Genomic DNA, 57284 nt, shown 5'->3' with positions numbered 1-57284 from the left:
GCGTCACCTTCATCATTAAGGTGACGAAAATCGGCGTCAGGCCGCCGAAAATGGCGTATGACAGGTTATAAGAGAACGAAATGCCGCTGAAGCGCACCGCCGGTGGAAATGCGCGCACCATCACAAACGGCACCGCCCCCACGACGCCGACGCTGAATCCCACCAGCGCATAACAGGCGAACAGCATTTCCGCATGCTGCGCCACGGTCTGATAAAACAGCCAGCTGCAGCCGGCCAGCAGCAGGCTGCCGACGATAAAGGTTTTGCTGGCGCCAAAGCGATCGGCCGCCAGCCCGGCGGCCAGACAGCCGAAAATCAGCATAATGGTGGCGATGCTGTTGGCCTGCAGCGTCAACGCCGGCGCAATGCCGAACTGCTTTTGCAGGTAGGTCGGCGTCATCAGGATCACCACCACCACGCCGGCGGACAGCAGCCAGGTCAGCAGCATCGAAACCACCACCTCTTTCTTATACTGCTTCACCACCGTTTTCAGCGGCAGCTCCTCCGCCAGCGCCTTACGCGCCTGCATTTCTACAAACACCGGCGTTTCCTGCAGCCAGCGGCGCAGATACATGGCGATCAACCCGAAAATGCCGCCCATCAGGAAGGGCACGCGCCAGCCGCCGTCTGTAATACTTTGCGCGCTCAGCGTGGTGTTGATGACGGTAGCGACCAGAGAACCCAGCAAGATGCCGACGGTAAGGCCGGCGGTCAGCGTGCCGCAGGCCAGGCCGACGCGTTTACGCGGCACATGCTCCGCCACAAATACCCAGGCGCCCGGCACTTCGCCGCCGATAGCGGCGCCCTGTAGCAGACGCATCAGCAACAGCAACAGCGGTGCGGCGATACCGATGCTGGCGTAAGTCGGCAGCAGGCCCATGCCCAGCGTGGGCAGCGCCATCAGCAGAATACTCAGGCTGAACATTTTCTTGCGCCCGACCCGGTCGCCGAAGTGCGCCATCACGATCCCACCCAGCGGACGGGCCAGATAGCCAGCAGCGAAAATGCCGAAGGTCTGCACCAAACGCAGCCATTCCGGCATCTCAGCCGGGAAGAACAGCTCGCCGACCACGGCGGCGAAGAAGACGAAAATGATGAAGTCATAAAACTCCAATGCCCCGCCCAGCGCTGCCAGCGTCAGAGTCTTATAGTCTTGCCGGTTCAGCCGGCGTTGCGTGTCATGATGCATAGGTTACCGTCAGAGGAAGCAGATAAAATCACGCGCGCTCGGTGGCGCGCTGTAAATGAATCCTTACTATACCCGCCATACTTCAAGCTGCAGGTGTGTTGGCTACGCTCAGTCACCCGAATCACTGACCAGAGTCAGCTCATCGGGATTCCTTCCCTTGCCGCCTTCCTGCAACTCGAATTATTTAGGGTATATAACGGCAATTTTATTTCACACCAGCCTGACAAGAGGCCGCCTGGCGTTAATCGTTCGTGTCACGACGCGCGCTTTTCGGCCGGAAGGCGGTGACCACCGCGTCGTCCGTTTCCACATACGGCCCTTCAAGCAACTGGATACAGTACGGTACGCTGGCGAAAATGCCGTGCACCACCACCTTACCCTGCTCGTCCTTCACCCCTTCCAGCGTCTCCTTGATCGACTTCGGCTGGCCCGGCAGGTTGATAATCAGCGCCTGCTTGCGAATCGCCCCGATCTGACGTGAAAGAATCGCCGTTGGCACATAGTGTAGGCTGATTTGGCGCATTTGCTCGCCGAAGCCCGGCATCACGCGGTCGGCAATCGCCAGCGTTGCGTCCGGCGTCACATCGCGGCGTGACGGGCCGGTGCCGCCGGTGGTCAGCACCAGGTGGCAGCCCGTTTCATCCACCAGTTCGCACAGGGTATGTTCGATCAGAGTTTGTTCATCCGGGATCAGGCGCGTCTCCAGCTTGTACGGCGTCGTCAGGGCGCTGCTCAGCCACGCTTCCAGCGCCGGAATGCCCTTGTCCTGGTAAACGCCGCCGGAAGCGCGATCGGAAATCGAAACCAAACCAATACGTAATGTGTCCATGCTTAACCTCTACAACCTGACGAAATGCGGGCGGCGTCATCTCCCGCCCCGTTATCAATGCCGAGAGTATACGGCCTCCGCCCGTCGCAGGAAGCAACAGGCATAAAAAAAGGTGGCCTGAGCCACCTTTTTGTCATCCTGCACCTGTGTAACTTACAGCAGGTCGGCGATCATTTTTTCCAGCTTGCCCTGGTCAACGGCAAACTTGCGGATACCGTCGGTCAGTTTTTCCACCGCCATCGGATCCTGGTTGTGCTGCCAGTAGAATTCAGGTTCGGTCAGCGCCGCAGGGCGTGCTTTCACTTCGCCGCTGTAGGCGAGCTTACGCTCAACCGCGCCTTCGCTTTCCGCCAGCTCTTTCAGCAGCGCCGGCGCGATGGTCAGACGGTCACAGCCCGCCAGTTCGATGATCTCGCCGACGTTGCGGAAGCTGGCGCCCATCACCACGGTTTCATAGCCGTGCTGTTTGTAGTACTGGTAGATTTCGCTTACGGAAACCACGCCCGGATCTTCGTGCGGCGCGAACTCTTTCTTGTCGCCATTGGCTTTGTACCAGTCAAGGATACGGCCGACGAAAGGAGAAATCAGGTACACGCCGGCTTCGGCGCAGGCGCGTGCCTGAGCGAAGGAGAACAGCAGGGTCAGGTTACAGTTGATGCCCTCTTTCTCCAGGCGTTCCGCCGCGCGGATGCCTTGCCAGGTAGAGGCCAGTTTGATCAGGATACGATCGTTGCTGATGCCGGCCTCGTTGTACAGCTTGATCAGACGCTTGGCCTTGGCGACGCTGGCTTCGGTGTCGTAAGAGAGGCGCGCATCGACTTCGGTGGAGATGCGGCCCGGCACCAGCTTCAGAATTTCCAGACCAATGTTCACCGCCAGTTTGTCCGCCGCATCGGCGATCTGCTGCTCGCGATCGCCGCTCTGCTCGCGCGCCCATGCGATAGCTTCGTCAATCAGCTTGCGATATTCAGGGATCTGGGCTGCATTGAGGATCAGCGAAGGGTTGGTTGTCGCATCTTGCGGCTGATACAGCTTCATGGCAGCAATATCACCGGTATCCGCAACCACCGTGGTCAGCTGGCGCAGGGAAGTTAATTTGTCGGTCATGTTGGCATTGTCTCATCGTTTGTGCATGAACTTTTGGCATCGTTCGATCTTGCCTTGCCTTGATAATAACACGCGCAAGGCGCGGCGCAAGGCACGAAAATGGCCCTAAGTCGCCGCCGATTTTTCGGCGTAATTTTCCCTCACTTCCGCCATATCAATCGATATTTCCGAAATGAAAATGAGACATTAACGAAAGTTAACAACAAGTAATTGTGCTAACTTCCCAGCACGCCAAGCGCTGGCAACGCCATAAAATGCGAAAAATCTTAATTTATTCACCCCGTATGACTTTCGTTAAGCGCTGGTAATAATTAGAGCAAAATCATTTTCCGGGCGGAGGATCGCTCCGGGTATTTACGCCTGTTTGACAAGGAGGGATCCGTGACGGATCTGATTAATTTCATTAACAATATCCTGTGGGGATCGGTACTCATTTATTTACTGATCGGTGCCGGCATCTACTTCACCATCCGCACCCGCTTTATCCAGTTACGCCACTTCACCCATATGTTTTCGGTGCTGAAAAACAGCAATAAAAGCGACAGTTCCGGCATCTCCTCATTTCAGGCTTTATGCACAACGCTGGCGGCGCGGGTCGGCACCGGCAACCTGACCGGCGTCGCCATCGCGCTGACCGCCGGCGGCCCCGGCGCCATCTTCTGGATGTGGGTGGTGGCATTTATCGGCATGGCCACGTCATTTATCGAAAGCACCCTGGCCCAGCTGTATAAAACCAAAGACGATCAGGGTAACTACCGCGGCGGCCCGGCCTACTACATGGAAAAGGGCCTCGGCATGCGCTGGATGGGCGTACTGTTCTCCATGTTCCTGATCCTCGCCTTCGGCCTGGTGTTCAACGCGGTGCAGGCCAACTCCATCGCCCAGGCCAGCGCTGCGGCGTTCAACTTCAACCCGCTGTACGTCGGCATCGGCCTGGTGCTGCTGAGCGGCACCGTAATCTTCGGCGGCATCCGCTCCATCGCCCGCGTGGCGGAATGGGTGGTGCCGGTCATGGCGGCGGCCTACCTGCTGCTGGCCTTCTGGGTGCTGGCGATGAATATTGAGCAGTTGCCGGCCATTTTGCTGCTGATTGTCAAAAGCGCGTTCGGTTTACAAGAAGCGGCCGCCGGCGCAGTCGGCTACGGCATCTCGCAGGCGATGACCCAGGGCGTCCAGCGCGGGCTGTTCTCCAATGAGGCCGGCATGGGTTCGGCGCCGAACGCCGCAGCCTCCGCCTCGCCGTATCCGCCGCACCCGGCGTCGCAGGGCTACGTACAGATGCTCGGCGTATTTGTCGATACGCTGGTGATCTGCAGCGCCACCGCCGCGATTATTCTGGCTTCCGGCGTGATGGATAACCCCACCGGCGAGATCAGCGGCATTGAGCTGACCCAGCGCGCGCTGTCCAGCGCCGTCGGCAGCTGGGGTTCGCCGTTTGTGGCGCTGGCGATTTTCTTCTTCGCCTTTACCTCCATCATCGCCAACTACGCCTACGCCGAAAACAACCTGATCTTCCTGGAGCACAATCATCCGGCGCGGCTGGCAATCTTCCGCTGTGTTGCGCTGGGCATGGTGATGTTCGGCGCGCTGGCGGAGCTGCCGCTGGTATGGAAAATGGCCGACACCGCCATGGCGCTGATGGCGATCACCAACCTGACGGCCATCCTGCTGCTGTCACGCGTCGCCTTTAAACTGGCCCGCGACTACAACCGGCAACGGGCGCTCGGCAAACTGCCGACCTTCGACGCCAGTCAATACCCTGAGCTGAAATCCCAGCTGGAGCCCGGCGTGTGGGATAACCCGCAAAAGCCAGACTGACCCGCACTCCCCGCCAAGGCGCATCCCTACGCGCCTTGGCCTTTTACCCCGCACCTATCAGACCCATCGCCGCTTTTTCTCACGTTTTTTGCTAAAGTATCTCCACTTTGATCAACAGGATGTCGCGCCATGCTCGTTATTATCTCACCTGCCAAAACGCTTGATTACGAAAGTCCTCTGGCGACGGCTCGCTTTACGCAGCCTGAGCTGCTGGAGCAATCTGCAGAACTTATCAACATCAGCCGCCAGCTGACGCCGGCGCAAATCGCCAGTCTGATGAAGATCAGCGACAAGCTGGCCGGACTGAACGCCGCCCGCTTTGCCGAATGGACCCCGCAATTTACCCCGGATAATGCGCGCCAGGCCCTGCTGGCCTTTAAGGGCGACGTGTATACCGGCCTGCAGGCGCAGGACTTCAGCGAAGCGGATTTTGACTTTGCCCAGCAGCATTTGCGTATGCTGTCCGGCTTATACGGCGTGTTGCGTCCGCTCGACCTGATGATGCCTTACCGTCTGGAAATGGGCATCAAGCTGGCCAACCCGCGCGGCAAAGATTTGTACAGCTTCTGGGGCGATCGCATCACCGACAAACTCAATGAAGTGCTGAAGCAACAGACGGACGATGTGGTGGTCAATCTGGCATCGGATGAATACTTCAAAGCGGTGAAGCCGGCCGGGCTGCACGGGCAGCTGATCAAGCCGGTGTTCCTGGATGAGAAAAACGGTAAATATAAGGTCATCAGCTTCTACGCGAAAAAAGCGCGTGGCCTGATGAGCCGCTTTATTATCAAAAATCGCCTGACCAAAGCAGAACAGTTGGCTGATTTCAATCTGGAAGGATATGCCTTTGATGAGGCGGCGTCCAAGGCGGGCGAACTGGTATTCAAGCGTCCCGAACAGTAAGAAAAAAGGGCCGGTGATAACCGGCCCCTAACCAGCACATCACGTTAATCAGGCGGGCAGCGCCATCATAAACTGACGCAGCTGCGCGAAGTCAGCCGGCAGCGAGTGCGACAGCAACGGCAGCTCGGCACGCACCGCCAGCGCTTTCGGCAACGGCAGCTCCTGCTGTAAAATCTCCTCCACGCTCTCTTTAAACTTCGCCGGATGCGCGGTGCCGAGGAACAGACCAAACTCGCCGTCCTGCAGCTGATCGCGCAGCAAGCGGTAGGCGATAGCCGCATGCGGCTCGGAGAGGTAGCCTAACGCCGCCAGCTCCTTCATCGTCTCTTTGGTGGTTTCATCGCTGACCGCCCCGTGCCCCAACTCTTTCAACTGCCAAATTTTGCGGCGGAACAGCTCTTCCACCCGCGGCCAGTTATTCGGCTGACTGACGTCCATCGCGTTGGAGAGCGTCGCCACCGTTGCGTGCGGCTGCCATTTACCGTCGTCGAGGAAACGCGGCACCGTATCGTTGGCGTTGGTGGCGGCAATAAAGCGTTTCACCGGCAGTCCCAGCGACTTGGCCAGCAGGCCGGCGGTCAGATCGCCGAAGTTGCCGCTCGGCACCGAAATCACCAGCTGATTGCGTGCTTCCTGCGGCAGCTGCGCCACCGCCTCGAAGTAGTAGCAGATCTGCGCCAGCAGGCGGCTGATATTGATCGAGTTGGCCGAGTTCAGATGCAGCGCCTCTTTCAGCTCGCGATCGTCAAACGCCTGCTTCACCAGCGCCTGGCAGGCGTCAAAATCGCCGTCTACCGCCACGGTATGGATATTGCCGCCCAGCGTGCAGAACAGTTTTTCCTGCAGCGGGCTGATTTTCCCCTGCGGATAGAGGATCACCACGCGCACGTTTTTCAGGCCGTAGAACGCGTGCGCCACCGCCGCGCCGGTATCGCCGGAGGTCGCCGTCAGAATGGTGACCGGCTGATCGCCGGCCACTTCCGCCAGCATCTGCGCCATAAAGCGGCCGCCGAAGTCTTTGAACGCCAGCGTCGGGCCGTGGAACAGCTCCAGGCAGGCGATGTCGTCCTCAACCTTCGCTACCGGCGCCGGGAACTCAAACGCCGCCTTCACGCGCTTGTACAGCGCCTCTTCGCTGATTTCCTCACCGATAAACGCCGACAGAATACGCGCGCTGCGGGTCACGAAATCCAGCTTCAGCAGTTGGTCAATCTCGGTCAGTTCAAATTCCGGCAGATCCAGCGGGAAAAACAGCCCCTGCTGTTTACCCAGCCCCTGCTTGATCGCCTGTGCAAAGCTAACCTGCTCATTGTGATCTTTAAGGTTGTACAGTTTCATGCGTTATCCCAGTTGTCGAGCGCCTGCGGTATCCAGACGGCAAATATGAACAAAACCTTCATCGTTTTGCAGATAGTGATTCTTCAGCCAGTCGGCCATCCGCCGGGCGGTGTCGCCGTCGTCGCACACGGCGAACAGCGTCGGGCCGGAGCCGGAAATGCCGCAGGCCAGGGCGCCGATATCCTGCGCCGCCTTACGCGCTTCGGCAAAGCCCGGCAGCAGGCGGGTGCGGTACGGCTCGGCAATCACGTCCTGCATCAGCTTGGCGGCCAGCTTCGGCTGCTGGGTGTGGCAGGCATGAATAAAGCCGGCCAGATAGCGTCCGTGGCTGATGCAGTCCTGACGGCGGTACTGCGCCGGCAGAATGGCGCGCGCTTCAGCGGTAGAAACCTTGATTCCCGGATACGCCATCACCCACAGCCACTCGTCAAAGCAGGGGACTTGCTGGCTGATGCTCCCCTCTTCCTCCAGCATCAGCTGCAGGCCGCCGAGGTAGCACGGCGCGACGTTGTCATAATGCACGCTGCCGGAAATGCGTCCTTCCAGCTCGCCCATCAGCGCCAGCAGCTGCATGTCATCCAGCGGACGCTCGCAAAATTCATTCATCGCCATCAGGCCGGCAACCACCGAACAGGCGCTGGAACCGAGACCCGATCCGATGGGCATATTTTTTTCCAGCCGCATCGCCACCGGCACCTCGCGGCCGATCGCCTGACAAAAGCGCTGCCAGCACTGATAGACGATATTGTCCTTAGGATCGGCCGGCAGTTTGCCGACAAAACGGCCGGCGTTTTCCAGGCTGAATTGCTTCGCGGCCTCGACGCTGACGCAATCACCCAGCAGCGTGCCATCAACCGGCGAAACGGCGGCGCCCAGCACGTCGAAACCGACGCTGACGTTGCCGATCGAAGCCGGCGCATACACCTTAACCATATTAAACTCCCAACTTCCATGACAGCGTGCGCAGCAGATCGGCGAATACCCCTGCTGCCGTCACATCATTACCGGCGCCATAGCCGCGCAGCACCAGCGGCAGCGGCTGATAATAGCGGCTGTAGAACGCCAGCGCGTTCTCGCCGTTTTTCACTTTATACAATGGATCGTTGCCATCAACAGCGTCAATACGCACCTGGCAACGCCCCTCTTCAATCACCCCGACATAGCGCAATACTTTACCCTGCTCCGCCGCATCGGCCACCCGACGGCTAAACGCCGCGTCCAGCTCCGGCAGACGCGCCAGGAAGCTGTCGGTATCGCCGCTGGCATCAAACTCCGGCGGCAGCACCGATTGCACCTCGATATCGCTCAGCTCCAGGTTGTAACCCGCTTCACGCGCCAGAATCAACAATTTACGGGCGACATCCATCCCGGACAGATCGTCGCGCGGGTCCGGTTCGGTATAGCCGTTGCTCTTCGCCTGCAGCGTCGCCGCCGACAGCGACATGCCCTCATCCAGCTTGCCGAAGATAAACGACAGTGAACCAGACAAAATACCGGAGAAACGCGTCAGTTCATCGCCGGCGTTCAGCAGGTTCTGCAGGTTTTCAATCACCGGCAGCCCGGCGCCAACGTTGGTGTCATAGAGGAATTTGCGGCGCGAGCCCGCGGCGGCGGCGCGCAGCTGATGATAGAAATTCATCGACGAGGTGTTGGCCTTCTTGTTCGGCGTCACCACGTGGAAGCCGTCGGCCAGGAAGTCGACATACTGATCGGCCACCGCCTGGCTGGAAGTACAGTCGACAATCACCGGGTTCAGCAGGTGATACTCCTTCACCAGACGAATCAGTCGCCCAAGGTTGAAGGTCTCCTGTGCTTCCGCCAGCCCTTCACGCCAGCTGTCCAGCGCAATGCCGTGCACATTGGTCAGCATGGCACGCGAGTTGGCAATGCCGCACACCCGCAGATCGATATGCTTTTGCTTCAGCCACTGCTGCTGGCGGTGAATCTGCTCGATCAGCGCGCCGCCGACGCCGCCGGTGCCGATAACAAAGACTTCCAGCACCTGGTCGGTGTTGAACAGCATCTGATGACTGACGCGTACGCCGGTGGTGGCATCATCGTTGCTGACCACCACCGAGATGGAGCGTTCGGACGATCCCTGGGCGATAGCGACGATATTGATATTGGCGCGGGCCAGCGCGGAGAAGAAACGCGCCGAAATACCGCGCAGGGTGCGCATGCCGTCGCCAACCACCGAGATAATCGCCAGATTTTCCGTCACATCCAGCGGCTCCAGCAGGCCGTCTTTCAGCTCCAGATAAAACTCGTCGCCCAGCGCGCGGCGCGCGCGCAGCAGCTCGCCCTGCGGCACGCAGAAGCTGATGCTGTATTCAGAGGAGGACTGGGTGATCAGCACCACCGAGATACCGGCGCGTGACATCACGGCAAACACCCGCGCCGCCATGCCGACCATGCCTTTCATGCCCGGGCCGGAGACGTTGATCATCGCCATATTATTCAGGTTGGTGATACCTTTCACCGGTGAATCTTCATCCGCGCACTCGGCGCCGATCAGCGTACCGGGCGCCTGCGGGTTGGAGGTATTTTTAATCAGGCAGGGGATCTGGAACTGGGCGATGGGGGTAATGGTGCGGGGGTGGAGAACTTTGGCGCCGAAATAGGACAGCTCCATCGCCTCCTGATACGACATCGACTTCAGCAGCCTGGCGTCCGGCACGGTGCGCGGATCGCAGGTATATACCCCGTCAACATCGGTCCAGATCTCACAGCAATCGGCGCGCAGGCAGGCCGCCAGCACCGCGGCGGAGTAGTCGGAACCGTTGCGTCCCAGCACTACCAGCTCGCCCTTGTCATTCCCGGCGGTGAAGCCGGCCATCAGCACGATATGGTCAGCCGGAATGCCCATTGCGGCGATGCGCAGTGTGGATTCGGCGATATCGACGGTGGATTCCAGATAGTGCCCCTGCGCCAGCAGCTTCTCCACCGGATTGATCACGGTCACCGGGAAACCTTTCGCCTGGAATACCGCTTCCATAATGGCTATCGACAGTTTTTCACCGCGGCAGATAATGCCGGCGTTCACGCTGTCCGGGCATTTACCCAGCAGCGCCACGCCGTGCAGCACCTGCTTGAGCTGCGCAAACTCATGCTCGACGCGCGCCTTGAGGCGTTCGTGGGCAAAGCCCGGCAGCGCCTGCGCCAGGCCGTGCAGCAGCTCGGCGAAAATACGCTCCGCGTCGCTCATATTTGGCAGAATGTCTTGCCCGGCCAGCGTTTTCTCCACCATCGCCACCAAGTGGTTGGTGATCTTCGCCGGCGCGGACAATACCGCCGCTACCTGTCCCTGACGGGCATTGCTTTCCATAATATCGGCAACGCGCAGAAAACGTTCCGCATTCGCTACCGAGGTTCCGCCAAATTTCAGCACTCGCATCTCTGTTATCTCCCGAATTTAAGCCAAAAAAAAGCCCGCACTGCTAAGGTGCGGGCTTTTTTCTTCTTGTTTCCTGTACGCGTCAGCCCGCCCCGTTACCTGTGGTATCGGTGGTGGTAATAATTGTGGTGTTCAGGCTGATGTGTCGCATAACGTCTGTCTGTCTCATTTAATCCTCTGTCCCCTCTATTGGTTAAAGCAATCCCTACCCCAAGTCAAATTATTTCTTGTTTTTGCTCATTTTCCGTTCAAGCAGCAAATTGGGGGATGAAACGGACAAAAAGGCAAAACTGCAGCATAAAAAAACAGTCATACGGCAATATTGCAGACGATCGCGCTGAATATACCGGCCATAAGCCGGCCTTCACTTCGTTAATTTTTTTTCAATATCGTGTAACAACGTATGCAGCATCATCGTGTCGCGCCGCGGCAGCGACCCCAGCCGCTGCTGCAGCCAGTCGCGCAGCTTTTGATCGTCCTCAACCTCCAGATGGTGCAACAACCGCTCGGCGCGTTGACGCAACGCCTGCAGCTGGCCTGTATCGGCGGCCGCTTCCGGCGCCGGTGCCGCTACGTTCATCAAAGCGGAGAGCTGATAGCAGTACACCATCACCGCCTGCCCCAGGTTTAACGAAGGGTAATCGGCCTGCATCGGCACGCCCGTCAGCAGATCGGCCAGCGCCAGTTCTTCGTTAGTCAGCCCGGAATCTTCCCGGCCAAACACCAGCGCCGCCTGCGAGGCCCACTGCCGGCGCTCCTCTAACTGACCGAGCAGCTCCTGCGGCGTGCTGTAATAGTGAAAACGCGCGCGGCTGCGCGCGGTGGTGGCGACGGTGAAATCGACATCCGCCAGCGCCTGCTCCAGCGTGGCAAAGTGCTGCGCCGCGTCCAGGATCTCGCCGGCGCCGTGCGCCACCCAGCGTGCCGCCGGCTGTAAGTGCGCATCGCTGTCGACGATGCGCAGCGAGCTAAAGCCCATGGTTTTCATTGCACGCGCTGCGGCGCCGACGTTTTCCGGCCGCGCCGGCGCTACTAAAATGATATGTAACTGCATAGTACTCCACGGCGTTAAACTGCATCACGCGTTTTGTTTTGCTCACCACTAAAATGTTTACAATCCAGCAACAAAAACGCCAACATTTAATTGTGAGATAACAAAACGGACGATTGAGTAAATAAATTTAATGTAATCTATATAAATATAATTTATTTCTTGGCGAACTTAATTATCAAGGCGTTATTGCCGTCTCACTGCCAGTCATTCGGAAATTGTAACCTATTGAGGTTAGCAATGCTGAATCGTTCACAGAATTTCCCCTGCTGAGACTTAAGCTGGCAGTTCTGTAAGTGTTTTTCACAAATCTGTTAACGTGCTACAATTGAATTTGATATATGTCAACAAAGCGTAGTTTTGTTGGGTGATGAATTCGGCATGTACTGTTATATTGCTGTTAATAGGGTTAGGATATGCGCCGTTTTGGCACCCTTGGGGTTAAAGGGAATAGCATCCCCACCAAGCTAGCGATCTTGTTGACATTAAGATGGAAAGTGCATCAAGAACGAGTTTCCGTACTTTAGTCATTTGGCATGAGGGAACGTGGCGATATCTCCGCCCTCCTCTGAGAAAACAAAGGCTTCTGTACTTCCTGTTTTCTATTTTGTTGGCAATTTTAGGTAGCAAATATGCAGACCCCGCAAATTCTGATTGTCGAAGACGAGTTAGTCACTCGTAACACCCTGAAGAGCATCTTCGAGGCGGAAGGCTACATCGTGCATGAAGCCAATGATGGTGCAGAGATGCACAACATCCTGTCCGAAAACGACATTAATCTGGTCATTATGGATATCAACCTGCCGGGTAAAAACGGCCTGCTGCTGGCGCGCGAACTGCGCGAACAGGTCAGCGTCGCGTTGATGTTCCTGACCGGGCGCGATAACGAAGTGGACAAGATCCTTGGCCTCGAAATCGGCGCTGACGACTATATCACCAAACCGTTCAACCCACGCGAACTGACCATTCGTGCACGTAATCTGCTGTCACGCACCATGAACCTGGGCAGCGTCGGCGAAGAACGCAAGCAGGTTGAAAGCTACAAATTCAACGGCTGGGAGCTGGATATCAACAGCCGCTCGCTGATCGGCCCGAACGGCGAACAGTACAAGCTGCCGCGCAGCGAATTCCGCGCCATGCTGCACTTCTGCGAAAACCCGGGCAAGATCCAGTCGCGCGGCGAACTGCTGAAGAAAATGACCGGCCGCGAGCTGAAGCCGCATGACCGCACCGTCGATGTGACCATCCGCCGCATCCGCAAGCACTTTGAATCGACGCCGGATACGCCGGAAATCATCGCCACCATCCACGGCGAAGGCTACCGCTTCTGCGGCGAGCTGGAAGAGTAATTCTTACCGGACGCAAATGAAAGGGGACAGCAAGCTGTCCCCTTTTTCACATGATTAGCGCGCGGTATTCCAGGGAATAATCGGCACGGCGCTCAGCGCATTCTTCGGTGAACCATCCACCACTTTGTCTGAATAGGTCAGGTAGACCAGCGCGTTGCGCGTGGCGTCATAAAAGCGCACCACCTGCAGTTTTTTGAACACCAGCGACGTGCGTTTCTGAAACACCACGCTGCCTTTGTTCTTGCCGTTTTTAATCTTCTCGCTCAGCTCAATCGGCCCGACCTGGGAGCAGGAAATCGCCGCGTCTGCGGTATCTTCCGCCAGCCCCAACCCGCCTTTGATACCGCCGGTTTTGGCGCGGCTGATATAACAAGTTACATTTTTAACGTCCGGATCGTCGAACGCTTCGACCACAATCTTATGGTCCGGACCAAACAGTTTAAACACGGTATCCACCGAACCAATCTGCTCAGCCTGTACGCTATTGGCCGTTGCGCCGGCCAGACAGAACAATAATATCCATAATTTTTTCATCTAGTTAACTCCAACAAATCCCGAACGATAAACCAACTATTATTATTAGTTTTATTTATGATTTGGAAGAAAAAAATAAGCCCCTTCCGTCACGCTTCGCCTTTGTAGCACAGAGCGTGAAAAAAATCTTTGAGAGTCTCGGAGGAAAAAAATTGTTATTATGCGGCGGCGTTATTCCTTTGCGCCTGCAAAGACGCCCTCAGCCTCAACGTTTCATGTAATACGCTATTCCAGAGGCCAGGCGCGCAACGCATGCCGAAATAATTCGACTTGTATCAGGCAGCGCCCCGCTCGCCGGCACAGCGCCAAACGAGTGAGAATGCGTGACCAAACGCCGTCATGATGCAGCTTGAAGTAGACCGGGATTAAACGGCAGGGAACTCGCCGTTGATCACCAGCACCCGCGTAATGAATTAACATAGTCGGGTTCCGACCCCAAAGCTCTACGAGGACGATCTATGGATCAAGCCGGTATCATTCGTGATCTGCTTAGCTGGCTGGAAAGCCATTTGGACCAACCTTTGGCGCTGGATAACGTGGCGGCCAAGGCGGGATATTCGAAATGGCATCTGCAACGGATGTTCAAAGATATTACCGGTAACGCCATCGGCGCTTATATCCGGGCAAGGAGACTGTCTAAAGCGGCGGTCGCGCTGCGTTTGACCAGCCGCCCAATACTGGATATCGCCCTGCAATACCGCTTTGACTCGCAACAGACCTTCACCCGAGCATTCAAAAAACAGTTTGCCCAGACGCCTGCGCTGTACCGCCGGGCCGAGGACTGGAACGCGTTCGGCATCTGTCCGCCGATCCGCCTGGGCGCCTTCACCCTGCCGCAGCCGGAGTTTGTCACCCTGCCGGAGCAGCAGATGATCGGCCTGACACAGAGCTACTCCTGCACGCTGGAGCAGATTTCCAACTTCCGTACCGAACTGCGCTCACAGTTCTGGCGTCACTATCTGGGCGAAGCAACCACGCTGCCGCCGGTGTTGTACGGCCTGCACCACTCCCGACCGAGCCAGGAAAAGGACGACGAGCAGGAGGTGCTGTACACCACCGCGCTGGAGCCGCACCACGTGCCCGATACCGTCAGCGAAGGGCAGCCGATCACGCTGCAAGGCGGCGAATACGCGCTGTTCCGCTATGAAGGCCCGGGCGCCGGCCTGCAGGATTTTATCCTGACACTGTACGGCACCTGCCTGCCATTGCTGGAGCTGACGCGCCGCAGAGGCTACGACATTGAGCGTTTCCACCCGAAAGGCAGCCGCCTGCCGCCACAGCCGCCGACCGAGATCAGCTGCGAATACCTGATCCCGATTCGCCGTTAACGCTGCAGTTCATCCAACGCGGGCATGTCGAGGTGCGATACATCGCCCGCCGTTTCGACGATCCAGCCGGAGGCCAGCCATGGGCTCTGCTGGTGATCGACGCGCGACAGCGAACAGTTGCGCAGCCGTAGACGACGCTCGGCATGTGCCGGCAGCCCCAGAATGGTGCCCATCAGGCAGCCAAGCGCGATACCGTGGCTGACGATCAGCGGCTTACTGCCTTCCGGCAGCATCAGACAGCTCTCCAGCGCCGCGCGCATCCGCTCCGCCAGTTCGCTCATTGATTCGCCTTGAGGGATACGGGCGTCGGGCGTACCATCAACCATCTGTTTGCGCCACTGCTCTTCCTGCGGCGTCAGACCGTCGATAAGACGCTCTTCCAACACGCCCATATGCAGCTCGCGCAGGCGCGGCTCAGCAATCACTTCGCAGCCGCAGGCGTCAGCGATAATCTGTGCGGTGCGGCGTGTCCGGCCCAAATCACTGGTAATCACATGCGTGATGCCTTCGCGGCTGACGCGCCTGGCGACCAGCTGCGCCTGGTGTTCACCCATGGCGGTTAACGGGCTGTCGGACTGACCCTGAATGCGGCGTTCCGCATTCCATTCCGTTTCGCCGTGGCGAACAAGGTATACCTGTAACATTTTTCTTTTCCGTTATACTGCGTGAAACTTGAGTTTATCTTTCAGGGCGGACGCCCGCCCATACGTTGGATAGGCTCTTAGCATAAGGATGCCAGACCCGTTTATGTACCATGTTGTTGCTGCAACTACCAACCCGGCAAAGATCAAGGCTATTCAGCTGGCCTTTGACGAGACCTACGGCGCCGGCCGGTGCCATGTCGAACCCGTCGACGTCGCCAGCGGCGTTTCTCCGCAACCCATCGGCAATGCTGAAACCCGCACCGGCGCGCGCCAACGCGTGACGGAAGCGCGTCAGGCACGGCCGGAAGCCGACTTTTGGGTCGGCGTGGAAGCGGGAATCGAAGACAATATGACCTTCGCCTGGATGACTATCGAAAATCCGCACATCCGCGGCGAATCGCGTTCCGCCAGCCTGATGCTGCCGGAAGCCGTACTGCAGGGAGTTCACGCCGGGCGTGAGCTGGGCAGTGAGATGGCGGCCATTACCGGCAACGCCGATATCAAGCGCCAGGGCGGCGCCATCGCTATCTTCACCAACGGGCGGCTGAGCCGCACCAGCGTTTACCATCAGGCGCTGATACTGGCGCTGGCGCCGTTCCTCAACCCGATTTATCAGCATCATCAGCCACGCTGAACCGTCTGCGGACGGCGCTATGGCGCGCCGTTCAGCAGCTGTTGCTCCAGCCACTGCTTCAGCGCCGGCGGCGCCGCCTTAAGGCTGTTGGAGCCGCGGGTAATGGTCGCAATCCCGGCGCCCAATTCATTCTTCAGCTCGCGCTGGCTCATCTCGCCACGCATCAGCTCCTGGATAATCCGAACGCGCGTGCCAAGGGCCGCTCGCTCGTCCGGCGTCAACAGCAGCTGCATCAGCGGCTGATGCAGATCCCGATCGAAGGAACCCTGCAGCAGCGCGACAAAACGCTGCCAGTCTTCATTGCCTTGTTCTGAAAGAGCAGGATCGTGCAGTGATAATTGCGTCATGGCGGCCACCATACTATTTAACTAGTACAGCAGCATACCATAACGCTCCACAAATCAATAACGCCGCTGCCATTCCGCATCGGTCAGCACTTTTTCCGGTTGATGCATGAAATGACGGTAAAACGCGTCATAAGCCAGCACGTTCTTCACATAACCGCGCGTTTCCGAGAACGGAATGCTCTCGATAAACGCCACCGCATCAATCCGGCCGCCGCTGTTGTTCAGCCAGGTGTTCACCCGCGACGGGCCGGCGTTGTAAGCCGCCGACGACAGAATGCGGTTGCGGTCAAACTGCTGATACACCGACTCCAGATAGCTGGTGCCGATGGTGATATTGGTCTGCGGATCGAACAGCTGGCTGGCGCTGCTGTAACCCGGAATGCCGAACTTCTGCACCGTATGCTGCGCGGTGCGCGGCATCACCTGCATCAGCCCCGCCGCCCCGACCGGCGACTGCGCCTTCGGATTCCAGGCGCTCTCCTGACGGGAAATCGCCATCGCATAGCTCTGCGTGATGCCTTTCCCCTCGGTGGCGCGGCGGTATTCATCCGGCCAGGCAATAGGGAAACGCTCCTCCAGGTGGTTCCACATTTTACCGACGATGGTTGCCTGCACGCTCAGATCGGCCCATTTCTGTTCGAACGCGTAACGCGCCAGCGCTTCCTGTTCCGGCTGGCTGCGGCTGGCCACATAGGCGTTCCACTCGCCGCGCGCCAGGTTGTCCATATTCCAGTACATCAGCTCGCGCACCCGCGCGACTTCCGGCCCGCTCACCAGCGAAGTGCGCGGCTTGGCGGCCACCGCCACCATGATAGGGTAAGTTTCATTCAGCTTCTGCGCGGCCACCATCGGATAGAAGCCACGTTCATTCATCAGTCGGCGCAGCATCTCTTCGCCTTCCTGACGGTTGCCTTCATCCATCAGCATACTGGCGCGCCAGTAGCGCCATTCGTCTTTATTGCGCGACTCTTCCGGCAGGCGCGCCAGCCAGGTTTTCAGCCCGGCGCGGTCGCCGGTGCCGAGCGCCATGCGCACCCGCCGCTCCAGCAGCGACGGCGACTGGCTGCGTAGGATCACGCTATCGCGCCACTGCGCCTGCTCGCTGGTTGCGTCATTGCCCATCAGGCGCCACGCCACCGTTTCTTCCAGCTCAAGACGGTCGCTTTCACTCATTTTTTGCAGGCGCGCCAGCGTCGGGATCATCGCGCGCGCGTTCTCCGCATCCTGACGCGCCAGGCGGGTGAAGGCAATCTGGGTGACCGAGCGGGTAAAATCGGTCGGGCCGACGCTGCGCGCAAACCCTTCCACGCTGGTCGGATCGTTTTGCAGGCTTACCAGCGCATCGCCCATGGTCTGATAGTCCGCCGGCAGCTGCCGTGACAGGTGCGTCACCAGCCCGCCGTTGCCCTCTTTCAGCGCCAGCTTCATCCGTTCCAGCGTCGCCAGCGGCGTTTGCTCGCCGGACGACTGCCAGACGCTGAACAGTTTATCGCAGGCGTTCGGCAGCGATTTCCCCGACCGCCAAATCTCTTTCACCCCGCGCCAGGCGGCCTGTCGCTCGCCGGTCGCCCACTCGGCGTAATAGTAGTTGCAACGCGCGGCAACAGGTTTCGGCGGCTGCGGACTGAAGGCCAGCAGGCCACGCCAGTCTTCACGACGCGCCAGCTCATTAACGAAACGCGACGACAGCGATTTCGCCGGCGGCAGCGTCGGATGCTGGCGAATAAATTCGCCGACCTGCTGATAGCTGACGCTGCCGAGATCCTGCGTCAGCTGACGGTATTCCAGATAGGGGTAAAGCGGGTAGTCGCGCAGCGTCGGCATCAGCTGAGCCACCACATCCATTTGCTTATTGTCCCATGCCTGTTTGATCTGCTGATAACGCTCGCGCTGGGCATCCAGCGAATCAGCCAACGCCGCGCCCGAGAAAGCCGTCAGACACACGCCAATTGCCAGAAGCCGCCACTTGTCCACCTTGACCATACTGATTCTTTCCTCGCTGGTTGTCTTGTCTTAAGCCGCTTACCGCGGGCGAATGGCGCTGCGCCGAGCGCTGTTGTCTCATCATAGACAGCATAAAACGCTATCCATTCACCAAAAATTGCCGATGCGCCGCAACCAAAACATTCTCCTACCCTGTCCGTTCACGGCACCGGAAACCACCTGATTATTCTGAATCTCCCCGCTTCCTGCCCACCGTCACGCCCGGTGTACAGCTTTCATATCGGGAAAAAGCACCTGCGCGGCAGGCTGCGTTTTTTCTTCTTGCAAAAACAAGTAAGATAATTCTTATAAACTGTCATATAAACCGCACAACGGCGGCTGATTATAATACAATCCGCGCAAATTATAGGTTAGATAATGTCCGCAGGGCTTGACGATTGTTCGCTTTTCGCAATGATTTTTATTAATTTTTTCAGGTAAAGCTGCAGGAACAGGCGAAATGAGCCATGAAGAGATCTGAATACGCCAGCAGCTCAACCAACACCGCCAAGGGTTCCTTCCGGAGCTTATTTTTCTCTCGCCCCTTATTCCTCGGGCTGCTCCTGCTGATGCCGTTTTGCTCGCAGGCCGCAACCGAAAGCAGCGAACTGACGCAGTCGCGTACTCAGGCCGTCACCACCGTGGTGCTGGGTATTATCAGCTATACCCGCTGGTCTACGCCGCCTAACCCTGTTCGCCTGTGCGTTACCGCGCAAACGCGCTATGCCGACGGCCTGTTTAGCCCGCTGCTGCTGGAAGCCCCGCATCCGATTAAAACGCAGCGACTGCCGCTTGATAGCGGCAAACTGTCGCAGCAGTGCGACGTGATCTATCTCGGAGACGTCAGCAATACACAGCGCCGGGCGCTGATCCCGCGCATCGCCGGCCATTCAATCCTCGTCATCAGCGAAAATGATACGGAATGCAGTGCGGGCAGCGCCTTCTGCCTGCAGCCCCGGGGCGAGCAGATCGGTTTTAAAGTCAATCTGGATGCGCTGGCGCGCAGCGGCGTGCGCGTACACCCCAACGTCCTGCAACTGGCGCGTAAGCTGGGGTCGTCATGATCGGGCTGTTTCGCAGAAAGCGCGCCGCTCATTCGCGGCCGACGCTGGGCCAGGTGCTGCAGCGCATGAACCTGAGCCTGGCGCTGATCGCCGTCGGCACCGCCGGTATTTTCCTGACGCTGGTCGCTCTGTTTGCGCTGCGCGCCTATGCCAACCACAACCTGCATCTGATTGCCCGCTCCATCAGCTACACGGTGGAGGCTGCGGTGGTGTTCGACGATCGCAGCGCCGCGCGCGAAGTGCTGATGCTGATCGCCTCCAATGAAGAGGTCTCGGAAGCCAAAATACTGAACAAGGACGGCAAACTGCTGGCCTACTGGCACCACCCCAAAGACGGCCCGCTGCACGGGCTGGAGCAGTTGGTTGCGCGCTGGGTGATGCCGGAGGCCATCGAGCTGCCGATCAATCACGAAGGAAAACAGGTCGGTAAAGTCTGGCTGAGAGGCCACGGCGGCACCCTGCTGCGCTTTTTATTACGCGGACTGGCCGGCATTATCGCCTGCCTGGCGCTCAGCACCCTGTGCGCCCTGATTCTGTCGCGGCGTATGCTACACGGCATCGTAAGCTCGCTGAATGATATCGCCAACGTCGCCCACGTGGTGCGCAGCGATCGCAGCTTCGGCCAGCGCGTACCGTCGGCGCCGATAGCCGAGCTGCACACGCTGAGCAAAGATTTTAACGGCCTGCTGGAAGAACTTGAGGCCTGGCAGGCGCATCTTAAGCAGGAAAATGATTCGCTGACCCACCGCGCCACGCACGATAGCCTGACCGGTCTGCCGAACCGCGCCTTTTTTGAAGGCCAGCTCAGCCATGCTCTGAGTCATATTTCCCCCGAAGAAAAACTGGCGGTGCTGTTTATCGACGGAGACCGTTTCAAAGAGGTCAACGACAGCCACGGCCACGCCGCGGGCGACGCGGTGCTGACCACCATCGCCGGCCGCATCCGCTCGCAGCTGCGCGACGGCGACGTGGTGGCGCGTATGGGCGGCGATGAGTTCGCCGTGCTGCTGTCGCCGGTGCGCCGGCAGTCAGACGTCACGCACATCGCCGATAAAATTATCGGCTGTATGGCGCAGCCGGTGGAATTGCCGAACCAGCAACAGGTTATCGCCTCACTCAGTATCGGCATTGCCTTCTACCCCGATCATGCGGCAACGCCTCAGGGATTGCTGCACGAAGCCGATGACGCCATGTACCAGGCGAAGCATCGTTATCACGGAGGTTGGCGGCTGGCGATTCAAAAATAGCCCCCCCAACCGATCAAGAGGAAAACAGGGAATCATTATGATCAAGCAACGCTTCACACGACCTTTTTCACTGCTGGCGATGATGTTTATCGCCGTATTGGCGCTGGCCGGCTGCCAGAGCAAGCAGGGACTCACGGCAGAGCAGATAGCGCTGCTGCAGGCGCAAGGGTTCAAGCTGACCAATAAAGGCTGGGAGTTCGGCATGTCCGATAAAGTGCTGTTCGGTAATAACGTCGGCAAACTCAGCCCGGAAAGCGCAGAAACGGTCAAAAAAATGGGGCAGGCGCTGCTGAGCGTCAACATCGTTAAATTCCGTCTTGACGGTCATACCGACAACTATGGCGAAGACAGCTACAACGATCGGCTGTCGCTGCGCCGCGCCAACACCGTCGCCGATCAGTTGGCCAGCGTCGGCATTCCGCGCGCCGATATCGAGACCCGCGGCATGGGCAAACGCGACCCGGTCGCCGATAACCGCACGTCCAAAGGCCGCGCCGAAAACCGCCGCGTGTCGATCATCGTTACGCCATAACCGCCGTAAAATGCGCCTTTCCTGGCGCATTTGCATGATATACCTAAATAATTCGAGTTGCAGGCAGGCGGCAAGGGAGAGAATCCCGATGAGCTTATTCAAGTAAGTGATTCGGGTGACTGAGCGCCGCCAACGCACCTGCTGCTTGAAGTATGACGGGTATACTTGGCGATCGTCATACGATAGCTGGGATCGAACGCAAAAACGGGCTACACTCCCGCCTCAGACATCCTGATTAATTCCCGCGGCTTTCAAACGGCGGCCATCGGCGCGCACATTGAAAGCCCTCAACGGTAAACCGATATAGCGAGGCTCGAGCAACGTGGCTCAATACGTCTATACCATGCACCGCGTCGGCAAAGTAGTACCGCCGAAGCGTCATATACTGAAAAACATCTCCCTCAGCTTCTTCCCTGGGGCAAAAATCGGCGTACTGGGCCTGAACGGCGCCGGTAAGTCTACCCTGCTGCGCATTATGGCCGGCATCGATAAAGACATCGAAGGCGAAGCGCGCCCGCAGCCAGGCATCAAAATCGGCTATCTGCCGCAGGAGCCGCAGCTTAATCTGCAGCACACCGTGCGCGAGTCGGTGGAAGAGGCGCTGGCGGAAGTGGTCGGCGCGCTGAAGCGCCTGGACGAAGTATACGCGCTGTACGCGGAAGAAGACGCCGACTTCGACAAACTGGCCGCCGAACAGGGCCGGCTGGAAGAGATCATCCAGGCGCATGACGGTCACAACCTCAACGCCCAGCTGGAGCGCGCCGCCGATGCGCTGCGCCTGCCGGAGTGGGACGCCAAGATTGAGCACCTGTCCGGTGGTGAACGCCGCCGCGTGGCGCTGTGCCGTCTGCTGTTGGAAAAGCCGGACATGCTGCTGCTGGATGAACCGACCAACCACCTGGACGCCGAATCCGTCGCCTGGCTGGAGCGCTTCCTGCACGACTTCGAAGGCACCGTAGTGGCGATTACCCACGACCGTTACTTCCTCGACAACGTCGCCGGCTGGATCCTCGAGCTGGACCGTGGCGAAGGCATCCCGTGGGAAGGCAACTACTCTTCCTGGCTGGAGCAGAAAGACGCGCGTCTGGCGCAGGAAGCCTCTGCCGAAGCCGCACGCCGCAAATCGATCGAGAAAGAGCTGGAGTGGGTGCGTCAGGGCGCCAAAGGCCGTCAGTCAAAAGGCAAGGCCCGTCTGGCCCGCTTTGAAGAACTGAACAGCACCGAATACCAGAAACGCAACGAGACCAACGAACTGTTCATTCCGCCTGGCGCGCGACTGGGCGACAAAGTGGTCGAAGTCAGCAATCTGCATAAATCCTACGGCGACCGCGTGCTGATCGACGATCTGTCGTTCTCACTGCCGAAGGGCGCCATCGTCGGCATTATCGGCCCGAACGGCGCCGGTAAATCCACCCTGTTCCGCATGCTTTCCGGCGCGGAACAGCCGGACGGCGGCAGCATCACGCTGGGCGACACCGTCAAGCTGGCCTCGGTCGATCAGTTCCGCGACAGCATGGACGACAAGAAAACCGTGTGGGAAGAAGTCTCCGGCGGTCAGGACATCATGCGCATCGGCAACACCGAAATGCCAAGCCGCGCCTACGTCGGCCGCTTTAACTTCAAAGGCGTCGATCAGGGCAAACGCGTCGGCGAACTGTCCGGCGGCGAACGCGGCCGTCTGCACCTGGCCAAGCTGCTGCAGGTTGGCGGCAACGTGCTGCTGCTCGATGAACCGACCAACGACCTGGATATCGAAACCCTGCGCGCGCTGGAAAACGCCCTGCTGGAGTTCCCGGGCTGTGCGCTGGTTATCTCGCACGACCGTTGGTTCCTCGACCGCATCGCCACCCACATCATCGACTATCAGGATGAGGGTAAGGTGGAGTTCTTCGAAGGCAACTTTACCGAATACGAAGAGTACAAGAAGCGTACGCTGGGCGCCGACGCGCTGGAGCCGCATCGCATCAAGTACAAGAAGATCGCCAAATAAGCGCGCTTCTCTTTGCCAAGGCCCGCGCTCGCGGGCCTTTTTATTGGTGCTGCCGTTCAGCCGTTCGGCCGGACAAACGCCACGCACAGCGTCTGGGCCTCCTCCTGCGGATCGGCCCGGAACGACATCTCCTGCCGCCGGTCGATATGCAGCGACGGCCACTGCGCCAGCGCACCGTCAAAATCGTTCTGCGCGCACGTCTCCCCCAGCCGCCCGAACAGCGCCACGCCGTGCCGCGCCAGCTGTGCGGCATCAAGGTGAGCATTATAGATATTCGGCTGGAGATCATTGGACCAGCGGGTAATGACCTGCGGGCGAGAATCGGCATATAGCGTCATCCACTGAGATAAATAGGCGCCGCCGACATAGCGCAGTCCGGTGCCGTAGCGCTGCCGCCAGTGCTGCTCCACCGCGGCGCTGAACGCCTTGATACCCACCATCTTCTGCCCGGCGTTGCGCACATTGCCCAGCATCACCGCCGCGTAGCCCAGGTATACCGCCAGCGCGGCACACAGCAGCCCGATCGTCGCCGCCCGCAGCGAACGCGTCGGCAGCTGACGTACGCAACCGGCCAGCAGCGCCGGCGCCACGATAAAGAACGGCTGCAGCCATTCGGTCAGTCGGCCGCCGACGCGGAAGAAGAACCAGAAGGCGATAATCCCCAGCGGCAAAAGGTACACCCACAGCAGCACCCGCGTCGGCCGAGTGTCCGGACAGCCCAACTCCGCGCCGGCGCGCCGCAGGATCCACCACAGCACCAACAGCGGGTAAAACACCAGCAACAACGAACGCAGAACACCGACGTTAAGCTGCATACGGGTCTGCGAGCCCACCCATCGGAACGCGGCAAAATCATGGTGCCAGAGCCAGAGCACATTCGGCAGCACCAGCGCCAGCCAGATCGCCACCGCCAGATAAAACTGCGGCTGGCGATAGCAGCGGCGAATCTGCGGCATCATCAGCGTCGACAACACAATGAAATAAACAAAGGCGAAGGTGGAGTATTTCGCCATCATCGCCAGACCGGCTGCGACGCCAAAGGCCGGCCACCAGTTGGCGGAGCGGCTAATCGCCAGGTGGAAAAACAGCAGCATCCACGGCCACAGCATCACCAGCAGATAGTTGTCGTTATAGGGGATAATGTCGAAATTGATAATGCCGGACAGGTTGAGCGTCAGCATCGCCAGCCAGGCCAGACGCCTGCTGCCGCTCAGCCGCCGCGCCAGCAGCCACACGCCCAGCATACCGATAGCGATCGCCGCAAAGTGCCCGGCGTACCAGTAAACGTTCAACGGTATGCCCGGCAGCCAGATCGCCGGACGCATGGCCGCGCCCACCAGCCAGGGATTTTTCGGCGAGCCCCATTCGGCATTCAGGCCCCAGTTCAGCGCCTCGACGGCGTCGTAGGGCAGTGTAGGATCGAGCTGAACGCTGAGCAGCGTCCACGCCGCCGCATAGCCCAGTAACCACAGAATAAGTAAACGATACGTCATGGTTTTTACTGTCTTTATCGTGACAAAAACCTAACGTAATCAGCACAGCGTGAACATTACGTAAACAGCGGCGCATATCGCGGCCCGGCGTTGCGGCGAGCGCACAATCAGCTAATCAGCCCGCCTGCGGCACGTCTTTCACCCGGCCGACGTCCGCCGCCATCAGTTGCTGCACCAGCTCCACACAGCGCAGGAAGCGCTCATCGTAGTCGCTGGACTCGACACGTACATACTCAATGTTATTGGCGTGCAGCATCTCTTCAAGCAGGTTCTGGAACGCCTTGCGCTCGCCGGGGCTGCCCAGGCTGCGCAAACCGTCCGCCACCCACGGCGTGTTGTTCTCCAGCAGGATCACCAGATCGAAGCGATACTCATCGATCAGCGCCTGCACAAAGGGGTGTTCCCGCCCTTCGTACTTTTTGCAGAACGCCTGCGTGGTTACAAAATCGGTATCGATAAACGCCACCTTGTTGGCGTACTTCACCGCAAAATCCACGTACTGCGCCTGGCCCAGGGCAATCTTGTCGTAGTCGGAATATTGCAGCGCCATTTCGTCGCCGCCCAGATGGGAGAACACATAGTCGCGGCCGTACTCCCAGGCGCTGGTGGTATTGAAGATATTGGCCAGCTTGTTGACCAGCGTCGACTTACCGCTGGACTCGCCGCCCAGTATCGCCACGGTGCGCACAAAGAACGGCTTCACTTCGGTGGGAATATATTCCCAGTAGCGGAACGGGTCCTGGCGGATCTGCCGGCCGCTGATCTTCATAAACGAACGTTCAGGATCGATCAGGATGGTTTCCGTCGCCAGATATTCGCGGTAGCGCGGCGCATCCTGCGTTTCACTGGAATAAATCACGCTCGGCATAATGCCCTGCTGTTCCATAAACTGCTTCATGCCGTTGCTCCACACGCCCCAGCCGTGCGGATACGGCTCGATGCCCTGTTCGTCGAACGCATGGATATGGATATTCTTCTGGTATTTGAAGGTTTGCAGCAGCCAGCGCAGGCGGTCGCTGACCGTCGGCTGCTGCGACATCGAACTGTTATCGAACAGCTCGCGATCGCGCGGTTCGTCGTAACACAAAATCACATGCAGCTCATCCACCTGGCTGCAGGCGCGCTGGATCAGATAAATATGGCCGGTGTGCAACGGGTAAAATTTACCAAACACCACGCCGACCTTTTTCTCCCGACGCGGAAATTCCAGACCAAGAAAGCGGTGCAGCGCCTCCAGTTTCTGCGCGCTGGGACTCTTGATTTTGTCATTAAGCAGCTGGCTGAGATAGCCTTTGGTCATGCCGCTGGCGTCCGCCACCTGTTGCAGGGTGCACCCCTGCTGCTTAATCGCCGCCTTCAGATAATCAAATTGCCGCATCACGCCTCCTGTTCAATATGCTAAACACGTTAGCACAGATTCCTTCCGCTGACGGCCATTAAAACTCATCCAGCACCGCCAGCGCATCCGCCAGCTTTTTCACGCCGAACACCTGCATATTGGCCGGCATTTTTTTCGGCACGTTGGCGTGCGGCACGATGGCGCGTTTAAAACCGTGTTTGGCCGCTTCCGAAATACGCTCCTGACCGCTCGGCACCGGGCGGATCTCGCCGGCGAGGCCCACCTCGCCGAACACCACCAAATCCTGCGGCAGCGGGCGGTCACGCAGGCTGGAGACCAGCGACAGCAGCAGCGCCAGATCGGCGCTGGTTTCCGCCACCTTCACACCGCCGACTACGTTGACGAACACGTCCTGATCCGCCATCTGCAACCCGCCGTGACGGTGCAGCACCGCCAGCAGAATCGCCAGACGGTTCTGCTCCAGCCCCACCGCCACGCGGCGCGGGTTGGACATCATCGAGTGATCCACCAGCGCCTGGATCTCCACCAGCAGCGGCCGCGTACCTTCCCACACCACCATCACCGAGCTGCCGGAGGTCACCTCGCCGCGGCTGAGGAAAATCGCCGACGGGTTGCTGACCTCGCGCAGGCCCTGCTCGGTCATGGCGAATACGCCCAGTTCATTGACCGCGCCGAAGCGGTTCTTGTGGCTACGCAGGGTGCGGAAGCGGGAATCGGCGTCGCCGTCGAGCAGAATCGAGCAGTCGATGCAGTGCTCCAGCACCTTCGGCCCGGCCAGCGAGCCGTCTTTGGTGACGTGGCCGACCATCACGATCGCCACGCCGCGGGTTTTGGCAAAGCGCGTCAGGTAAGCGGCGGTTTCACGCACCTGCGCTACGCTGCCCGGCGAGGACTGGATATCCGCCATATGCATCACCTGAATCGAGTCGATCACCATCAGTTTCGGCTGTTCCTGCTCGGCGATCAGGCAGATTTGCTCAATGCTGGTTTCCGACAGCATATTCAGGTTGCCGGTCGGCAGCCCTAGGCGGTGCGCGCGCATCGCCACCTGCTGCAGCGACTCTTCGCCGGTGACGTACAGCGTTTTCATCTGCTCTGACAGTTTGCACAGCGTTTGCAGCAGCAGGGTACTCTTGCCGGCGCCGGGGCTGCCGCCGATAAGAATCGCGCTGCCCGGCACCACGCCGCCGCCGAGCACGCGGTCAAACTCCAGAAAACCGGTAGAAAAACGCGGCAGCTCTTCCAGGCTGATCTCCGACAGTCGCTGCACCTTGCTGACGCCGTTCTCGCCGGCATAGCCGCTGAAACGCTCGTTGCGCGCCGCCGCAGGCGAGGCGGCCAGACGGACCTCGGTAATGGTATTCCAGGCCTGGCACGCGCTGCACTGCCCCTGCCAGCGCGGATAATCCGCCCCGCACTCATTACATACAAACGCCCGTTTCGCTGCTTTTGCCACGTGTTACCTCTTGGAGAATACTGATTTGCTGATGATTCGGCCCGCGCCGGCGGGCAACGATTAGCGCACTTCGTGTTTCAGGCTGCCGCTCAGCACGCATAATACGCCGATCAGATCGGCATGACGAATCGCCACCTGAGCCTTGTCATACACCGTCGGCTTGGCGTGATAGGCAATGCCCAGCCCCGCCGCCTGCATCATTTTCACATCGTTGGCGCCGTCGCCGATCGCCACGGTCTGCTGCGGCTCAATGCCCAACTTTTCTGCCAGCTGCGTCAGCGTATCGGCCTTGTACTGAGCATCGACAATCGGTCCCACCACTTCGCCGGTCAGCTTACCGTCGCGGATTTCCAGCTCATTGGCGGCCACCGCCACCAGCTTCAGCGTATCGCGCAGGTGCTCGGCATAATAGGTGAAGCCGCCGGACGCGATGGCAACGTGCCAGTCCAGCGCCTGCAGCTTCCGCACCAGATTGACCAGCCCCGGCATCAGCGGCAGGTTATCGCGCACCTGTTTGAGGATATTGGCATCGGCGCCCTTCAGCGTACCGACCCGCTGCCGCAGGCTGGCGGAAAAATCCAGCTCGCCGCGCATCGCCCGCTCGGTCACTTCGGACACCTGCTCGCCCACGCCCGCCAGCTTGGCGATTTCATCAATGCACTCAATCTCAATCGCGGTGGAGTCCATATCCATCACCAGCAACCCCGGCGTACGCAGATGCGGGATCTTGCCGAGCGGCGCCACGTCCAGCCCGCTCTCCGCCGCCAGCGTTTTGGCGCGCGCCGTCAGCGAACCGGCCAGACGCACCACCTGGTAATCCTCCACGCGCCAGGCGGTGACGATCACCATCGCCGCGCCGAGCCGACGCTGGAACTGCGTGATACGCTCTTTATCCAGTTTTCTGCCGTAGAGTAGCCAACCGGTGTGGCCCGCCCAATAATCCAGCGGCATCACTTCGTCACCGCTCAGTGAAAGGGGAAGACCCGGCCATTGGGAGATCTCGGCCGGGAGGTCACAATAGGTCAGACTATTCGACATCATTAACTCCTGAAGGGGCAGCTATAAGGTATACCCGCCTGATTCTACGTTGCGGCAGCGTGAAACCAAAGCGGCAACGGCGGGCAAAGACAGGCAACACACGTGATATACCCTAAATAGTTCGCGTTGCAGGAAGGCGGCAAGGGAAGGAATCCCGCTGGGCTTACCCAGGTAAGTGATTCGGGTGGCTGCGCGTAGCCAACACGCCTGCAACGTGAAATATGACGGGTACAAAACAACCCTTCAAGCTATCCTATCGGGCCGGCTTCTGGCAACATAAACTCTCTCTGAGATTAAGGAAGCCGTATGGCTACAGCCAAACTGAAATTTCGTCTGCACCGCACCGCCATCATTCTGATTTGCCTGGCGTTATTGGTGCTGTTGATGCAGGGCGCCTCCTATTTTAGCCTGAGCCATCAGCTGGCGCGCTCCGAGCAGGTGGAGGATCTGGCCAAACCCTGACGAAACAGGTCGCCTTCAGCCTGGCGCCGCTGCTTGACGACGACAGCGATATTGATAATCAGCGCATCGACGCCATCCTCACACAGATGACCGACCACAGCCGTATTCTGGACGCCAGCGTCTACCAACTGGACGGTACGCTGATCGCCCACGCCGGGGAAACCATCAGCGTACGCGACCGCCTGTCCCTCGACGGCAAACGCGCCGGCGGCTACTTCAACAATCAGCTGGTTGAAGCCATTAAAGGTAAAGACGGCCCGTGCGGCTTTATCCGCATCACCCTGGACACCCACGTGCTGGCGACCGAGGCCAAACAGGTGGATAACACCACCAACCTGCTGCGGCTGATGATGCTGCTGTCGCTGGCTATCGGCATTATTCTGGCGCGCTGCCTGCTGCAGGGCCGCCGCAGCCGCTGGCAGCAGTCGCCCTATCTGCTGACCGCCAACACGCCGCTGGCGGAAAACGACGACGAAAAACAGGAAAGCGCCGCGCCGGCATCCGGCGACGACGAGACGCGCAAGCCATAGCGTCTGCCGCGCATAAAAAACGCCGGCCAGGTTCGCACCCGCCGGCGTGATTGTCACCACGGCGGCAATAACGCCGCCGACGGGCCGCCTTACTCTTTGTCGCCCAGCAGCACAGATTCCAGCGCGATAACGATCATTTCGTTAAAGGTGGTCTGGCGCTCTGCGGAAGTAGTCTGCTCATGACGCAGAATATGGTCGGATACGGTGCAGATGGTCAGCGCTTTACAGCCGTACTCTTCCTGCAGTTCCGCCACCACGCCGTAAATGCCGGCCGCTTCCATTTCCACACCCAGAATGCCGTACTTTTTCATCACCTGGAACATGTCCGGATCCGGCGTATAGAACAGATCGGCGGAGAAGATGTTGCCGACGCGCGCCGGGATGTTCTGAGCAGCGGCAGCGTCAACCGCGTTGCGCACCATGTCGAAATCCGCGATCGCCGCGTAGTCGTGATCTTTAAAACGCAGACGGTTCACTTTGGAGTCGGTGCAGGCGCCCATACCGATCACCACGTCGCGCAGTTTAATATCGTCGCGCACCGCGCCGCAGGAACCCACGCGGATCAGTTTCTTCACGCCGAACTCCGCAATCAGTTCACGCGCGTAGATGGAGCAGGACGGGATGCCCATGCCATGACCCATAACGGAAATTTTGCGGCCTTTGTAAGTGCCGGTGAAGCCCAACATGCCGCGCACGTTGTTCACTTCCACCGCATCTTCCAGGAAGGTTTCCGCGATATATTTCGCGCGTAACGGGTCGCCCGGCATCAGAACGACGTCTGCGAAATCACCCATTTCGGCGTTAATGTGCGGAGTTGCCATAATTATTTTCCTTATACTATCGTCATGAATAAAAATGCGCCGGGGTATTCCCCCGGCGCCAACTGCGTATTAGAACATAGTCTTGCCATATTCCATTGGCGACAGACCAAAATAATTCGCGACGGTCTGGCCAATATCGGCAAAGGTTTCGCGGTGGCCCAACGAGCCCGGTTTCACATTCGGGCCGTAGACCAGCACCGGAATGTGCTCGCGCGTATGGTCGGTGCCGCCCCAGGTCGGGTCGCAGCCGTGGTCGGCGGTGAAGATGATCATATCGTCGTCTTTCACCAGCTTCAGCAGCTCCGGCAGACGGCGGTCAAACAGCTCCAGCGCGGCGGCGTAGCCCGCCACGTCGCGGCGGTGGCCGTAAGAGGAGTCGAAATCGACAAAGTTGGTGAACACGATGGTATTGTCGCCGGCCTGCGCCATCTCTTTGACGGTGGCGTCAAACAGCGCGTCAATCCCGGTCGCCTTAACCTTTTTGGTAATGCCGACGTTGGCGTAGATATCGGCAATCTTGCCGATGGACACCACGTCGCCGCCCTTCTCATCCACCAGTTTTTTCAGTACCGTCGGCGCCGGCGGCTCGACCGCCAGATCGTGGCGGTTGCCGGTGCGCTGGAAGTTGCCCGGCTTATCGCCGACGAACGGACGGGCGATCACGCGGCCGATGTTGTAGCCGCCTTCGGTCAGTTCTTCGCGGGCGATTTCGCACAGCTCATACAGACGCTCCAGGCCGAAGGTTTCTTCATGACAGGCAATCTGGAACACCGAGTCCGCCGAGGTGTAGAAAATCGGCTTGCCGGTCTTCATGTGTTCTTCGCCGAGCTGATCGAGGATCACCGTACCGGAGGAATGGCAGTTGCCGAGGTAGCCCGGCAGCTTGGCGCGCTCCACCAGCTTGTCCAGCAGTGCCTGCGGGAAGCTGTTGTGTTCGTCTTTAAAGTAGCCCCAGTCGAACAGTACCGGCACCCCGGCGATCTCCCAGTGGCCCGATGGCGTGTCCTTACCGGAAGAAAGTTCGCTGGCATAGCCGTAAGCGCCAATGATGTCGGCATTTTCGTCCAGCCCCGGCGGGAAGGTGCCGGTGGACTCCTGCGCCGCTTTGCCCAGACCAAGGCGGCTGAGGTTCGGCAGGGTCAACGGGCCGCTACGGCCGGTGTCTGCTTCGCCACGCGCGCACATTTCGGCAATGTGGCCCAGGGTATCCGAGCCTTTGTCGCCAAAACGTTCAGCGTCGGCGCTGGCGCCGATGCCGAATGAGTCCAGAACCATGATAAATGTACGTTTCATTGTCTTCTCCCGCGTGATTCCACGCTCTGACGGCGCAATGCGCGCCGCCTCGATTAATAAATGGCCTTACTGGGTGATGCGTTTATACACCACCGGCGTAGCTTCCGGCGCCTGGTCGCTCAGCGTCATCGCACCGCGTACCGCTTCGGCCGCCTGTTGCCAGCTCTCTTCGTCGTTGGCATGGATCACCGCCAGCGGCTGTTTGGCGTCAATGCGGTCGCCCAGACGCGCCATATCGGTCAGGCCAACGCTGTAGTCGATGCTGTCGGTGGCGCGGCGACGGCCGCCGCCGAGGGTCACCACCGCCATGCCCAGTTCACGGGTATCCATGGCGCTGACGATACCTTCACGCTCAGCGTACACCGGCTTGCTCAGCGTCGCCGTCGGCAGATAGCTGTCATAACGCTCGACAAAGTCGCTCGGCCCCTGCTGCGCCGCCACCATACGGCCGAAGATTTCCGCCGCTTTGCCGTTATCCAGCACCGCCTGCAGTTTGGCGCGTGCATCAGCGTCATCCTGCGCCAGGCCGCCGGAAAGCAGCATCTCCACGCACAGCGCCATGGTGACTTCCAGCAGGCGCGGGTTGCGGTATTCGCCGGTCAGGAAGCGCACCGCTTCGCGCACTTCCACCGCATTGCCGGCGCTGGAAGCCAGCACCTGGTTCATGTCGGTCAGCAGCGCCGTGGTTTTGCAGCCGGCGCCGTTGGCGACGCCGACGATAGCCTGCGCCAAATCTTCCGACAGCGCATAGGTCGGCATAAAGGCGCCGGAACCCACCTTGACGTCCATCACCAACGCATCCAGCCCTTCCGCCAGTTTCTTGGCCAGGATCGAACCGGTAATCAGCGGAATAGAGTCCACGGTGGCGGTAATATCGCGTGTGGCATAGAAGCGTTTGTCCGCCGGCGCCAGCGAGCTGGTCTGGCCGATAATCGCAACGCCGACCTCTTTGATGATTTTACGGAAAGCGCTGTCATCCGGGAAGATATTAAAGCCGGGAATGGCCTCCAGTTTATCCAGGGTGCCGCCGGTATGGCCCAGGCCGCGGCCGGAGATCATCGGCACGTAGCCGCCGCAGGCCGCCACCATCGGGCCGAGCATCAGCGACGTCACGTCGCCCACGCCGCCGGTGGAGTGCTTGTCCACCACCGGGCCGTTGAGATCCAGGCTCTTCCAATCCAGCACCGTGCCGGAATCGCGCATCGCCATGGTCAGCGCCACGCGCTCAGGCATGGTCATATCATGAAAATAGATGGTCATCGCCAGCGCGGCAATCTGCCCTTCGGAGACGACGTTATCGCGGATACCGTTAATAAAGAAGCGAATCTCTTCTTCGCTCAGCGGCTGACCGTCGCGTTTCTTACGAATAATTTCTTGTGCCAGGAACAAAATATCCTCCTGCAATCTGCGTGTGTAGAGTTATCAAAGACGCCCCGGACGCGCCGGGACGAAAGCGAGAATCAGTAGCCGCTGCCGGACGTCTGCGCGCTGTAGCCCAGCGTGGTCAGCAGGCTGGCCAACAGGCTGGAAGCCCCGAAGCGGAAATGCCGTGCATCCGCCCAGTCTGCGCCCATGATACGCGCGGCAAGTTGCAGATAATGCTGCGCCTCTTCCGCGGTGCGCACGCCGCCGGCCGGCTTGAAGCCCACCTTCTCGCCGACGCCCATATCGCGGATCACCGACATCATCAGCTCGGCGCTTTCCAACGTGGCGTTCACCGGTACTTTGCCGGTGGAGGTTTTAATAAAGTCCGCCCCGGCGTTGATGGAGATTTCAGACGCCTTGCGGATCAGCGCCGCGTCTTTCAGCTCGCCGGTTTCGATAATCACTTTCAGCAACACATTCGCTTCGGCGCAGGCCTGCTTGCACTGCTTCACCAGCTCAAAACCGACCTGCTCATTGCCAGCCATCAGCGCGCGGTATGGGAACACCACGTCGACTTCGTCGGCGCCGTAGGCGATCGCCGCACGGGTTTCCGCCAGCGCAATGTCGATATCATCGTTACCGTGCGGGAAGTTGGTGACGGTGGCGATGCGGATATCCGGCGTGCCCTGCTCGCGCAGCGTTTTGCGGGCGATGGGGATAAAGCGCGGATAAATGCAGATGGCGGCGGTATGGCCCGCCGGGCTGTTCGCCTGACGGCACAAGGCGATCACCTTCTCATCGGTGTCGTCGTCGTTCAGGGTGGTTAAATCCATCAGGCTCAGCGCGCGTTGCGCTGCGGCGGTTAATTCGGTCATAAAACTCTCCAACTTGAGCTGCTTGCTGTTGGCGAGCGGACTTGGTTCCGTGAAGATAGCGCGGGGTAATCACTTCCCCGAGGGCAACTGAGGTCCTTCTCACCGCACATTAGGCTAGACGTGCAAACAGCCTGTAGTAACGATTAGAACACGCCGGTAATACGCCGACCGCGTTCAGGTGTAAAAATCCAATGGGGTAACGCTCTAACAGTCAGAGATTATATGTGAAAATAATCACAAAATAACGCGATATTGTTCACAGAATAACAAAAGCCTCACGGCGCGGCGTTCCTGGCCTTGTCTAACGGGCTTGCTTCCCCGCCGCCAACGTGGCGACGGAGAAGCAGAACAGCGCCCCGCAAGTATAGTTTACAGCGCCAGGAAGAACCCGGCGATGGTCGCACTCATCAGGTTTGACAGGGTGCCGGCCACCACCGCCTTCAGACCCAGACGCGCAATATCATGACGACGGTTCGGCGCCATACTGCCCAAACCGCCCAGCAGAATCGCCACCGAAGAAAGGTTAGCGAAACCACACAGCGCAAACGAAATAATCGCCTTAGTGTGGGCGGACAGCACCTGCAAGCCGTCGGCCGTCACCGCCTCATCCGGGCGCAGATAGGCGCCGAAGTTCATAAAGGCGACAAACTCATTGACGATAATCTTCTGGCCGATAAAGGAGCCGGCGGTCATTGCCTCGCTCCACGGCACGCCGATCAGGAAGGCAATTGGCGAGAAGATCCAGCCCAGCAGCAGCTCCAGCGACAGCTGCGGATAGTTGAACCAGCCGCCGATGCCGCCCAACATGCCGTTCAGCAGCGCGATCAGGGCGATAAACGCCAGCAGCATCGCGCCGACGTTCAGCGCCAGCTGCATACCGGACGCCGCGCCGGACGCCGCCGCGTCAATCACGTTTGCTGGGCGCTCTTCCTCGGCGATCAGTTTGGTCGCATCGTCCGTATCATGGGTTTTTTCCGTTTCCGGCACCATCAGCTTGGCGAACAGCAAACCGCCCGGCGCGGCCATAAAGGAAGCGGCGATCAGGTATTCCAGCGGCACGCCCATCTGCGCGTAGCCGGCCAGCACCGAACCCGCCACCGACGCCAGGCCGCCGCACATCACGGCAAACAGCTCGGACTGCGTCATGGTGGCGATATACGGCCGCACCACCAGCGGCGCTTCGGTCTGCCCGACGAAAATATTCGCGGTCGCCGACAGCGACTCGGTGCGCGAAGTGCCCAGCACTTTCTGCAGGCCGCCGCCCAGCACGCGGATCACCAGCTGCATAATGCCGAGGTAATACAATACGGCGATCAGCGACGAGAAGAACACAATCACCGGCAGCACGCGCAGCGCAAAGATAAAGCCGCCGCCGCCGAACAGTTCGAACATTTTGTCGGATACCAGCCCGCCGAAAATAAACGAAATACCCTGGTTGCCGTAGGCGATCACATTAGCCACCCCTTCCGACATCCCGCCCAGAATGCGCTGGCCCAGCGGTACGTACAGCACCAGCGCCCCGATCGCGATTTGAATAATAAAGGCGCCGAGCACGGTGCGCAGGTTGATCGCCCGCCGGTTGCTGGAAAGCAGCACCGCGATCGCAATTAACACCGCCATCCCAATCAGGCTCATGATGAGTTGCATGCAAAGTATCCCTGTGGTGAAAAATAAACAGATTCTGCCCGGCATTATTGTGGGCTAACTATTGGTAACGGGGCGGGATTATACTGAGCAATATTGCGCCAGACTCGTCTTACATCACAAATGTATACAAACAGGCGCAAACGAAAATCTTATAACGTGACTCAAATCACACTTTAGCCGTCAGAACGGCGGCTATAGCGCAAACAGGGATTGGGTATTTTGCTGAAGTTGAGCGGCAATTTGCTCGGGCGGTTCTGAACGCAGCTGACACAGCACCTGAAACACCTCGGCAGCGCGTTCCGGCCTGTTAGGCTCGCCCTGATGGCCGGCCAGCGGCATATCCGGCGCATCGGTTTCCAGCAGCAGCGCGCTGAGCGGCAGCTGCGCCATCACCGCACGGGTTTTCTGCGCCCGCTGATAGCTGATGGTGCCACCGACGCCGATAAAATAGCCCAGGCGTACAAACGCCTGCGCCTGCGACAGACTGCCGGCAAAGCCGTGCACCACGCCGCGACGCGGCAGGTCGGCGCGCCGCAGTATGGCGGCCAGCGGATCGTGGCTGCGGCGTGAATGCAGAATCACCGGCAAGTCATGGCGTTTCGCCAGCTGCAGCTGGGCGCGCAGCAGCGTCTGCTGACGCGCAAACTGCGGTTCGTCCATATACAGATCCAGGCCGATTTCCCCCACCGCCGCCAGTTTGGGCGGCCGTGCGGCCAGCCAGTCGGCCAGTTGCGCCAGCTGCGCGTCATGGTGCTGTGCGATATACAGCGGGTGCAGCCCCAGCGCGGCGTACAACGGTGGGTACTTCTCCGCCAGTCCCGCCACGCCCGCAAAGCGATCGGCAGTGACCGACGGCACAATAATCCGCTCCACGCCGGCCGCCGCCGCGCGCCGCAGGCTCTCCGCCTCGTGGCCGCTGAAGGGCGGGAAATCAAAGTGGCAGTGGGTATCGGTAAAACGCAGACTCATAGCGCCTCTCCCTTGCCGCCCGGCAGTTCGTCCGGCGGCAGACGCATCTCGGCGGGCGCCGCCGCGGCCGGCTGTGTCACTTCACTGACGATCGGCGACGGCATACTCAGGCTTTCCGGCTGCAGCAAACGCCGCGACAGCGGCCGTTTCACCATAACGCCGTCGCCCTCTTCCGCCGCCTGCAGCCAGTGGCCGACGGTCGCCAGAAAATAGCGACCGCAGCGCCGGCCCAGATGATAGTCGCGATTAAGCGACGACAGGCGACTGCCAAGCGCATTGCTCGCCAGCGGCTTCGGCGGGAAGATTTCAAAGATACGCAGGTCGCCCGGCGGTTTCTCAATAAACTGCTGAATACGGTGGTAGCTCTGCTCATGCTGACGCATGATGCGCACCATCTGCTGCAGGCTGCTTTCGCTCAGCCACTGCTCCATCCGCTTCATCCACTGCGGCGTATAGTACATCTGTGACGGCACGGTGCGGATCACCACGATGGTATCCGCGCCGCGACGGTAGGCTTCCTCCACCGGAATCGCGTCGCTGATGCCGCCGTCCTGATAGCTGACGCCGTCCAGATCGACGCCCATACGGTAAAAACCCGGAATGGCGCTGGAGGCTTTAATCGTCGACAGCCAGCTGGCGCGCCGGGCGGGGAAATAGGTCGGTTCGAAGTCGTCGCTGCGGCAGGCGCACATCAGAAACTCACGCCCGTCGTGGAACTGTTGTTCCGCCGTGTCCATCGCCAGCGGCAGCTGCTGCGAGGTGATATTCACCAGCCAGTCGAGGTCGATCAGGTGGCCACCGCGCACAAAGCGCAGGGGATTAAAGAAATCGGCGGTGGTGGTATAGCGGGTGATCACCCGACGCGCGTAACCCATCTGTCCGCAGATAAAGGCGGAAAGGTTCTGCGCACCGGCGGAGGTGCCAATCATCAGTTCAAAAGGGTTGAAGCGGGCGCGCTGGAACTCATCCAGTACGCCGGCGGTGAAAATACCGCGCTGCCCGCCCCCTTCGCACACCAGCGCCAGTTTGCCAGGCCGGTATGGTTTATACGCCAGCGGCTCAATATTGCCGAGCGTGATGGGTATTCTGTAGCCCAACCCGGGATCCTCAGTAAGGTGTTTTTTCTGAGGATACCTCTTCTTGCTCTCTTCCGTAATCTTCTTGCAGTATGCCGGAGAGGCAGTCATTACTGCCGGTCAGCCATGCACAGTCGCTGCCGGAAAGTTCAGCCCAGGCCTGCCACAGCTGGCCTCTGAGCTGTTTCCAACGTCCGAGGATAATGTCGCTGTTCATGATCTGCCCCCCTGCTGCCGGAAAAAGACTCAAGATTTGTTACACTTTGCCCACCGGCTAAGGACGACGGCGGCCGGTAAACAGACTGATCAGGAACAGAATAATCCCGACCACAAACACCACTTTTGCCGCCCAGGCGGCGGTGCCCGCCAAACTGCCAAAGCCCAATGCCGCGGCAATCAGCGCAACCACCAAAAAGATAATGCCCCAACGAAACATAAGCCTCTCCTTACCGTAGAGGCGCAGCCTGCGCGCCCGTGATGAAACGCATCAAGGGGGCCGGATACCGGCCCCCTGCTGACAGAGTTCGCCGCGATGGGCTGATTATGGCTTAACGGTCAGATCGTTCTTCACGCTCTTCACGCCGTCAATCGCCTTGGCGATGCTTTCCGCACGCTCAGACTGTTCCTGCGACTTCACTTCACCAGACAGCTGCACCACGCCGTCGGTGGTTTCCACTTTCACATTGCGCGAAGGCACGATGTCATCGGCCAGCAGCTTGGCTTTCAGCTCCGTGGTGGCAGCGGCATCACCGGCATAGGATTTCACCGACTGCTTGGCTTCATCTTTCACGTGCAGCTTATCGCTGACGGATTTCACGCCTTCCACTTTGCCTGCCACGGCGACCGCCTGCTCAGCCAGCGCCTGGCTGGCGACAAAGCCGCTCAGCGTCACAACGCCTTTTTCCGTTTTCACCGAAATGTCGTTGCTGGAAGAAATAGTCTTGTCCTGCACCAGCGCGCTTTTCACTTTTGCGGTGATCGCGCTGTCATCCATATAGCCGTCGACTTTCTTCATTGAGCTGTCGACTTTTTGCATAGAGCTATCGATTTTGCTGCCAGTGCTATCAGCCACGCTGGATGCCTTATCGAGCAACGAACCTTCGGCCAGAGCGCTACCGCTCACCAGAACGGAACCCAATACGACAGCCATCATTGATTGTGCAAACTTGGTCTTTTTCATCGATCTCTTCCTTTTGTTGGTGAATCCCGAATACCTGCGGATTCTGTCGCCGCGATTCGCGCGGCTTTGATTCAGGGATACTTCACGATATCTGTTCGTTCGGCCATCCACGCCAGGAATATTGCAACCGCCATGCCAACTTTAAACAACCATTAAAAATCAATAAGATATGATTTATCGCTGAAAAAACAGGCTAAATACTGTCGCTAATCAACGACATCATCCAGACGCATCAGAGACACTCTTACTAACCCATTGATTTTAAATAATACAGATTGTCTCCGATTGGCAACACTGCCGCATAAGGCGCTGGTTTTTTAACTAATCACAGAGATTTGGACTATTCATTGCGCAATTACGCCCTGCTAAATATAGCGCATCGCATAAAATTCGGCGGACGAAACGGAGCAATCTGAGGGACAGAGAAAACGGGAAAGGATGAAGGACGTTAATAAATAGCAACGGCCCGGCACCGATGGGATGCCGGGCCGCGACGAACATCAGTGCTCGCGGGTTTTGCGGAAGGTGACGTCCGGGTAACGCTCCTGCGTCAGGTTGAGGTTTACCATGGTCGGCGCGATATACGACAGGTTATCGCCACCGTCCAGCGCCAGGTTCTGCTCATTCTTACGCTTGAACTCTTCGAACTTCTTCACGTCGTCGCACTCCACCCAGCGGGCGGTAGAAACGTTGACCGATTCATACACCGCTTCCACGTTGTATTCGGTCTTCAGACGCGCCACCACCACATCGAACTGCAGCACACCGACCGCGCCGACGATCAGATCGTTATTGGCGATCGGTCGGAACACCTGCACCGCGCCCTCTTCCGACAGCTGCACCAACCCCTTCAGCAGTTGCTTTTGCTTCAGCGGATCGCGCAGGCGGATACGGCGGAACAGCTCCGGCGCGAAGTTCGGAATACCGGTGAACTTCATGCTTTCACCCTGAGTAAAGGTGTCGCCGATCTGAATGGTGCCGTGATTATGCAGGCCGATGATATCGCCCGGGTAGGCTTCTTCCACATGGGAGCGGTCGCCGGCCATAAAGGTCAGCGCGTCTGAAATCACCACGTCCTTGCCGGTGCGCACCTGACGCAGCTTCATGCCTTTTTCATAGCGGCCGGACACCACGCGCATAAACGCCACGCGGTCGCGGTGTTTCGGGTCCATATTGGCCTGAATCTTGAACACAAAACCGCTGAACTTCTCTTCCGTTGCCTTCACTTCGCGGCTGTCGGACTGACGCGGCATCGGCGTCGGCGCCCAGGACACCAGCCCGTCGAGCATATGGTCGACGCCGAAGTTGCCCAGTGCGGTACCGAAGAACACCGGGGTCAGTTCGCCGGCCAGGAACGCTTCCTGCTCAAACTCGTGCGACGCGCCCTGCACCAGCTCCAGCTCTTCACGCAGCTGCGCGGCCAGCTCTTCGCCCACCGCTTCGTCCAGCTCCGGGTTATCCAGCCCTTTTACCACCCGCACGTCCTGAATGGTGTGGCCCATGCCGCTCTGATAGAGGTAGGTTTCATCCTTGTACAGATGGTAAACCCCTTTAAACAGCTTGCCGCAGCCGATTGGCCAGGTGATTGGCGAGCAGGCGATTTTCAGTTCGCGCTCGACTTCATCCATCACTTCCATCGGATCGCGGATATCGCGGTCCAGTTTGTTCATAAAGGTCAGGATCGGCGTATCGCGCAGACGGGTGACTTCCATCAGCTTGCGGGTACGATCCTCAACGCCTTTCGCAGCGTCGATCACCATCAGGCAGCAGTCCACCGCGGTCAGGGTGCGGTAGGTATCCTCGGAAAAGTCTTCGTGCCCCGGGGTATCCAGCAGATTGACCAGGCTGTCACGGTACGGGAACTGCATCACCGAGGTGGTGATGGAGATGCCGCGCTGCTTTTCCATTTCCATCCAGTCGGATTTGGCATGCTGGCTGGAGCCGCGGCCTTTTACCGTACCGGCGGTCTGGATCGCCTGTCCGAACAGCAGCACCTTTTCGGTGATGGTGGTTTTACCGGCATCGGGGTGCGAGATGATGGCGAAGGTTCTTCTTTTCGACACTTCGCGGGCAAATTCACTAGGAGACATGTTTTCACGTTTCTACGGTTAGTCCGCCCTGCGTCATCGTCATACGCCGTTGAGGGCGTCAAAGCAAAGCGGTGAAATGAATATAATAGCGGGTTATTTTCGCTGATTTGCCAACCGGTGACAATCAATGGATACGATGCGGCAAGATTAAACCTTCTGCCTATAGCCGGAAATCTGGCGACAACGTGGCCCAATGCTGGCGCAACACCGCTTTGTGACCGTCCGCCATCGGTAAGTCTTTCAATAACGCCGGCCATAAAGTGCGCGCCTTGTCGGTGGCATCCACCAGATGCACCCGTATCGCCGGCCAGGGAATACCGATACGCTCGGCCCACCGCTCAAAAGTTTGCATTGAAATCATTGGCCAACGCTTTTCCCTCGCCATATTAAGCGCAGATGCTGACTCATCCGGGAGATAAACCCGCGTGCTGACAATGTCATAAGCCGGGGAAAGCCGCACGTCGGTTTGGTGAGGATAAAAAATTGACCAGTTTTTGAGGTGGGCATCGCCATTAGCGAGCATAACGTTTGCCAACAGTCGTCGCGCCATCTGCTGCACATCAGGTAAGGGTTCACTACTCCACGCATAGAGATAGGCCGCTATCTGCTCGTAATTTTTTCCACGATATTTATCGTGCGCATAAAGGTCGAAGATTTGGGCAAAATCCTCCGTATGCACCCGTCCGCTTTCACTACGATCGAAACGACGGATAGCATAAGCATAAGATTCATCAGCCAGGCGGATATCAGGTAAATTATCCAGCTGTCCCAACGCAACCAGCTCAATATCAGGAATATCCACGCCTATCGCCTGCGCTAGCCGCATCGCCGTATATTCGTTTTCCGGAACGTTACGGTGAACGGTAGAGGGCGTTTTGATGATCCAGCTGTCTGCGCCCACCTGAGAAGAGATATTGAAGCGACCATCCTGACGCACAGAGGAAAATTTCATCTGCACGCCTGCCAGAGAAAATTTTTGCGCATCCGGTCCCACTTCAATGTGTACCGCTTCCAGCTCGCCGCGCGACGCCAGCGACCAGGCAGGGATCGCATTAGCGGCAAGCGCGCGTGCTTCCAACGCGCCCGGCAAGTTGTCGCCGGCCCATGCCAGCAAAGGAAATTCTTCATCAACATGCACTTTCAACGATTGCGCCAACCAACTGCGCAGTGCCCCTTCGGGCAACAAATTGGATAAAACGGGAGGAAGACGCTGAGATGACTGCAAAACCTGTTCAAGATACCCCGGGTGCGCCCGCTGCCTCAGGGTAAACAACGGACGACTATCCTCCGGCAAAGCAATATATTGCGGATCGAAGGTGAGGATATTTCTTCCTCCGCTATAATGCGCCAGCACGCCAACACGCCAACACGCACGCCATGCAAAATCAAAGCTAATGCCTGCACCGATTCAACCTGCCGTTGCCCCTTCATCCGCTAGTCCTCGAGATCTTTCAGCTTTTTTTCAAACCCCTGCAACACATCCGCTTTCGACGTTATACCCATTTCCTGTTGCAGTAACGTCTCTACGCCACCGGCATGCCTTTTCGGCACGATAACATATTCCAAATCCATCGCCGCCAATATCCGTAGCAGAGTGCTCATCCTAATATCACTGCCGGATTCAACACGCTGATATTGCTGCTGCGTCATACCAATCTTCATCAAAAAGTCTTTTTGACTCCAGCCCAACTCGGTGCGCTTTTCTTTCAGAATCCTTGATATATCTGATAATTGTCGCATCCCTCACCTCAAAACAACGAATTAATTGTATTTCTCATCTATAAACAACAAATTAGTTGTAATGCTGGTTAAAAACAACCTATTTATTGTATATGTCACAAAAAACAATCAATTGGTTGTAAATAGGGAGGGGAACAATAAATAAGTTATTTACGGCTCAGCCCAGCGGCAGCGCCATCACGATCGCATCCTCACGCCCGCCGGCGGCAGGGTAATAGTTGCGGCGCACCGTGACTTCATTGAAGCCCAGATCGTTATACAGCGCCAGCGCGCTGCGGTTCGAGGCGCGCACCTCCAGCCACAGCGTAACCACGCCGCGCGTTTCCAGCTCGGCGATCAGCGCACTCAGCAGCGCGCGGCCGTAACCACGGCGCTGCTGCTGCGGATCGATGGCGATATTGAACAGCGTCGCCTCATCCAGCACGATCTGGGTAATGGCAAAGCCGGCCATCTGACCGTCGGCGTCCAGTTTCAGGTTGAGGTAGCGTTCGCCCTGGTTGCTTGCAAAGGTGGCCTGCGTCCAGGGAAAGGCGTGGCTGGCCTGTTCAATCTTGAAGGCGGTGGCCAGGTCGGCCGCCGTCAGGGTGGAAATGTTGTTCATGATGACAAATCTGCTGCCAGAGTGCGCGTTTCGCACCCGCATCGAGAGAAAGCTCGGCCAGCGCCGGGCTGTATAGCTGCGCGCCGGCCACCGCAAGCGGCTCCGTGACGCCCAGCCGCCAACTGTTGCATTCCGTGTCTTCCGGCAGCATCGCCGCCTGTTCCGGCGTCAGACCATAGGTTTGCGCCGGCGTCAGCCCCAGGCTGCGCAGCACGTCGCAAAACAGCGCATCATCCGGCGCGGGCAACGCCGCAGCCACCACCAACAGGCGCGTTTCCGCCGGCAGACCGATCGCCACTTCGCCCTGCAACACGGCCGGGCGGCGCAATGTCCACTGCGTAATACCCAGTTGTTGTAACAGCCAGTCGCGTTGAGATGCCATGCCGATTCCTGTCAGGAGCTACCGTAAGCGCGTTATGCTAACAAACCCACGCGGCCAACGCACCTGCAGCTTGCAGCATGACGGGTAAATTCAAGTTGCGGGAAGGCGGCAAGGGAAGGAATCCCGATGAGCTGACTCTGGTCAGTGATTCGGGTGACTGAGCGCAGCCAACGCATCTGCAGCTCGAAGTATGACGGGTAACGGGTATAAATTCATCGAACATCGCTGCACAACGCTCTATAATCCCCCGCTTAATCTTGAGGAGCCGAAACCTGATGTCTGCATTAACCCCCGCCAGCGAAGTGATGCTGCGCCACAGTGATGAATTTACCGAACGCCGCGTACTGTTTGCCGGCGATCTGCAAGATAGCCTGCCCGCCCAGTTCGAGGCCGCAGACGTACGGGTGCATACCCAGCAATATCATCATTGGCAGTTATTAAACCGGGCGATGGGCGACAATGTGCAGTTCGGCCTGACGGTCGACGCCGGGTTCGTGGCCGACTGCGATACGCTGGTTTATTACTGGCCGAAGAGCAAACAGGAAGCGCAGTTCCAGCTGTGCAATCTGCTGGCGCTGCTGCCGGTGGGCGCAGAAGTGTTTGTGGTCGGTGAAAACCGCAGCGGCGTGCGCAGCGCGGAGCAAACCGTCGCCGATCACGTGCAGCTGGTTAAAATCGACAGCGCGCGCCGCTGTGGTCTGTACCACGGCCGTATCGACAGCCGGCCGGCCTTTAACCTCGACGACTGGTGGCAGAGCTACGCGCTGCACGATCTGGAAGTGAAAACGCTGCCGGGCGTATTCAGCCGCGACGGTCTGGACGTCGGCAGTTCGCTGCTGCTGTCCACGCTGGAACCGCATATGAAAGGCAAGGTGCTGGATATCGGCTGCGGCGCCGGCGTACTCGCCAGCGTGATGTCGAAGATGTCACCGAAGGTGAAACTGACGCTGAGCGACGTCAACGCGGCGGCGGTCGCCGCCAGCCGGGCGACGCTGGCGGCCAACGGCATCGAGGGCGAGGTGCTGGTCAGCAACGTCTACTCCGATATCAGCGGCCGTTTCGATATGATCATCTCCAACCCGCCGTTCCACGACGGGCTGGCCACCAGCCTCACCGCGGCGGAAACGCTAATCCGCGGCGCGGTGAAGCACCTGCCGATCGGCGGTAAGCTGCGCATTGTCGCCAACGCCTTCCTGCCGTATCCGGACATTCTCGACGCCGTCTTCGGCAGCCACGAAGTGCTGGCGCAAAACGGCCGCTTCAAGGTGTATCAGGCTACCGTCGGTCGTCCGCCGCGCGCGCCGAAGAAGAAATAAGTCTTCAACCGATATCCCTGACGCCACGGCGTCAGGGATAACACGCATCAACGGTTAACGTAGCCCATTGATTCCTGCCCGTAACGCGCCCCGGCCGCTGCCTGCTGCGGGAATACCGCCTCAATCGCCGCCAGCTCCTGCGCGCTCAGCGCCAGCGACGCTGCCGCCACGTTCTCCTCCAGATAGCGCCGGCGTTTGGTGCCCGGAATCGGCACAATATGTTCGCCCTGCGCCATCACCCAGGCTAATGCCAGCTGCGACGGCGTGACGCCTTTAGCCTGCGCCAGTTCACTAACCTTCTCCACCAGCGCCAGGTTACGGGCGAAATTATCCCCCTGAAAACGCGGGTTGCTGCGGCGGAAATCATCTTCGGCCAGATCGTCTGGCCGCTGGATAGCGCCGGTCAGGAAGCCGCGTCCCAGCGGGCTGTAGGCAACAAAGCCGATGCCCAGCCGCTCGCAGGCCGCCAGTTGTCCCTGCAGCTCCACATCGCGCGTCCACAACGAGTATTCGCTCTGCAGCGCGGTAATCGGATGCACCTGATGCGCCCGCTCCAGCGTCGCCGCCGAGGCTTCGCTCAGGCCGATATGGCGGATCTTGCCCTGTTTAATCAGATCCGCCAGCGTGCCGACCACTTCTTCGATCGGCACCTCAGGATCCACCCTGTGTTGGTAGTAAAGATCGATCGTCTCCACCCCCAGCCGCTGCAGGCTGCCTTCCACCGCACGACGGATATACTCCGGCCGGCTGCAGACGCCGCGCGCCTGCGGATCCGCCGGGTCGCGCACAATGCCGAACTTGGTGGCCAGAAATACCTGCTCCCGCTTACCTTTGATCGCCTTGCCCACCAGCTGTTCATTGGTGTGCGGCCCGTACATATCGGCGGTGTCCAGCAGGGTTACCCCCAGTTCCAGCGCCCGGTGCAGCGTGGCGATGGCCTCTTTTTCATCATAAGCGGTGGAGTAGAAATCGCTCATGCCCATGCAGCCTAACCCCAGAGCGGAAACGCTCGGGCCGTTGGAACCTAGTGTGCGCTGTTTCATCGTGTCTGCCTCGCGGTTGAATGTTTCGCCACTGAGTTTGGTTGTTAGCGCTGGGAAGATAAATCATGCATATTGTTCATCACTGTTCAAAAATCGCTAACAATCGCGGACGGGGATCGAAATGGATCAGATTCAGGCCATGCGTGTTTTCACCCGTATCGTCGAGCTGGGCAGCTTCAGCCGCACGGCGGAACGCCTGCAGCTGCCGCGCGCCACGGTCAGCAACGTGTTAAAGCGGCTGGAGCAGCAGCTTGGCGTACGCCTGCTGATCCGCACCACCCGCCAGGTGCAGGTCACCCATGAAGGCACGCTGTATTACCAGCGCTGCATCCAACTGCTCGGCGCGCTGGAAGAAGCCAACACGCTGTTCCGCCAGCAAAAGCTGCAGCCGTCCGGCCGGGTGCGCATCGATATGCCGCATTCGCTGGCACGCGAAGTGGTGATCCCGGCGCTGGAGGATTTCTACCGGCGCTACCCCGATATCACGCTGGCGCTGGGAGCCAACGACACGCAGGTCAATCTGCTGCGCGACGGCGTCGACTGCGTGCTGCGCGCCTGGAGCAGCGAGGACGACACGCTGGTGGCGCGCAGCATTGCGCAACTGCCGCAGATCACCTGCGCCTCACCGGACTATCTGCAGCGCTTCGGCACGCCGCGCTCGCCGGACGATCTGACCGGCCATCAGGCGGTAGGCTACTTCTCGCTCAGCAACAATCAGGACTACCCGCTGGAATTCTGCCGAGGCGGCCAGGTGGAACTGCGTACGCTGCCCGCACGGCTGAGCGTCAGCGGCGCCGACGCCTACGCCAGCGCCTGTCTGACCGGCCTGGGGCTGATCCAGGCGCCGCGCTACTCGCTGGCTCCGCGTCTGAAGCGCGGCGAACTGGTGGAAGTGCTGGCCGATACCCCGCCGCCGCCGATGCCGCTGCACATTATGTATCCGCCCGGCCGCTTTCTGGCGCCGCGCGTGCGGGTGCTGATTGACTGGCTGATCGAACTGTTTGCCGGGCGTCCGCTGCATGAGAAATAAGCGAATGGCGGCCAGATGAAAGAAATATGACGCTTTTTACAGCGATCGCCCCAAAACACCGAAATAACTATTGACGTGTTCGCCAAAATCTCTAGAATTCGGCCCCGTGGTGACATTGCTGAAATCAATGTTTATGGTATGCGAAGGTGGCGGAATTGGTAGACGCGCTAGCTTCAGGTGTTAGTGTCCTTACGGACGTGAGGGTTCAAGTCCCTCTCTTCGCACCAAATAACCACAAGATTTATATTGCACAGCATCTGTGCGAAGGTGGCGGAATTGGTAGACGCGCTAGCTTCAGGTGTTAGTGTTCTTACGGACGTGAGGGTTCAAGTCCCTCTCTTCGCACCACGCTGGTGATATAAATCAAAATCAAGCAGTAACATCGACTGTGCGAAGGTGGCGGAATTGGTAGACGCGCTAGCTTCAGGTGTTAGTGTCCTTACGGACGTGAGGGTTCAAGTCCCTCTCTTCGCACCAATTGATGTCCTTTCTCATTGTTTCCCCGAATAAAAAACACCAAAAAGCAACCAACACGCCCAGGCGTGGTTTTGTCATATCTGCGATTTGCCGTGCGCCGGCTTACGGCGTCAGATCGAAATGCAGACTGATGGCGGCCAGCCCGCCGGCCAGCGCCATGCAGGAAGGCAGCAGCAGATAGTGGCGCCAGCGGCTGTTGAACAGCATCACCAACGTCGCCAGCATGGCGATAACGATCAGGCTGCGCAGCTGCATCATGTCCAGGTTGACCATAGCCAACAGCGGCAACAGGGCGCAGGGCAGCAGCACGCCCCAGGCGCTGGATAAACGCTCCCCCAAACACCAGGTCACACTCCACAACCCACATGCGGTAATCATGGCGGCAATCATGACGGCTCACCCTCAAGTGATAATGATAACCAATATCATATAACACTTCTTTTCACCCTGCACCTCTTTCGCGAGCGCCGGGTGAAACGCGGATGACAACCCGGTGAAAAAGTGATAATTTGACTTAAGAATAATCCTATTATAATAATTTTTTAATAATAACGTCAGGAAATTATACCGCCGATATTCCTTATTATCGATCGGGATATATACCCTAAATAATTCGAGTTGCAGGAAGGCGGGAAGGAATCCCGATGAGCTTAATCAGGTAAGTGATTCGGGTGACTGAACGCAGCCAACACACCTGCAGCTTGAAGTATGACGGATATAATGACCTACTGCTCAATGTCGACTGCACGGACACACTAATAATGAATGCACGTTCTTATCAGGAACTGCTAAATAGCAAGCATCGGTTAGCGATATTACTGTTCTTGCTGATGAATATAGCCTCTTCCCTTTTCACCTTATTAATGCCGTTGAGAAATACCCCAGCCATCACCCCGCCGCTGTTCGGTATCCCCTTGTTTTGTCTGGCGGCGCTATTATTTACCTTACGCTCGCCGGGGAATTATATAAAACGGCTGGAGTATTTTTCCGGCGTATTAGGTCTGCTGTGGGCCGGACATATTTATATGAAAAGCCAATATCTGCTGCCGAATGTACAAAACTATCTGATTATTAGCCTGTTCAGCATCTTTTTTATCAGCGCGATTACCCTGACCGACAACGTCATCGCCTTCTGCCTGCACGCCGTGCCCTCCGCGCTGATTATCCTGCTGCTCGACAACCAGCATAATACCCTGCGCATCCTGTTTATCAGCGTGCTGCCGATTATCGCCTTTTCCATCCACCATCTGATGCTGAAACGCAGCGAATCCTTCACCTATGCGCTGGTCGCCCGCCTGTATGAAGAGCGTGACAAACTCAGCAACCTCAGCATGCTCGACCCGCTGACCGGCCTGTATAACCGGCGCGGGCTGGAAAACAAGCTGACGCTGCTGACCACGCCGCAAAGCGGCCTGCACTTTGTACTGCTGCTGGATATCGACCGTTTCAAAGCCTATAACGACCACTATGGCCATACCATGGGCGATCAGGCGCTGGTGAAGGTCGCCTGCGCCATCCGCGATGCGGTACGCTCGCGCGATATCGTGGTGCGCTACGGCGGCGAAGAATTTCTGGTACTGCTGACCAACGTCAGTAAAGAATACGCCGCCCAGCAGGCAGAACAGATCCGCCTGCGGGTGCAGGCGCTGGCGATCCCGCACGGTTTCAATCAGCTGGCCGCCACCTACGTTACCCTCAGCGCCGGCATTTCACCGCTGGAGCAACTGGACGTGGACTCGGCCATCCGCGCCGCCGACAGCGCGCTGTACCAGGCGAAAAACAACGGTCGCAACAGCGTACGACTGGCGACGGCGCGCCCGTAAGTCAGGCGCGGCGCTGGCGCAGGCCGTACGCCAGCACCACGACAAAGCACAGCAGCGGCAGCCCGTAGGCCAGCGCGGTGCTGTAACGGTCGGCAATGGTGCCCATGAAGTACGGCATCACCGCACCGCCGACGATAGCCATAATCATAAACGAGCTGGCGCGCTTGGTATGTTGCCCCATATTTTTCACCCCGAGGGCGAAAATGGTCGGGAACATAATCGACATAAAGAAGAACACCGCAATCAGCGCCACCACGGACACGCCGTCGATGCTCAGCATCACCACGCCGCACAGCACGATATTAATCAGCGCATAAACCATCAGCAGCGTGGCGGGCTTCACCCGCCCCATCAGCCAGGTGCTGAAGAAGCGGCCGAGCATAAAACAGATCATGGCGACCGACAGCAGATAAGATGCCCGCTGGTTAGAGACATCCGCCCAGTGTTCGGTGGCGTAGTTGATAAAGAACGCGCCGACGCCGACCTGAGCCGCCACATAGAAAAACTGCGCGATCACGCCGCCGGTAAAGTGACGCTGCCGCCACAATCCCTGCGCCGCCGCACCGTGCGCTGCGGGCGCCTCTTCACGAATATCCGGCAGCCGGGTGCGGCGGAACAGCAGGGCGATCGCCAGCACCAGCACGGCAATCACCACGTAGGTCATTTTTACCGTCCCCTGATCGCCGCCGCCGTCGTTGTGCATCGCCGAGAAAAACAGCGTGCCGCCGATCATCGGCCCGATAAACTGACCGAGACCGTTGAAAGACTGCGCCAGATTCAGCCGCCGCTCCGCGCCGCCGGCATCACCCAATACCGTGGCGTAAGGATTGGCCGCCGTTTCCAAACAGCCCAGCCCGCAGGCGATAACAAACAGTGCGAATAAAAATAGCGCGAAACTATTGGCCGAGGCGGCCGGCACAAATAACAACGCGCCGACGGCATATAAACATAATCCGACTAATATTCCCGCCTTGTAACCGTGTTTATCCATAAAATAGCCGGCGGGCAGCGCCACCAGAAAATAAGCGCCGAAATAGGCCGCCTGCAATAATCCCGACTGCGCTTTGGTCACGTGCAGCGTTTCCTGAAAATGCTTATTCAGCACGTCCAATAATCCGTAAGACAATCCCCACATGAAAAACAGGCTGGTCACCAGAATAAAAGCCCAGCGCAAATTGCTACGTGCGCTGGCGCCCGTCTGCGCAGGCGCAGCGGTTTTATCAGCAAGCATAATCGTATCCCCGTTGTGTTAAATGACCCGCCGCAGCAACCACGCGCGGCGCGGCCGATTCATTGTTCGGTTAATGAGAAGATTTGCTCCATCACCACCCATTTTTCGCCCGGCGGCGTCCAGGGCGTTGCAACCTGATATTTCCACATCAACGCTTCCCAGCGCTGAACATCGGGGTTAAGCCGGCTGTCGCGCTCAAAACGTCCGGCGTCGAACGCGGCGCTGACCTCGACGACCATAAACAGCCGGGTGCCGAGGCGATAAATCTCCATCTCCAGAATGCCGTGGTCGCGCAAATGCCCGGCAATCTGCGGCCAGATACGCTGATGATGACGCTGATACTCGGCAATCAGCGCCGGTGAGTCGACCAGGTCGAGCGCCTGACAGAAGCGCCGCCGCTGCGCTGCGCCGCTCATGTAATCGCCCGGTCAAGGTGCAGATAGCCGCCGTCCACCGACAGCCACTGCCCGGTGGTGTGGGACGAACGGCCGGAGAGCAGGAATACCACGGTATCGGCGATTTCCTGCGGCGTGGTCATCCGCTGTCCCAGCGGGATGTGGGCGCTGATCTTCGCCAGCTGCCGCTGCGGCTGGTCGAAGGTGTCTATCCAGCGCTGATACTGCGGCGTCATCACCTCCGCCGGCACCACCGCATTGACGCGCACCTTGCTCTCCCGCAGCGACACCGCCCACTCGCGCGTCAGCGCCAGCACCGCGCCTTTGGCGGCGGTATAACCGCTGGTGCCGCCCTGCCCGCTCAGTGCGGTCTTCGAAGCGATATTGACGATCGCCCCCTGGCTGTCCTGCAGCGCCGCCTGGCAAAGATGCGCCATCTGGTAATAGTGCAGCAGGTTTTTCTCCAGCGAGCCGAGGAACGCCGCGCGCCCGGCCTCCAGCCCCACGCCGTCATTCACGCCGGCGTTATTCACCAGCCCGTCCAGCCGGCCATAGCGTTCAAGCACCTGCGCCACCGCCTGCTGGCAGTCGCTCTCCCGGCACAGATCGGCCATCACCACGCTGCTGCGCGGCTGCAGCGCCGTCAGCCGGGCGAGAAACGCCTCATCCGGCGCTGCGTTGGTGACGATAGCCGGCACCGCGCCCTCCTGCGCCAGCGTCAGCGAAATCGCCGCGCCGATGCCGGAGCCGCCGCCGGTGACAATCACCACCTTATCTTCAAGATACAGATCCATCGTCAGACTCCGTTAAACCGTAAACCCGGCAGGCGCTGCCGCCCCAGATCGCCGCCTGCTGCGACGGACTCAGGGCGGCCAGCGCCTGCTCACACAGCCGGTAAACCTGCGGGTAGTCGCCCGCCAGCAGGCATACCGGCCAGTCGGAACCGAACATCAGCCGCTGCGGGCCGAATGCCGCCAGCGCCTCTTCGAAAAACGGCAGCAGCTGCGCCGCCTGCCAGCGGCCGCCCGGCGCTTCGGTAATCAGCCCGGACAGCTTGCACGCCACGTGCGGCATCGCCGCCAGCGGCGCGATCTGCCGCGCCCAGTGCCGCGCGCCGGCGGCAATATCCGGCTTGCCCAGATGGTCCAGCACCAGCCAGTGGTCATCATGGCGGGCGGCAAAGCGCACCGCATCGGCCAGGTGGCGGTGCGTCACCAGCAGGTCATAGGCATAGCCCTGCCGCTGCAGCAGACGCATGCCCTGATTCACCGCCGGCCGTTCCAGCCAGCCGGCCGGGTCCGCCTCGTCCTGCACCAGATGACGTACGCCGCGCAGCAGCGGATGCCGCCGTTCCAGCCGCTGCGCCAGGTGCGGCGAGGCAATATCCAGCCAGCCGACCACGCCGCACATCCCACCAAGCTGCGGCGCCTGCGTCAGCAGCCATGCGGTTTCCTGCTCGCTGTGCCGCGCCTGCACCACCAGCGCACCGTCCAGCCGGTGCTGCTGTAGCCACGGCCGCAGCTGCGCCGGGCCGTAGTCGCGTTGCAGCACCGCCATGTCGTCGTCAATCCACGGATAGTCGGCGGGCAGGTAGCGCCAGTAATGCTGATGGGCGTCGATGCGTAACATCTTGGCCGCCCCTAACCGCGAAAGCGGAACCGTTCGATCGAGGCCGACTTCATCTCGATCGAATAGCCCGGCGCGCGCGGCGGCATATAGGCCGCGCCGCGAATCTCGCACGGCGTGACAAAGTGCTGATGCAGATGATCGACATATTCAATGACCCGCCCCTCATGGCTGCCGGCGATGCACAGATAGTCAATCATCGACAGGTGCTGCACGTACTCGCACAGGCCGACGCCGCCGGCGTGCGGGCAGACCGGCAGCCGGTACTTCGCCGCCATCAGCATCACCGCCAGCACCTCGTTCACCCCGCCCAGGCGGCAGGCGTCAATCTGCACCACGTCCAGCGCGCCGCGCATAATGAACTGTTTGAACAGAATACGGTTCTGACACATCTCGCCGCCGGCCACCTTCACCGGCCGCACGCCCTCGCGGATGCGCCGGTGCCCCTCCACATCGTCCGGGCTGGTCGGCTCCTCAATAAACCAGGGGTTGGCGAACGCCAGCTGATTGACCCAGGCGATCGCCTCTTCCACTTCCCACACCTGATTGGCGTCGATCATCAGCTGACGATCCGGGCCGATCGTTTCACGGGCAATGCGCACCCGGCGAATATCATCCTGCAGATCGCGCCCGACCTTCAGCTTGATATGGGAGAAACCGGCGTCCACCGCCTGCTGGCACAGCCGCCGCAGTTTGTCGTCCGGGTAGCCCAGCCAGCCGGCCGAGGTGGTGTAGCAGGGGTAGCCGTTCTGCAGCAGATTTTCCCGCCGCTGCGCCTGGCCTTCCGCCCGTTCGCGCAGCAGCACCAGCGCCTCCTGCGGCGTGATGCAGTCGGTGATGTAACGAAAGTCGATGCAGCGCACCAGCTCTTCCGGCGTCATATCCGCCACCAGCTGCCACAGCGGCTTGCCCTCCGCCTTGGCCCACAGATCCCAGACGGCGTTGACCACCGCCCCGGTCGCCAGGTGGATCGCCCCTTTGTCCGGCCCGATCCAGCGCAGCTGACTGTCGCCGGTAAACTGACGCCAGAACGTCCCCATATCGGCGGTGATATCCGCCAGCCGCCGACCGACGATCTGCGGCTCCAGCGCACGGATCGCCGCGCAGCAGATCTCATTGCCGCGGCCGATGGTAAACGTCAGCCCGTGGCCGCTCAGATCCGGCCGATCGGTGTCCAGAATCACATAGGCCGCCGAATAATCCGGATCGGGATTCATCGCATCGGAACCGTCCAACTGCTGCGAGGTCGGGAAGCGGATATCCTCCACCCGCAGCGCGGTAATCGTCGTCATGGCATACTCCCGTCAGGCCTGTACCGTGGTTTGTCGCTGCTCGCCCAGCCCGTCGATCCCCAGCCGCATCGTCTGGCCGGCGCGCAGGTAAACCGGCTGCGGCCGCTGCCCCATGCCAACGCCCGGCGGCGTGCCGGTGGAGATCACGTCTCCCGGCTGCAGGCTCATAAAACGGCTCAGGTAGCTGATGATATGCGCGACGGAAAAAATCATGGTGCGGGTGCTGCCGTCCTGATAGCGCCGGCCGTCCACCTCCAGCCACAGCCTGAGGTTCTGCGGATCCGGCACCTCGTCGGCGGTCACCAGCCACGGGCCGGTCGGGCCGAAAGTGTCGCAGCCTTTGCCTTTGTCCCAGGTGCCGCCGCGCTCAATCTGGAATTCGCGTTCGGACACGTCGTTAATCACGCAGTAACCGGCGACGTGGCGCAGCGCATCCTGCTCGGCGATATAGCGCCCGCCCTGGCCGATCACCACCCCCAGTTCCACTTCCCAGTCGGTTTTCTGCGAGCCGCGCGGGATCTCCACGTCGTCGTTCGGCCCGACCACCGCGCTGGTCCATTTGCTGAACACCACCGGCTCTTCGGGAATCGTCGCGCCGGTTTCCGCCGCGTGATCGGCGTAATTCAGGCCGATACAGATAAATTTACCGATGCCGCCGACGCAGGCGCCGAGACGCGGCTGCCCCTCTACCCGCGGCAGACTGGCGATATCCAGCTGCCGCAGCCGATCGATGCTGTCCGGCAGCAGCGCCGCGCCGCCAACGTCGGCGATATGCTGAGAAAGATCGCGAATGTCTCCGTGTTCATCCAACACGCCCGGACGTTCCTGCCCCACGGCGCCATAACGTAACAGTTTCATACAGTCCCCAATGTCAGAGAGAAATCACGCGCCACAGCGGCGCGCAACGGATCAGTTGCTCCAGCCGCCGTCAATAATCTGCACGGTGCCGGTGGTATAGGCGCTGGCATCAGAGGCCAGATACAGCGCCAACTGGGCAATTTCGTCGGTTTTACCGATGCGCCCGATCGGCTGGCGCGCCACAAACGCCTGGTACACTTCGTCTTCGCCGCGCCCCTGCTCGCGCGCCTGCTCGGCAATGCGCTGACGCAGCGACGGTGACTCCACCGTGCCGGGACAGATGGCGTTGCAGCGGATGCCGTCGGCGACGTAGTCCGCCGCCACCGACCGCGTAAGGCCAATCACCGCCGCCTTGGTGGCGCCATAGGCAAAGCGGTTCGGCACGCCTTTCACGCTGGAGGCCACCGACGACATATTGATAATCGTCCCCCGGCGCTGCGCCAGCATCGCCGGCAGAAACGCGCGGATGGTGTGGAACATGGCGCTGACGTTCAGGTCGAGGGCGAAGCGCCACTGCTGCTCGCTGCACTGCAAAATCGTGCCGCTGTGCACCACCCCGGCGCAGTTAAACAGCACGTCGACCGTGCCCAGCGTTTCCGCCGCCGCCGCAATCGCCGCGGTGTCGGTCACGTCCAGCCGCAGCGGAGTAATGCCCGCCAGCCCCTGCAGCGCATCGGTATTGATATCGCTGGCAATCACCTCCGCCCCCGCCGCGGCGAACAGTTTGGCGGTACTGAGGCCGATGCCCTGCCCGGCGGCGGTAATCAGCGCACGTTTCCCGGTGAGATCCATAGCAACTCCTTGGCTTAAAGGTCTAATGGTCAGGCCACTAAAGGCGGTTAAAGGTCAGGCCTTTACCATGACAAAAGACGCTTTACGCGTTATCGTTTGGTGAGAAAGTAAATATACCCGTCATACTTCAAGCTGCAGGTGTGTTGGCTGCGTTCAGTCACCCGGATCACTGACCGGTGTAAGCTCATCGGGGATTCCTTCCCTGGCCGCCTTCCTGCGACTCGAATTATTTAGGGTATAACAACGTTTTAAAACAACATTTCAATTAACTAATTTTTTACACCTGATTAACCAACACTCAAGCGAATTGAGCAATATTTGTGCGCTGAATCACTTAATGCCAACGTGCCGAAGGTTGAACATGCCGATTACCCGACTGGAAAATCCAAGAATTTACAGACAGATAGCCGACCAGCTGAAGCGTCTGATCGAAAACAATGAGTTTCCCCCCGGCAGCCGCCTGCCTTCCGAACGCGATTTGGCGCAGCAGCTGCAGGTCAGCCGCGCTTCGGTGCGCGAAGCGCTGATCGCGCTGGAGGTGATCGGTCTGGTGGATGTGAAGGTGGGCAACGGCGTGATCGTCAAAGCGCCGTCGGCGACGCTGACGTCGCAGGAACCGGTAATGCAGCAGGCCGGCCGCGATCAGTGGGCCGATGTCGACGACGAACTGAATATCTCGCTGGATTTCAACGCCGAGCTGCCGCCCTTTTCGCTGCTGCAGACCCGCCTGCTGATTGAGCCGGAAACCGCCGCGCTGGCTGCCCGACACGCCAGCGACGAAGAGCTGGCGGGCATCCGCGCCGCCTACCAGCAGAACTGCCGCGACAACCGCGCCGGTTCCGCCACCCATCCCGGCGACCGGCTGTTCCATATCCGCATCGCCCAGGCCAGCGGCAACCCGGCCTACGCCTTTATCATCGCCCACCTGCTCGGCCACCGTTACGGCAGCATGTTCCGGGTGTTGCAGCGCCACTATACGCCGGAGGATATGCCGCACCGCTCCGAGCAGGAGCACCAGGCGATACTGACCGCCATTGAGGCGCGCGACGTTCGCGGCGCGCGCAGGGCGATGAAGACCCATCTGGACCAGGTGATCGCGATTTTTGCACGGGCACAGTAAGCCGTAGCGGACACAGCGCAAACTTTACGCATCTGCGCGCATTTTCCCCATGCGGCGAGGGCGCGGGCGCATTACACTAAAGCCTGTTCCGTCAGGCCGCCAGGCGCTGATTTCGCTCTTGATGCTGTATTTTGAAATGGATATGGACCGTTGAAGACTATTTTCTCTGCCGTTTTAGTAACCCTCGGCCTGGGCAGCCTGTCGCTGTCGGCGCAGGCCGAGACGCCGCGGCTGACGTCGCAGATCGTCGACCAGTACGCCGAGCATATTTTCTACAACAGCGGCGCCACCGGCATGGCGCTGGTGGCGATCGACGGCAATCAGGTGGTCAACCGCAGCTTCGGTGACACCCGCCCGGGCAACAACCAGCGTCCGCGTCCGGACTCATTGATCCGCATCGCCTCCATCACCAAGCTGATGACCAGCGAGGTGATGGTGAAGCTGGCGGCGGAAGGCAGGCTCAAGCTGACCGACCCGCTGCGCAAATATTCCCCGTCCGGCGCCTACGTGCCCGGCTATAATTCACGCCAGCCGATTACGCTGCTGAATCTGGCGACCCATACCAGCGGCCTGCCGCGCGAGCAGCCGGGCAAAAAACCGCCGAAGACGCCGGTGTTCACCT

The 57284-nt window shown here is 59.3% G+C and carries 53 protein-coding genes, 3 tRNA genes, 2 pseudogenes and 1 other annotated feature (2 of these 59 cut by a window edge); of the genes and pseudogenes, 18 read left to right on the top strand and 40 right to left on the bottom strand.

All coding sequences use genetic code 11. The features are described from left to right. The 3 genes from TAN611_RS03470 to tal all read right to left on the bottom strand — a co-directional run. On the bottom strand, positions 1-1189 hold the 5' portion of the coding sequence (locus TAN611_RS03470; protein ID WP_203067298.1) for an MFS transporter. The gene continues 125 nt to the left of window position 1, outside the view; the window shows 1189 of its 1314 coding nt (coding positions 1-1189); the start codon lies at positions 1187-1189; its stop codon lies beyond the left edge, outside the window. A 241-nt stretch (positions 1190-1430) separates the two neighbouring features. Further along, positions 1431-2018 carry a molybdopterin adenylyltransferase gene (mog, locus tag TAN611_RS03465; RefSeq protein ID WP_197951248.1) on the bottom strand — a complete coding sequence of 196 codons (588 nt, stop codon included), beginning with the start codon at positions 2016-2018 and terminating at the stop codon, positions 1431-1433. A 153-nt stretch (positions 2019-2171) separates the two neighbouring features. Next, the gene (gene tal / locus TAN611_RS03460) at positions 2172-3125 is read right to left on the bottom strand and encodes a transaldolase (protein ID WP_105229708.1); all 954 of its coding nucleotides are present in this window, start codon (positions 3123-3125) and stop codon (positions 2172-2174) included. Between the two features lie 381 nt (positions 3126-3506). On the opposite strand from tal, the gene TAN611_RS03455 reads away from it, so the two are divergent. Continuing rightward, entirely contained in the window at positions 3507-4943 is a 1437-nt protein-coding gene (locus TAN611_RS03455; RefSeq protein ID WP_105229707.1) for a sodium:alanine symporter family protein, read from the top strand. 129 nt (positions 4944-5072) lie between these two features. Then, positions 5073-5846: a peroxide stress protein YaaA gene (gene yaaA, locus TAN611_RS03450; RefSeq protein ID WP_105229706.1), complete on the top strand. Its 774-nt coding sequence runs from the start codon at positions 5073-5075 to the stop codon at positions 5844-5846. A 48-nt stretch (positions 5847-5894) separates the two neighbouring features. Here the strand turns inward: yaaA and thrC are convergent, their stop codons facing one another. The 5 genes from thrC to TAN611_RS03425 all read right to left on the bottom strand — a co-directional run bounded on the left by thrC (position 5895) and on the right by TAN611_RS03425 (position 11632). Continuing rightward, the gene (gene thrC / locus TAN611_RS03445) at positions 5895-7184 is read right to left on the bottom strand and encodes a threonine synthase (RefSeq protein ID WP_111737752.1); all 1290 of its coding nucleotides are present in this window, start codon (positions 7182-7184) and stop codon (positions 5895-5897) included. A gap of 3 nt (positions 7185-7187) precedes the next feature. Continuing rightward, the gene (thrB, locus tag TAN611_RS03440) at positions 7188-8117 is read right to left on the bottom strand and encodes a homoserine kinase (protein ID WP_105229704.1); all 930 of its coding nucleotides are present in this window, start codon (positions 8115-8117) and stop codon (positions 7188-7190) included. A gap of 1 nt (position 8118) precedes the next feature. Further along, the gene (gene thrA, locus TAN611_RS03435; protein WP_105229703.1) at positions 8119-10578 is read right to left on the bottom strand and encodes a bifunctional aspartate kinase/homoserine dehydrogenase I; all 2460 of its coding nucleotides are present in this window, start codon (positions 10576-10578) and stop codon (positions 8119-8121) included. 24 nt (positions 10579-10602) lie between these two features. Continuing rightward, positions 10603-10722, bottom strand: a sequence feature (Thr leader region). Then, on the bottom strand, positions 10661-10729 hold the full coding sequence (thrL, locus tag TAN611_RS03430; RefSeq protein ID WP_101815025.1) for a thr operon leader peptide: 69 nt from the start codon (positions 10727-10729) through the stop codon (positions 10661-10663). (Overlaps the previous feature by 62 nt.) A gap of 213 nt (positions 10730-10942) precedes the next feature. Further along, entirely contained in the window at positions 10943-11632 is a 690-nt protein-coding gene (locus TAN611_RS03425; protein WP_105229702.1) for a tRNA/rRNA methyltransferase, read from the bottom strand. Positions 11633-12261: 629 nt separating this feature from the next. On the opposite strand from TAN611_RS03425, the gene arcA reads away from it, so the two are divergent. Then, on the top strand, positions 12262-12978 hold the full coding sequence (arcA, locus tag TAN611_RS03420) for a two-component system response regulator ArcA (RefSeq protein WP_105229701.1): 717 nt from the start codon (positions 12262-12264) through the stop codon (positions 12976-12978). Between the two features lie 54 nt (positions 12979-13032). Here the strand turns inward: arcA and creA are convergent, their stop codons facing one another. Continuing rightward, on the bottom strand, positions 13033-13512 hold the full coding sequence (creA, locus tag TAN611_RS03415; protein ID WP_105229700.1) for a protein CreA: 480 nt from the start codon (positions 13510-13512) through the stop codon (positions 13033-13035). Between the two features lie 458 nt (positions 13513-13970). On the opposite strand from creA, the gene robA reads away from it, so the two are divergent. Continuing rightward, positions 13971-14840: an MDR efflux pump AcrAB transcriptional activator RobA gene (gene robA / locus TAN611_RS03410; RefSeq protein ID WP_105229699.1), complete on the top strand. Its 870-nt coding sequence runs from the start codon at positions 13971-13973 to the stop codon at positions 14838-14840. Here the strand turns inward: robA and gpmB are convergent. Beyond that, a complete protein-coding gene (gpmB, locus tag TAN611_RS03405; protein ID WP_105229698.1) occupies positions 14837-15484 on the bottom strand; it encodes a 2,3-diphosphoglycerate-dependent phosphoglycerate mutase GpmB in 648 nt (215 codons plus the stop codon). The two genes, robA and gpmB, sit on opposite strands and share 4 nt — an antisense overlap. Before the next feature lie 103 nt (positions 15485-15587). On the opposite strand from gpmB, the gene yjjX reads away from it, so the two are divergent. After that, entirely contained in the window at positions 15588-16118 is a 531-nt protein-coding gene (gene yjjX, locus TAN611_RS03400) for an inosine/xanthosine triphosphatase (protein ID WP_105229697.1), read from the top strand. Between the two features lie 17 nt (positions 16119-16135). Here the strand turns inward: yjjX and trpR are convergent, their stop codons facing one another. Together trpR and sltY are read right to left on the bottom strand one after the other, a co-directional pair. Continuing rightward, positions 16136-16465 (bottom strand): trp operon repressor, encoded by a 330-nt coding sequence (gene trpR, locus TAN611_RS03395; protein ID WP_105233207.1) that lies wholly within the window; start codon positions 16463-16465, stop codon positions 16136-16138. Between the two features lie 54 nt (positions 16466-16519). Continuing rightward, entirely contained in the window at positions 16520-18439 is a 1920-nt protein-coding gene (gene sltY / locus TAN611_RS03390) for a murein transglycosylase (protein WP_197952190.1), read from the bottom strand. A gap of 476 nt (positions 18440-18915) precedes the next feature. Between sltY and TAN611_RS03385 the strand changes: the two genes are divergently transcribed. From TAN611_RS03385 to ettA, 4 genes are all read left to right on the top strand, one after another. Continuing rightward, positions 18916-19512 (top strand): YfiR family protein, encoded by a 597-nt coding sequence (locus TAN611_RS03385; protein ID WP_105229696.1) that lies wholly within the window; start codon positions 18916-18918, stop codon positions 19510-19512. Then, a complete protein-coding gene (locus TAN611_RS03380) occupies positions 19509-20759 on the top strand; it encodes a diguanylate cyclase domain-containing protein (RefSeq protein ID WP_203067297.1) in 1251 nt (416 codons plus the stop codon). Before TAN611_RS03385 ends, TAN611_RS03380 begins: the two co-directional genes overlap by 4 nt. Positions 20760-20796: 37 nt before the next feature. Continuing rightward, positions 20797-21291, top strand: coding sequence for an OmpA family protein (locus TAN611_RS03375; protein ID WP_105229694.1), 495 nt, complete (start codon positions 20797-20799; stop codon positions 21289-21291). Between the two features lie 322 nt (positions 21292-21613). After that, positions 21614-23281 carry an energy-dependent translational throttle protein EttA gene (gene ettA, locus TAN611_RS03370; protein WP_105229693.1) on the top strand — a complete coding sequence of 556 codons (1668 nt, stop codon included), beginning with the start codon at positions 21614-21616 and terminating at the stop codon, positions 23279-23281. A 56-nt stretch (positions 23282-23337) separates the two neighbouring features. On the opposite strand, the gene TAN611_RS03365 is transcribed toward ettA, so the two are convergent. The 4 genes from TAN611_RS03365 to serB form a co-directional block, all read right to left on the bottom strand. Then, positions 23338-24774, bottom strand: a complete 1437-nt coding sequence (locus tag TAN611_RS03365) for a glycosyltransferase family 39 protein (protein ID WP_203067296.1) — start codon at positions 24772-24774, stop codon at positions 23338-23340. A gap of 115 nt (positions 24775-24889) precedes the next feature. Then, entirely contained in the window at positions 24890-26152 is a 1263-nt protein-coding gene (gene nadR, locus TAN611_RS03360; RefSeq protein ID WP_160028503.1) for a multifunctional transcriptional regulator/nicotinamide-nucleotide adenylyltransferase/ribosylnicotinamide kinase NadR, read from the bottom strand. Positions 26153-26210: 58 nt separating this feature from the next. Next, a complete protein-coding gene (gene radA / locus TAN611_RS03355; protein ID WP_105229690.1) occupies positions 26211-27590 on the bottom strand; it encodes a DNA repair protein RadA in 1380 nt (459 codons plus the stop codon). Between the two features lie 60 nt (positions 27591-27650). Then, the gene (gene serB, locus TAN611_RS03350) at positions 27651-28628 is read right to left on the bottom strand and encodes a phosphoserine phosphatase (RefSeq protein WP_105229689.1); all 978 of its coding nucleotides are present in this window, start codon (positions 28626-28628) and stop codon (positions 27651-27653) included. A 306-nt stretch (positions 28629-28934) separates the two neighbouring features. Here serB and TAN611_RS03345 point away from each other — a divergent pair. Further along, a pseudogene (locus tag TAN611_RS03345) lies at positions 28935-29620 on the top strand (YtjB family periplasmic protein). Between the two features lie 89 nt (positions 29621-29709). Here the strand turns inward: TAN611_RS03345 and deoD are convergent. From deoD to TAN611_RS03270, 15 genes and pseudogenes are all read right to left on the bottom strand, one after another. Further along, positions 29710-30441 carry a purine-nucleoside phosphorylase gene (gene deoD / locus TAN611_RS03340; protein WP_105229687.1) on the bottom strand — a complete coding sequence of 244 codons (732 nt, stop codon included), beginning with the start codon at positions 30439-30441 and terminating at the stop codon, positions 29710-29712. A 69-nt stretch (positions 30442-30510) separates the two neighbouring features. After that, entirely contained in the window at positions 30511-31734 is a 1224-nt protein-coding gene (gene deoB / locus TAN611_RS03335) for a phosphopentomutase (RefSeq protein ID WP_105229686.1), read from the bottom strand. Between the two features lie 66 nt (positions 31735-31800). Beyond that, positions 31801-33123: a thymidine phosphorylase gene (gene deoA / locus TAN611_RS03330; protein ID WP_105229685.1), complete on the bottom strand. Its 1323-nt coding sequence runs from the start codon at positions 33121-33123 to the stop codon at positions 31801-31803. A gap of 71 nt (positions 33124-33194) precedes the next feature. After that, positions 33195-33974, bottom strand: a complete 780-nt coding sequence (deoC, locus tag TAN611_RS03325) for a deoxyribose-phosphate aldolase (protein WP_203067295.1) — start codon at positions 33972-33974, stop codon at positions 33195-33197. A 369-nt stretch (positions 33975-34343) separates the two neighbouring features. Beyond that, complete coding sequence (locus TAN611_RS03320) at positions 34344-35609, bottom strand: NupC/NupG family nucleoside CNT transporter (protein WP_172606352.1); 1266 nt, start codon at positions 35607-35609, stop codon at positions 34344-34346. 204 nt (positions 35610-35813) lie between these two features. Then, a complete protein-coding gene (locus TAN611_RS03315) occupies positions 35814-36590 on the bottom strand; it encodes a TatD family hydrolase (protein WP_203067294.1) in 777 nt (258 codons plus the stop codon). After that, positions 36587-37687, bottom strand: coding sequence for a patatin family protein (locus tag TAN611_RS03310; RefSeq protein ID WP_203067293.1), 1101 nt, complete (start codon positions 37685-37687; stop codon positions 36587-36589). The genes TAN611_RS03315 and TAN611_RS03310 overlap by 4 nt, the downstream gene beginning before the upstream one ends. Before the next feature lie 10 nt (positions 37688-37697). Beyond that, entirely contained in the window at positions 37698-37883 is a 186-nt protein-coding gene (locus TAN611_RS03305) for a stress-response protein (RefSeq protein WP_105229680.1), read from the bottom strand. Positions 37884-37940: 57 nt separating this feature from the next. Further along, positions 37941-38102, bottom strand: a complete 162-nt coding sequence (locus TAN611_RS03300) for a DUF1328 domain-containing protein (RefSeq protein WP_015670813.1) — start codon at positions 38100-38102, stop codon at positions 37941-37943. Between the two features lie 105 nt (positions 38103-38207). Then, entirely contained in the window at positions 38208-38846 is a 639-nt protein-coding gene (osmY, locus tag TAN611_RS03295) for a molecular chaperone OsmY (protein ID WP_105229679.1), read from the bottom strand. A 500-nt stretch (positions 38847-39346) separates the two neighbouring features. Beyond that, a complete protein-coding gene (gene prfC, locus TAN611_RS03290) occupies positions 39347-40936 on the bottom strand; it encodes a peptide chain release factor 3 (RefSeq protein ID WP_105229678.1) in 1590 nt (529 codons plus the stop codon). A gap of 160 nt (positions 40937-41096) precedes the next feature. Then, a pseudogene (locus tag TAN611_RS03285) lies at positions 41097-42367 on the bottom strand (type II toxin-antitoxin system HipA family toxin). A gap of 3 nt (positions 42368-42370) precedes the next feature. Next, complete coding sequence (locus TAN611_RS03280) at positions 42371-42676, bottom strand: helix-turn-helix domain-containing protein (RefSeq protein WP_203067292.1); 306 nt, start codon at positions 42674-42676, stop codon at positions 42371-42373. A gap of 157 nt (positions 42677-42833) precedes the next feature. Next, positions 42834-43277, bottom strand: a complete 444-nt coding sequence (rimI, locus tag TAN611_RS03275; protein ID WP_105229675.1) for a ribosomal protein S18-alanine N-acetyltransferase — start codon at positions 43275-43277, stop codon at positions 42834-42836. Continuing rightward, positions 43222-43659, bottom strand: a complete 438-nt coding sequence (locus TAN611_RS03270; protein ID WP_105229674.1) for a DNA polymerase III subunit psi — start codon at positions 43657-43659, stop codon at positions 43222-43224. The genes rimI and TAN611_RS03270 overlap by 56 nt, the downstream gene beginning before the upstream one ends. Before the next feature lie 275 nt (positions 43660-43934). Between TAN611_RS03270 and rsmC the strand changes: the two genes are divergently transcribed. Continuing rightward, positions 43935-44975, top strand: a complete 1041-nt coding sequence (gene rsmC, locus TAN611_RS03265) for a 16S rRNA (guanine(1207)-N(2))-methyltransferase RsmC (RefSeq protein ID WP_105229672.1) — start codon at positions 43935-43937, stop codon at positions 44973-44975. Positions 44976-45022: 47 nt separating this feature from the next. Here the strand turns inward: rsmC and TAN611_RS03260 are convergent, their stop codons facing one another. Continuing rightward, positions 45023-46018, bottom strand: a complete 996-nt coding sequence (locus TAN611_RS03260) for an aldo/keto reductase (protein WP_105229671.1) — start codon at positions 46016-46018, stop codon at positions 45023-45025. Positions 46019-46139: 121 nt separating this feature from the next. On the opposite strand from TAN611_RS03260, the gene TAN611_RS03255 reads away from it, so the two are divergent. From TAN611_RS03255 to TAN611_RS03240, 4 genes are all read left to right on the top strand, one after another. Beyond that, positions 46140-47048 carry a LysR family transcriptional regulator gene (locus TAN611_RS03255; protein WP_203067291.1) on the top strand — a complete coding sequence of 303 codons (909 nt, stop codon included), beginning with the start codon at positions 46140-46142 and terminating at the stop codon, positions 47046-47048. A 140-nt stretch (positions 47049-47188) separates the two neighbouring features. After that, positions 47189-47275 (top strand) — tRNA-Leu (locus TAN611_RS03250). Positions 47276-47309: 34 nt separating this feature from the next. Continuing rightward, positions 47310-47396, top strand: a tRNA-Leu gene (locus TAN611_RS03245). Between the two features lie 42 nt (positions 47397-47438). Continuing rightward, a tRNA-Leu gene (locus tag TAN611_RS03240) sits at positions 47439-47525 on the top strand. 102 nt (positions 47526-47627) lie between these two features. On the opposite strand, the gene TAN611_RS03235 is transcribed toward TAN611_RS03240, so the two are convergent. Then, on the bottom strand, positions 47628-47915 hold the full coding sequence (locus TAN611_RS03235) for a DUF1435 family protein (protein ID WP_187043658.1): 288 nt from the start codon (positions 47913-47915) through the stop codon (positions 47628-47630). Between the two features lie 371 nt (positions 47916-48286). Between TAN611_RS03235 and TAN611_RS03230 the strand changes: the two genes are divergently transcribed. Further along, positions 48287-49348 carry a diguanylate cyclase gene (locus TAN611_RS03230; RefSeq protein WP_105229668.1) on the top strand — a complete coding sequence of 354 codons (1062 nt, stop codon included), beginning with the start codon at positions 48287-48289 and terminating at the stop codon, positions 49346-49348. A 1-nt stretch (position 49349) separates the two neighbouring features. Here TAN611_RS03230 and TAN611_RS03225 read toward each other — a convergent pair whose 3' ends face one another. Genes TAN611_RS03225 through TAN611_RS03195 form a run of 7 tightly spaced genes read right to left on the bottom strand, consistent with a single transcriptional unit; the run spans position 49350 to position 55542 of the window. Beyond that, positions 49350-50579 carry a sugar MFS transporter gene (locus TAN611_RS03225; RefSeq protein WP_105229667.1) on the bottom strand — a complete coding sequence of 410 codons (1230 nt, stop codon included), beginning with the start codon at positions 50577-50579 and terminating at the stop codon, positions 49350-49352. 59 nt (positions 50580-50638) lie between these two features. After that, the gene (locus tag TAN611_RS03220; protein ID WP_105229666.1) at positions 50639-50995 is read right to left on the bottom strand and encodes an L-rhamnose mutarotase; all 357 of its coding nucleotides are present in this window, start codon (positions 50993-50995) and stop codon (positions 50639-50641) included. Beyond that, positions 50992-51768, bottom strand: coding sequence for an SDR family oxidoreductase (locus TAN611_RS03215; RefSeq protein ID WP_111737764.1), 777 nt, complete (start codon positions 51766-51768; stop codon positions 50992-50994). Before TAN611_RS03215 ends, TAN611_RS03220 begins: the two co-directional genes overlap by 4 nt. Further along, on the bottom strand, positions 51752-52603 hold the full coding sequence (locus TAN611_RS03210; RefSeq protein ID WP_203067290.1) for an amidohydrolase: 852 nt from the start codon (positions 52601-52603) through the stop codon (positions 51752-51754). Before TAN611_RS03210 ends, TAN611_RS03215 begins: the two co-directional genes overlap by 17 nt. An 11-nt stretch (positions 52604-52614) precedes the next feature. After that, positions 52615-53892, bottom strand: a complete 1278-nt coding sequence (locus TAN611_RS03205) for an L-fuconate dehydratase (protein WP_197951237.1) — start codon at positions 53890-53892, stop codon at positions 52615-52617. Between the two features lie 12 nt (positions 53893-53904). Beyond that, positions 53905-54750, bottom strand: a complete 846-nt coding sequence (locus TAN611_RS03200) for a fumarylacetoacetate hydrolase family protein (RefSeq protein ID WP_105229662.1) — start codon at positions 54748-54750, stop codon at positions 53905-53907. 51 nt (positions 54751-54801) lie between these two features. Further along, positions 54802-55542, bottom strand: a complete 741-nt coding sequence (locus TAN611_RS03195; RefSeq protein ID WP_105229661.1) for an SDR family oxidoreductase — start codon at positions 55540-55542, stop codon at positions 54802-54804. Between the two features lie 361 nt (positions 55543-55903). Between TAN611_RS03195 and TAN611_RS03190 the strand changes: the two genes are divergently transcribed. Together TAN611_RS03190 and ampH are read left to right on the top strand one after the other, a co-directional pair. Continuing rightward, entirely contained in the window at positions 55904-56662 is a 759-nt protein-coding gene (locus tag TAN611_RS03190) for a FadR/GntR family transcriptional regulator (RefSeq protein ID WP_203067289.1), read from the top strand. Between the two features lie 150 nt (positions 56663-56812). Next, positions 56813-57284 carry the start of a D-alanyl-D-alanine-carboxypeptidase/endopeptidase AmpH gene (gene ampH, locus TAN611_RS03185; protein ID WP_105229659.1) on the top strand. The gene runs 668 nt beyond the window's last position, so 472 of the gene's 1140 nt are visible here — the first part of the coding sequence; it begins with the start codon at positions 56813-56815; the stop codon falls past the right edge of the window.

Source organism: Serratia sp. Tan611 (assembly GCF_905188235.1).
In the GTDB taxonomy this organism is placed as follows: domain Bacteria; phylum Pseudomonadota; class Gammaproteobacteria; order Enterobacterales; family Enterobacteriaceae; genus Serratia_B; species Serratia_B rhizosphaerae.
The sequence above is the reverse complement of the archived record's forward strand: the minus strand, read 5'-3'. Positions and strand labels throughout refer to the sequence as shown.

Coding starts and splice junctions, on each gene's coding strand:
- mog (WP_197951248.1), bottom strand. CDS start 2,018: ATGGACACATTACGTATTGGTTTGGTTTCGATTTCCGATCGCGCTTCC.
- tal (WP_105229708.1), bottom strand. CDS start 3,125: ATGACCGACAAATTAACTTCCCTGCGCCAGCTGACCACGGTGGTTGCG.
- yaaA (WP_105229706.1), top strand. CDS start 5,073: ATGCTCGTTATTATCTCACCTGCCAAAACGCTTGATTACGAAAGTCCT.
- thrC (WP_111737752.1), bottom strand. CDS start 7,184: ATGAAACTGTACAACCTTAAAGATCACAATGAGCAGGTTAGCTTTGCA.
- thrB (WP_105229704.1), bottom strand. CDS start 8,117: ATGGTTAAGGTGTATGCGCCGGCTTCGATCGGCAACGTCAGCGTCGGT.
- thrA (WP_105229703.1), bottom strand. CDS start 10,578: ATGCGAGTGCTGAAATTTGGCGGAACCTCGGTAGCGAATGCGGAACGT.
- TAN611_RS03425 (WP_105229702.1), bottom strand. CDS start 11,632: ATGCAGTTACATATCATTTTAGTAGCGCCGGCGCGGCCGGAAAACGTC.
- arcA (WP_105229701.1), top strand. CDS start 12,262: ATGCAGACCCCGCAAATTCTGATTGTCGAAGACGAGTTAGTCACTCGT.
- creA (WP_105229700.1), bottom strand. CDS start 13,512: ATGAAAAAATTATGGATATTATTGTTCTGTCTGGCCGGCGCAACGGCC.
- robA (WP_105229699.1), top strand. CDS start 13,971: ATGGATCAAGCCGGTATCATTCGTGATCTGCTTAGCTGGCTGGAAAGC.
- gpmB (WP_105229698.1), bottom strand. CDS start 15,484: ATGTTACAGGTATACCTTGTTCGCCACGGCGAAACGGAATGGAATGCG.
- yjjX (WP_105229697.1), top strand. CDS start 15,588: ATGTACCATGTTGTTGCTGCAACTACCAACCCGGCAAAGATCAAGGCT.
- trpR (WP_105233207.1), bottom strand. CDS start 16,465: ATGACGCAATTATCACTGCACGATCCTGCTCTTTCAGAACAAGGCAAT.
- TAN611_RS03385 (WP_105229696.1), top strand. CDS start 18,916: ATGAAGAGATCTGAATACGCCAGCAGCTCAACCAACACCGCCAAGGGT.
- TAN611_RS03380 (WP_203067297.1), top strand. CDS start 19,509: ATGATCGGGCTGTTTCGCAGAAAGCGCGCCGCTCATTCGCGGCCGACG.
- TAN611_RS03375 (WP_105229694.1), top strand. CDS start 20,797: ATGATCAAGCAACGCTTCACACGACCTTTTTCACTGCTGGCGATGATG.
- TAN611_RS03365 (WP_203067296.1), bottom strand. CDS start 24,774: ATGACGTATCGTTTACTTATTCTGTGGTTACTGGGCTATGCGGCGGCG.
- nadR (WP_160028503.1), bottom strand. CDS start 26,152: ATGCGGCAATTTGATTATCTGAAGGCGGCGATTAAGCAGCAGGGGTGC.
- serB (WP_105229689.1), bottom strand. CDS start 28,628: ATGTCGAATAGTCTGACCTATTGTGACCTCCCGGCCGAGATCTCCCAA.
- deoD (WP_105229687.1), bottom strand. CDS start 30,441: ATGGCAACTCCGCACATTAACGCCGAAATGGGTGATTTCGCAGACGTC.
- deoB (WP_105229686.1), bottom strand. CDS start 31,734: ATGAAACGTACATTTATCATGGTTCTGGACTCATTCGGCATCGGCGCC.
- deoC (WP_203067295.1), bottom strand. CDS start 33,974: ATGACCGAATTAACCGCCGCAGCGCAACGCGCGCTGAGCCTGATGGAT.
- TAN611_RS03320 (WP_172606352.1), bottom strand. CDS start 35,609: ATGAGCCTGATTGGGATGGCGGTGTTAATTGCGATCGCGGTGCTGCTT.
- TAN611_RS03315 (WP_203067294.1), bottom strand. CDS start 36,590: ATGAGTCTGCGTTTTACCGATACCCACTGCCACTTTGATTTCCCGCCC.
- TAN611_RS03305 (WP_105229680.1), bottom strand. CDS start 37,883: ATGAACAGCGACATTATCCTCGGACGTTGGAAACAGCTCAGAGGCCAG.
- TAN611_RS03300 (WP_015670813.1), bottom strand. CDS start 38,102: ATGTTTCGTTGGGGCATTATCTTTTTGGTGGTTGCGCTGATTGCCGCG.
- osmY (WP_105229679.1), bottom strand. CDS start 38,846: ATGAAAAAGACCAAGTTTGCACAATCAATGATGGCTGTCGTATTGGGT.
- prfC (WP_105229678.1), bottom strand. CDS start 40,936: ATGTCTCCTAGTGAATTTGCCCGCGAAGTGTCGAAAAGAAGAACCTTC.
- TAN611_RS03280 (WP_203067292.1), bottom strand. CDS start 42,676: ATGCGACAATTATCAGATATATCAAGGATTCTGAAAGAAAAGCGCACC.
- rimI (WP_105229675.1), bottom strand. CDS start 43,277: ATGAACAACATTTCCACCCTGACGGCGGCCGACCTGGCCACCGCCTTC.
- TAN611_RS03270 (WP_105229674.1), bottom strand. CDS start 43,659: ATGGCATCTCAACGCGACTGGCTGTTACAACAACTGGGTATTACGCAG.
- rsmC (WP_105229672.1), top strand. CDS start 43,935: ATGTCTGCATTAACCCCCGCCAGCGAAGTGATGCTGCGCCACAGTGAT.
- TAN611_RS03260 (WP_105229671.1), bottom strand. CDS start 46,018: ATGAAACAGCGCACACTAGGTTCCAACGGCCCGAGCGTTTCCGCTCTG.
- TAN611_RS03255 (WP_203067291.1), top strand. CDS start 46,140: ATGGATCAGATTCAGGCCATGCGTGTTTTCACCCGTATCGTCGAGCTG.
- TAN611_RS03235 (WP_187043658.1), bottom strand. CDS start 47,915: ATGATTGCCGCCATGATTACCGCATGTGGGTTGTGGAGTGTGACCTGG.
- TAN611_RS03230 (WP_105229668.1), top strand. CDS start 48,287: ATGAATGCACGTTCTTATCAGGAACTGCTAAATAGCAAGCATCGGTTA.
- TAN611_RS03225 (WP_105229667.1), bottom strand. CDS start 50,579: ATGCTTGCTGATAAAACCGCTGCGCCTGCGCAGACGGGCGCCAGCGCA.
- TAN611_RS03220 (WP_105229666.1), bottom strand. CDS start 50,995: ATGAGCGGCGCAGCGCAGCGGCGGCGCTTCTGTCAGGCGCTCGACCTG.
- TAN611_RS03215 (WP_111737764.1), bottom strand. CDS start 51,768: ATGGATCTGTATCTTGAAGATAAGGTGGTGATTGTCACCGGCGGCGGC.
- TAN611_RS03210 (WP_203067290.1), bottom strand. CDS start 52,603: ATGTTACGCATCGACGCCCATCAGCATTACTGGCGCTACCTGCCCGCC.
- TAN611_RS03205 (WP_197951237.1), bottom strand. CDS start 53,892: ATGACGACGATTACCGCGCTGCGGGTGGAGGATATCCGCTTCCCGACC.
- TAN611_RS03200 (WP_105229662.1), bottom strand. CDS start 54,750: ATGAAACTGTTACGTTATGGCGCCGTGGGGCAGGAACGTCCGGGCGTG.
- TAN611_RS03195 (WP_105229661.1), bottom strand. CDS start 55,542: ATGGATCTCACCGGGAAACGTGCGCTGATTACCGCCGCCGGGCAGGGC.
- TAN611_RS03190 (WP_203067289.1), top strand. CDS start 55,904: ATGCCGATTACCCGACTGGAAAATCCAAGAATTTACAGACAGATAGCC.